We start from the raw sequence: 57,671 nt of genomic DNA on the forward strand, positions 1-57,671 counted from the left end.
GACGTCGAGCAGCACGGCGTGGAACCGTCGCCCGGGGGCGTCCGGGTCGAGGCCGGTGCCGTCGGCGACCGCGGCGAAGAAGTCCGCCCGCACGAACCGGGTCCGCGGGTCGGTGGCCAGGCCGGCCGCGAAGGGCAGCAGTTCCCGCCGGTGCCAGTCGATGACGTCCTCGATCGCCTCCACCACGACCAGCGAGCGGACCCGGTCGTCGGCCAGCGTGGTGCGGGCGGTGTAGCCGAGGCCGAGGCCGCCGACGACCACGTCGAGCGCCGGCCCGGCCAGCGCGGCCAGCCCCAGCCGGGCCAGTTCGATCTCCGCGACCGGGAAGAGGCTGGACATCAGGTACTCGTCGTCGAGCTTGACCTCGTACACCTCGGTGTCGAGGAAGGGGTCGCGGCGCCGGCGCAGGCTGATGGCGCCGATCGGGGTCTCCCGCCAGGCCAGTTCCTCGAATCGCGCGCTCACCGGCCGGGATGCTACCCGCCCGGGCGCCCGGCGCCGGTGCCGGCGCGCGGGCGGGCGGCAACGCATCGATCCGCCGTCGCCGGGTATGCGGGCTGGCCGAGGCCCCGGACGGGGGGCCCGGACGAGGGAGTACGCACAGTGGCGGAGATGCTGGCCGGACGGCTGCACCTGACGGAGCGGGCGCTGCGCCTGGAGACGGTGCCGGTGCCCGAACCGGCGCCGGGGCAGCTGCGGATCAAGGTCGCGGCGGCCGGGGTGTGCCTGTCGGACGTACACCTGATCGACGGCACGCTCACCCCGCTCTACCTGCCCGGCGACGTGGTCACCCTCGGCCACGAGGTGGCCGGTGTCGTCGACGCGCTCGGCGACGGCGTGGCGGGGTGGCAGCCCGGCCAGCGGGTGCTGCTCCAGGCGGGGGAGCGGGACCGGCGCGGCACCGTGTTCACCCGGGGCGTGGACTACGACGGCGGCTGGGCCGAGTACGCGGTGGCCAGCCAGGAGACCGTGGTGCCGATCCCGGACGAGCTGCCGTTCGAGCAGGCCTGCATCATCCCCGACGCGGTCTCCACGCCCTGGGCGGCGGTGACCGACACCGGGCGGACCCGGCCCGGCGAGGCGGTCGCGGTCTGGGGCGTCGGCGGGTTGGGCGCGCACGCCGTGCAACTGCTGCGGCTGGTCGGCGCCGCCCCGGTGATCGCGGTGGAGCCGCTGGCGGCGGCCCGGGAGCGGGCGCTGGGCCTCGGCGCGGACGCCGCGCTCGACCCGGCGGACAACGCCTTCCGGGACACCGTGCTGGGCCTGACCGACGGTCGGGGGCTGGACGTGGCGTTCGACTTCGCCGGGGTCACCCCGGTGCGCGAACAGGCGCTCACCGTGCTCGGCCGGCGCGGGCGGCTGGTGCTGGCCGGGATCGCCAACCAGCCGGTGACGATCCCGTCGGACAGCTCGTTCAACTACCTCCGGCAGGCGGTGCTCGGGCACTACGGCTCGGAGGCCGAACACGTGGTGCAGCTGGTGTCGCTGGCCCGGCAGCGGCGGCTGGACCTGTCCGCCTCGGTCAGCGACGTGCTGCCGCTGGCCGAGGCGGAGCAGGCGGTGCGGCGGGTGCAGAGCAAGCAGGGCAACCCGATCCGGCTGATCCTGCGGCCCTGACCCGCGTCGGTCACCGGGCGGCGAGCGCCCGCAGGACGCGGCACACCGGCGCGGTGGTCGGACCGCGCCGGCGCCCGCCGCACTCGGCGACGAGCAGCCGGGCGTACCCGGCCAGCAGGGCCGCCGCGCCGAGGGCGACCCAGAGCTGCGGCTCGCCGCGGACCGGCGCGGGGAGCTGCTGCCCGAGCACGAACCCGCCCATCGCGAGTACGAACCAGCCGAAGGCCCGGCGCAGGACGTCGGCGGGCAGCCGTCCGGCGAGCCGGGCACCGGCGAGGCTGCCGGCGACCGCCGCCGCGGTCACCACGGCGGCCAGCCGCCAGTCGACGGTGACGCTGGCCAGGTAGCCGGCCAGGCCGGCGAAGGACTTCAGCGCGATGACGACCAGCGAGGTGCCCACCGCGACCGGCATCGGCAGGCCGCCGAGGAGCACCAGCGCGGGCACCACCAGGAATCCGCCACCCGCGCCGACCAGGCCGGTGACCAGGCCGACCACCAGGCCGTCGGCGACCACGCGCGGCAGCGGGAGCTGGCCGGGCGGCGGTGCCCCGGCGGCGTCCCGCCGGCCGCGGATCATCGCGGTGGCGGTGCCCAGCATCATCAGCGCGAACCCGGTGAGCAGCAGCCAGGGCGGGACGAACGCGGCGAGCCGGCCGCCGGCGTACGCGCCGGCCATGCCGGCGGCGCCGAAGACCAGCCCGGTGCGCCAGCGGATCCGGCCGGCGCGGGCGTGCGGCACGGCGGCCACCGCGCTGGTCACCCCGACGACCAGCAGCGAGGTGGCGATCGCCTCCCGGGCCGGCAGGTCGGCGAGGTAGACCAGCAGCGGTACGGCGAGGATCGACCCGCCGCCGCCGAGCAGCCCCAGGCTGACCCCGATCAGCACGGCGCCGGCGACGGTGAGGACCAGGCCGGTCACGACCGGCCCGCGTCGGGCGCGCCGTCGCGCAACTGGCCGACCACGGTGTCGAGGTCGCAGCTGGCACCCCGGTTGTACGGCAGCCTGCCCAGCAGCATGCCCATCGCACAGGTGTTGGTGACCGCGGCGCTGGTGAGCCCGGCGCCGATCGCGGCGGCCACCCACTTCGCGCCGGGCAGCACCACCGAGGCGAGGATGCTGGCCAGCACGATCGTGCCGGCGACCAGGCGGACCTGCCGTTCCAGGTCCCAGCGCGCCCGGCCCAGCCGGACCGGCGCCCGGGCGGCCTGCCAGGCGAGCATGCCGCCGTCGAGCACCCGCAGGTTGGGCAGGCCCGCCCCGGCCAGCGTCTGCCCGGCCCGCGCGGCGCGCGCGCCGGAGCGGCAGATGAGCACGACGTCGTCGTCGAGGTGGGCGCGCAGTTCGGCGCGGTGCTCGCGGAGCAGGTCCAGCGGCACGTTGTACGCGCCGGGGATGTGCGCGGTGTGGAACTCGCCCGGGGTGCGCACGTCGAGGATCCGGGGCGGGCGGCCGCTCTCGATCAGCTCGCGCAGGGTGGCCGCGTCCAGGGTGGCGGGTGAGGTGTCCATGTCTCCTCGGGTCGGGTCGGCCCCCGCCGGTCGGCGGGTGCGGGGCAGGGTCGGCGGGTGCGGGGCAAGGTCGGTGGGCAGGGCGGGTGTTCGCGGGCCGGCGGGCGCGGCGGGCCACCCGGCCGGGCTGCTCCGGCCGGGGTGGCCCCGCCCGGCGGGCGCGGGACCGGGCCGGGCGATCCGGGCGTCAGGCCGGGTGGACGATGGGGAGACCGGCGCTCCCGGCCGCGGCGTACCGGTCGTCGATGACCACCACCCGCCGGCCGGCGTTGGCCAGCAGCGAGGCGGCGGCGGTGGCCCGGTAGCCCGAGCCGCAGTGCACCCAGACGGTGCCGGCCGGCACCTCGGCGAGCCGCTTCGGCAGGTCCGGCAGCGGCAGGTGCACCGCGCCCGCCAGGTGGCCGGCCCGCCACTCGTTGGTCATCCGCACGTCGAGCACCACGTCGGGCGCGGGCAGGCCGTCGGGGGTCCGGCCGGCCTGCGCGGCGGCCAGGGCGGCGAAGTCGGCGGTGGGCAGCTGCCGCAGGTCGGCGGGGTCGGCGGCCCACTCGGCGGGGGCGCCGGTCGCGGCGGCGGCCGGCCGGTCGATGCCGATGCGCACCAGTTCGCGCTGGGCGTCGGCGAGCTGCTCGGGCGTCTCGGCGAGCAGGGTGACCGGCACCCCCCAGTCGATCAGCCAGCCGAGCCAGGTGGACATCGGCCCGTCCAGGCCGAGGCTGACCGTGCCGGCCAGGTGCGTGGCCGCGTACGCCTTGCGGTTGCGCAGGTCGACCACCCACTGCCCGGCGGCGATCCGGTCGCGCAGTTCGGCGGCGTCCGCGCGGGTGGCCGGGGTGAGGTCGACCGGCGCCGGTCCGGCGGCGTTGGCCACCCCCATGTGGGCGTAGTACGCCGGGTAGGCGTCCAGGCCGGCCAGGATCTCGCTGACGAACTCCTCGGCGGCCAGCCGCAGCACCGGGTTGACCTGCTTCTCCCGGCCGATGGTCGACTCCGGCGCGTCGGCCTGGGTCGCCGAGCAGAAGCTGCCGAAGCCGTGGGTGGGCCAGACCTCGGCGCCGTCGGGCAGCAGGTCGGCCAGCCGGCGGGCCGACGCGTGCTGGTGCCGGGCCAGGTCGTGCGCGTGCTGCGGGCCGAGCAGGTCCGGCCGGCCGGTCGTGCCGAAGAGCAGCGAGCCGCCGGTGAACACACCCGCCGGCGACCAGCCGCCGTCGTCGGCGGTGTCCAGCACGTACGACAGGTGGTGGAAGGTGTGGCCGGGAGTGGCGACGGCGCGCAGCCGCATCCGGTGCGAGACCGGCAGCACGTCGCCGTCGGTCACCGGCGTGCGGTCGAAGTCGACCCGCTCCGCGTCGGCCAGCAGGTAGCGGGCACCGGTCAGCTGGGCCAGCTGCCGGCCGCCGGAGACGTAGTCGTTGTGCAGGTGGGTCTCGACGACGTGGGTCACCCGGACCCCGAGCCGGCCGGCGAGGGCCAGCACCCGGTCGACGTCGCGCTGCGGGTCGACGACGACCGCTACCTCGCCGTCGTGGGCCAGGTAGCTGCGGTCACCCAGCGACGAGGTGGTGATGACGGAGACCTGGACGGTCATGGCCGATCCTTTCGGAAATACCCTGGGGGGTATGCGATGGGCAGACGTCCGCCCGTGCGGCTACCCCGCCCCGGTGTGGTCACACCGGGGCGGACGGAGGGCGGATCAGGACAGGGCGAGGAACAGCTTCTCCAGCTCGTCCTCGGTCATCTCCGGCTGCTCGCCGCGCTCGCGGGCGGTGCTGCAGTGCCGCATCCCGGAGGCGATGAGCTTGTAGCCGGCGCGGTCGAGTGCCTTGGAGACGGCGGCCAGCTGGGTCAGCGTGTCGCGGCAGTCCTGGCCGGTCTCGATCATCTCGATCACGGCGTTGAGCTGCCCGCGGGCCCGCTTGAGCCGGGTCAGCGCGTCCGCCGTCATCTCGGGTCGTAGCTTCACGATGCCCAGCATACCCCCGGGGGTACCTGGCCGCCAGCCGGTCGCGGTGGCCCGCGACGCAGGGTCGTCGGGATATCGACGCAGCGCTTATCCTGTGCCCCGACCGACTCGCCGGAAGGGATCCCATGCCGTCGCGGCAGGACCAGCTGCACTCCTACCAGTTCACCGTCCAACGGGCGGTCGCCGCGCTGGTCATGCGCGAGACCGACCCGGCGCAGTCGCCGTTCCGGCGGCTGGCCGGCGCCGCGCTGGCCAGTGTCCTGGTCGCGGCCATCGGGGTGGGCGGCGCCGCGCTCTACGGGTTGTTCGCCGGGGGCGGCACCAAGTGGCGCGACGCCGGCGCGGTGATCGTGGAGAAGGAGTCCGGCGCCCGGTTCGTCTACCGGGACCAGAAGCTGCACCCGGTGCTCAACTACGCCTCCGCGCTGCTGATCATCGGGGCGGACCGGCCGAAGACCGTCCTGGTCTCCCGCCGCTCCATCGACGGCGTGCCGCGCGGCCTCCCGCTCGGCATCGCCGACGCCCCCGACTCGCTGCCCGCCCCGGGCCGGCTGGTCACCGCGCCCTGGACGGTCTGCTCGGCGCCTCCGGCCCCGACCGCGCCGGAAGCGCCCCGATCGGCGCTGCTGGTCGGCGTCGACGCCGCCGGCGGCCGGCCGCTCGGCGAGGACGCGCTGCTGTTGCGGCACCCGGACGGCGGGCTGCACCTGCTCTGGCAGCACCGCCGGCACCTCGTCCGGGACGCCAACCGGGTGCTCGCGGCGCTGGCGGCCACCCGGGCCCGGGCGGTCCCGGTCGCCCCGGCCCTGCTCAACGTGCTCCCGGCGGGCGCCGACCTGGCGCCGCTGGCACTGCCCGACGAGGGTGAGCCCTCCGAGCGGGTGTCCGGCGCCCGGATCGGCGACGTCTACCTGGTGCGCAACTCCGGCGGCGGCCGGCAGTACGCCGTCGCGCTGCGCGACGGGCTGGCCGGGATCACCGAGCTCCAGGCCAGCCTGCTGCTCGCCCGTACCGGCCAGCGCGAGCCGGAGTCGATCACCCTGGGCCGGTTCGCCGCGCTGCCGAAGCTGCCCGACCTCGCGCCGACCGGCCCGGCCGCCCCGCCGACCGTGCCGCCGAGGCTGGCCGCCCTGGACGGGGCCGCGCTCTGCGCCCGCTTCGGCGACGACGGCGCGGTGGTCGACGTCCGGCTCGGCGCGACCCTGCCCGACCTCGGGGCCACGCCCCGTACCCCGGCACCGGCCGGCGGCGGGGTGCTGGCCGACCACGTCCTGGTCGAGCCGGGCCGGGGCGCGGTCGTCGAGGCGGTCGCCGCGCCCGGGGCGAGCGGCGGCGCGATCTCCGTCGTCACCGACCTGGGCCGGCGGTACGTGCTGGCCGGCGGCGAGGTGCTCGGCATGCTCGGCTACCGCGACGTCCGGCCGGCCCGGTTGCCCGCCGGGCTGGTCAGCCTGGTGCCCGCCGGCGCCACCCTCGACCCCGCGGCGGCCCGGGTGGTGGCCGCCCCGACCTGAGCGCCCGTCAGGCGGGGCGGCGCAGCACGGTCACCGCGAAGTCCGCGTCGTCCCGCCACGGGCGCAGGTCCCAGGTGGCGAAGCGGTGTTCCAGGCGCAGCCCGGCGGCCACCGCGTGGGCGTCGAACTCGGTCAGCGCATAGCCCCGGTCGGTGCCGAAGCCGACCACCATCACGCCGTCCGGACGCAGGTGCGCCGCGATCCGGGCCAGCACCGCCGGCTCGGTGCCCGGCGCGACGAAGGCCATCACGTTGCCGGCGACCACTGCCGCGTCGAACGGTTCGGGTTCGCCGGCCGCGGCCAGGTCCAGCTCGGCCAGGTCGGCGACCAGCCACCGTGGCCCGGGATGGTCGGCCCGGGCGGCCTCGACCAGCGCCGGGTCGGCGTCCACCCCGACCACCGTGTGCCCGCGGGCGGCGAGCGCGGCACCGACCCGGCCGGTGCCGCAGCCCGCGTCGAGGATCCGCGACCCGGGCGCCACCATCGCGTCCAGGAACCGGGCCTCACCGGCCAGGTCGGCGCCCTCGGCCGCCAGCCGGCGGAACCGGTCGATGTACCACTGCGAGTGCTCCGGGCCGGTGTCGGTGGCCCAGCGGGTGGGGTTGGCCATGCCCCCAACGCTATCGAGGCCGCTGCGGCGTCAGGGCAGCCGGGCCACCGTGATGAACTCGTTGTAGGTGAAGAGCTTGCCGAACGCGCGGGGGAACGGGAACGAGTACTGCCGCTCGACGGTCAGCCCCAGGTCGCGGCAGGTCTCCGCCGCCTCGGCGAAGCCGACGAACCGGACGTGCGTCGCGTCGCTGCGGTAACCGCGCTCCTGCGGGGTGATGAACACCGCCCGGCCGCCGGAGCGGAGGTACGGCAGGTACATCGAGATCACCTCGCGGGCCTGCTCGGCCGGCATGTGTTCGAGCAGGTGCGCGGCGAGCATCGAGTCGAAGGCGCCCGGGCGGGCGTACTCGGAGGCGAGGAACTCCTCGGTGGTGTACGCCTCCAGCCCGAGCTCCCGGCAGTGCGCCACCGAGGTGGGGTTGTGGTCCACGCCGACGCTGTCGCGGCCCAGGTTGATCAGGTTGCGACCGAGGCCGGAGCCGACGTCGAGGGTGCGTCCCAGCTGGAGCCGGCGCAGGTTCCAGCGGTAGGGCGCCTGCACGTCGAGCACCTGCTTCCACCGGGCGCCGCCCAGTCGTTGCAGCCGGCGGGTGTAGTCCTCGCCCGCCGTGCCCGTGTGGTTCTCCTGCCCTGTCTGACTCATCGCCGGTTCCTCTGTCTGCGTCGGTAGAAGCTGGTGCGCGTCGCGGCCGGTCCACGCGCGGCGGGTCGACCGGGTCGCCCCCGGCCGCCCGGGGCGGGCCGGCCCCGATGCTACGGCCTACGGGGCGGCCTGTGGGGTAACTGACCGGCCAGTTTGTGCGGGTGTGCGCCGGGTGACCGGGTGGTCGGCGGGGCGTCACCGGCGTCCGCCCCGCCGACGGCCCGTCACCCCTTCTCGGCCCCGCTGGTGAGACCCTCGGTGAGTAGGCGCTCACTGGCGAAGAAGAGGATCACGATGGGCAGGGTGAGGATGACCGAGCCGGCCATCAGCACCGTCTTGGGGACCTCGACCCCGTCGGCGAGCTGCGCCAGCCCGAGCGACACCGTCCACCGGTTCGGCTTGTCGACGAGGAAGAGCAGCGCGAAGAGGAACTCGTTCCAGGCGATCATGAAGTCGTAGAGGGCGACCGCCATGATCGAGGGGGCGGCGAGCGGGAGGCTGACCCGGCGGATGACGCCGAGCCGGCCGGCCCCGTCGATGGCCGCGGACTCCTCCAGGCTGACCGGGATGGTCTCGAAGTAGTTCTTCAGCATGTAGACCGAGACCGGGAGGGTCTGCGAGATGTAGACCAGGATCAGGCCGAACAGCGAGCCGCGCAGCCCGGCCCGGGTGAAGACCACGAAGAGCGGGATCGCGATGACGATCGACGGGAACAGGTAGACCGCCAGGAACAGGAAGTGGACCTGCCGGCGGCCGAAGAACCGCAGCCGGGAGACGGCGTACGCGCCGGGGATCGACACCAGCAGGGTGAGCAGGGTCGCCGCGACGGCCACCAGCCCGCTGTTGCGCATGAAGGTGAGGAAGCCCCGGCCGCCGTCGTCGGCGGTGCGCAGCACCTCGGCGTACGTGCTGACGGTCAGTTCGCCGAGCCCGACCAGGAGCGAGCCGGGGTCGAGCAGGAGGCGCTCGATGGGGCGTACCGACAGCAGCAGCATGTAGTAGAAGGGGAAGACGGTGACCAGCAGGAACGCCGCGATCAGCAGCCGGCGCAGCCAGCGCAGGCTCACCGTCTCGACCCGGTCCCGGTCCATCAGTCGACCCTCCGTCCGAAGAAGCGCAGGTAGATCAGGACGAACACGACGAGCACCACGGCCAGCACGACGGCCTGCGCCGCGGCCGCGCCGATGTCGGTACGGGCGGTGAGGAACTGGTAGACCCGGACGCTGACCACCTCGGTGCCGGCCGCGCCGCCGGTGAGCAGGTAGACGTCGTCGAACTTGTTGAACGTCATGATGAAGCGCAGCACGCCGAGCATGGCGATCACCGGCATCAGCTGGGGCAGCAGGATGTGCCGGAACCGCTGGGTGGGGGTGGCCCCGTCCACCCGGGCGGCCTCCTCCAGCTCGCCGGGCACCGCCTGGAGGCGGGCGAGCAGGAACAGGAACGCGAACGGGAAGTAGCGCCACGCCTCGAACGCGATGACGGTGGCCAGGGCGGTCGACTCCTGGGACAGGAAGGGCACCGGGGTGTCCCAGCCGAGGAACCGCCGGCCCCAGTCGTTGACGATGCCGAGCTGCGGGTCCAGCATCACCTGCCAGACGAAGGTGAAGGCGACCACCGGGGCCACGTACGGCAGCAGCATCGACGCGCGGACCAGGGTGCGGCCCCGGAACGGCCGGCGGACCACGAGCGCCGCCACCAGCCCGAGCGCGATCGAGCCGGCGGTGGCGCCGAGGCTGTAGACCAGGGTGGTCCAGAGGGTGTCGGCGAAGCCCGGGGTGTTCAGCACCCGTTCGACGTTGTTCAGGGTGAACTCGCCGAACAGGCCCGTCCGGCGCAGGGTGGCCAGGCGGACTCGCTGGAAGGCGAGCACCACCGTCCAGACGATCGGGATGCCGATCACCGCGACGACGACGAGCAGGGTCGGGGCGACCAGGGCGAGCCCGGCCCGGGACTCGCGGCGGCGCAGCGTGAGCGGCCGGCGGCGGCGGGCCGGCGCCGGCCGCTCCCGGGTGGGGGAGCGGCCGGTGCCGGGTGCGGTGGTGGTCAATTGACGCCCGCCTTGATGGCCTCCACGTCCTTCTTGGCCCGTCCGGCGGCCGCGGCGGCGTCGGACTTGCCGGCGACCACGTCGCTGAGCGCCTTGGGCACCGGCAGCTCGCCGAGGATCGCGCCGACCAGCTTGCCCTGGCCCTGGGTGAGGCCCCAGCGCTGGAAGGTGTCCGGGCTGCGGCGCAGCCCGGCGAGCACCTCGTCGCCGTACACCTCGGCCAGCGGCTTCTTCGCGTCCACCCCGGCCTGGCTGGTGTTCCAGGCGGTGAGGAACTTCTCCGGTTCGGCCGTGGTGCCCTTGCGGACCGGGAAGCGCCCCTCCGGTGACATGCCGAACCAGCGCGGGTACGCCTCGTCGAGCAGGTGCGACACGAAGGACTTCGCCGGGCCGGCGGCGGCGCCGTCGAGCACCGCCCAGGAACTGATCTCGCCGTACTGCGCGGGTCCGCTGCCGTTCGGGCCCTGGATCCCGGTGACGAAGCCGCTGTTCTGAGCGAGGAAGGTCGGGTCGGCCTGGCACTGCGGGCAGGTGGGTCTGGCGTCGTTGCGCAGCCCGGCCAGCTCGTCGAGGATGAACGGCGACCAGACCAGCATGGCGGCCTTGCCGGCGAAGTAGGTGGCCCGGGTGGTGTCCACGTCCTGCCCGCCCTTGACCGACCAGTTCCGCATCAGGTCGCCGTAGAAGCGGAACGCCTCGACGCACTCGGGCGAGTCCAGCTTCACCGCGCCGGAGTCGTCGGTGAGCTGGCAGTTGTTGGCCAGCGCCAGGTGCTCGAAGGTCTGCTGGGTGAACACGTCGCCGGGCGCGGTGGCCGCGGTGATGCCGGCGACGCCGTCGCGGTGCAGCCGCCGCGCCGCGTCGGTGATCTTCTGGTACGTGTCGGGGGCGGGCAGCCCGGCGGCGGCGAAGAGGTCCTTGCGGTAGACGAGCAGCTGACCCCAGCCGTCACTGGGCACGGCGAGCTGCCGCCCGTCGTCGGAGGTCAGTTCCAGCGCCCGCGGCGAGAACGTCTGCCGGCCGAGCGAATCCACCACCTCGCCGTTCGCCGTGGGGTGCAGCAGTTCGTTGCCGGCCAGGGTGCGGACGCCGGCCAGCGACACCGAGCCGACCACGTCGGGCAGTTCGCCGGCGGCGGCGCTGGAGGCGATCAGGGAGGGGAACTGGTCCTCGTTGACGGTGACCAGGTCGACGGTGATCCCGGTCTTCGCGGTGAAGTCGGCGATGATCGCCTTGGTGGCGGTGACCCGGTCGGCCACGTCCTCCAGGCTCCACACCGTGATCTTGTTGCTGTCGCCGCCGGAATCGTCGTCCCCGCAGGCCAGCAGGCTGGCCCCGGTGAGTGTCATGATCAGGGTGGCGGCGAGCATCCGCATCGGAGGTGCTGACATCGGTGGCACTCCTCTCGAAGGGTACATGAGGGATTCAACGCCGTCGATTGATCAATTACAAGACATATACCGATTTTTTGTTCTAGGATGGAACCCAGTGCTACCGGGATGTGACTCATGGTCAACTGGGTTGTCTCCTTGGCCGGGCCGCGCAGGATCAGCCTCGAGCCCTGCCCCCCGGATCCACTCGGGCCGGGCCAGGTCCGGGTCCGCACCTGTTACTCCGGCATCTCGGCCGGCACCGAGCTCACCCTCTACCGGGGCAGCAATCCCCGACTGAGCAAGGACTGGGACGACGTCACCCGGATGTTCGTGCCCCGGCAGACCGCCGTGCCCTACCCGCTGGTCGGCTTCGGCTACGAGGAGGTCGGCGAGGTCGTCGAGGTCGCGCCCGAGGTCACCGACCGGCAACCCGGGCAGGTCGTGTGGGGCATCTGGGGGCACCGCGCCGAGGCGGTGGTGCCGGCCGACCTGGTGCACCCGCTCCCCGCCGGCCTGGATCCGCTCGCCGCGGTCTTCGCCCGGCCCGGCGCCATCGCGCTCACCGCCGTGCTCGCCGGCGACCTGCACCTCGGTGACTGGGTGGGGGTCTTCGGGCAGGGCGTGATCGGGCTGCTCGCCACCCGGCTCGCCACCCTCTCCGGCGCCCGGGTGGTCGCCGTCGACCGGGTGCCCGGCCGGCTGGCGCACGCCCGGCGGTTCGGCGCCCGGCTGGTCGTCGACGCGGCCGTCGAGTCCCCGGCCGACGTGCTGCGCCGGGCCACCGGCGGCAGCGGCGCCGACGTCTGCCTGGAGCTGTCCGGCGCGTACCCGGCGCTGCACGAGGCGATCCGGGCCACCACCCACGCCGGCCGCGTCGTGGCCGCCGGCTTCTACCAGGGCCAGGCCGACGGGCTCGGCCTGGGCGAGGAGTTCCACCACAACCGGATCCAGCTGGTGGCGGCCCAGGTGTCCGGGCCGACGCCGGCGCCCGGCATGGCCGGCCGGTGGACCGGTGCCCGCGTCGCACACACCTTCATGGACCTGGTGGCCGAGGGCAGCGTCGATCCGCTGCCGCTGGTGAGCCACGTCGTCGACGCCAGCGCGGTGGCCGACGCGCTGGCGCTGCTCGACCGCGGTGACGCTGATGCCCTCCAAGTCGTGCTGAGGTTCCGTTGACATCTTCCGCAGCCCTGAAGGGCGGGGATTCCCTCGGTCGCCCGAGGGGATTCCTGCTTCGCTGGGTCGTGCCTTCGCCGCATGCGCGGGTGGGGTCTTACCGGCCCTCCACAGGCGTTTTACCTCTCCGTCAGCCCGGCGGCGAGGATGTTGTTGGCGGCGTTGACGTCCCGGTCGTGTTCCGAGCCGCAGCCCGGGCACGTCCAGACGCGCATGGCGAGGGTCATCGTGGTGTTGATCCGTCCGCATGCCGAGCAGGTCTTCGTGCTCGGATGCCAGCGGTCGATGGCGATCACGGTGCGCCCGTACCAGGCGGCTTTGTATTCCAGCATGTGGCGCAGTTCCGACCAGGCTGCGTCGGAGATGGCGCGGGCCAGGCGGTGGTTGCGCAGCATATTGCGCACGCTGAGGTCCTCGATCACGACTGTTTGGTTCTCGCGGACGAGTCGAGTCGACAGCTTGTGCAGGTGATCGCGCCGCCGGTCGGCGATGCGGGCGTGGATGCGGGCCACCGCCAGGCGGGCCTTGGCCCGGTTGGCGGAGCCCTTGGTCTTGCGAGACAGGTTGCGCTGTGCGCTGGCCAGCTTGCGTCGGTCGACGCGCTCATGTCGCGGGTTGGTGATCTTCTCGCCGGTGGAGAGGGTGAGCAGGCTGGTGATGCCCGCGTCCACGCCGACCGCCGTGGCCTGCGGGGGCAGGGGCTGCACGCCGGGATCCTCGACCAGGATCGCCACGTGCCACCGGCCGGCCGAATCGCGGGACACGGTGACCGTCGACGGCTCGGCTGGCAGGGGCCGCGACCACGCGATGGCCAGCGGTGCGTCCATCTTGGCGAGGGTGAGCTGTCCGTCGCGCCAGCGGAACGCCGAGCGGGTGTATTCCGCCGACGCCCGGGACTTGCGCTTGGACTTGAACCGCGGGTAGCGGGCACGCTTGCTCCAGAACGCCGCGAAGGCGGCCTGAAGGTGCCGCAGCGTCTGTTGCAGCGGCACGGACGACACCTCGTTGAGAAACGCCAGATCGTCGGTGCGTTTCCACTCGGTCAGCCAGGCCGAGGACTGCACGTAGGTGCTGCGCTGTCCGTCGACCGACCATGCGCGGGTGCGCGCCTGCAGGGCGAGGTTGTAGACCTTACGCACGCAGCCGAAGGTGCGGTTGAGCTGATCAGCCTGCTCAACCGTGGGATAGAAGCGGTACCTGTACGCCCGCTTCACCACCACACCCACACCCCAGATCATGCCGGCAGTCCAGACAAGACGTTGCCCGAGGGGAGGGAGCGGCGTTCCCCCGGCACTGAAGAGCTGGGATCCACGCCGCGAATGAGATGACCATTCCGATCGCCTGCCAGGAGCAGCTCCTGCCGGGCACCGACCTGATCCAGAAGTACGCCCTGGCCACCGCGCTCGGCTACGACGCCATCGAGCTGCGCGGTCGGGGCGACCTCGCCCTGGCCCGCCGGCTGCCCGAGCTGCGCCGGGCCCGCGCCGCCGGGGTGGTGATGCCCACCGTCTGCGTCGAGATGGACCACTTCATCGGCGACTTCGACGCCGAGCGGTCCCGGGACGCCGTGCGCAACCTGCGCTCCCAGCTGTCGGTGATCGCCGAGATCGGCGGGGTGGGCGCGATGACCCCCGCCGCGTGGGGAATGTTCTCCCGGCGGCTGCCACCCTTCGACCCGCCCCGCTCGCCCGCCGCCGACCGGCAACTGCTCGTCGACACCCTCGGCGAGCTGGGCGAGCACGCCCGCGCCGAGGGGGTGCGCCTCTTCCTGGAGCCGCTCAACCGGTACGAGGACCACATGGTCAACCGGCTCGACGAGGCGGTCCGGCTCTGCGCCGCGGTCGGGCTGCCGTCGGTGCGGGTGGTCGCCGACACCTTCCACATGAACATCGAGGAGGACGACGTGCACCGGGCGCTGCGCGCCGCCGCGCCGTATCTCGGGCACGTGCAGGTCAGCGACTCCAACCGCTACCAGCCGGGGGCCGGGCACCTCGACTGGCCGGCGCTGCTGCGGACCCTGCTGGAGATCGACTATCGGGGCTGGCTGGCCCTGGAGTGCCGGCTGCGCGGCGACCCGGTACGCGCCCTCCAGCAGGCCGCCACGGTGCTGCGGCACGCCCAGCCCCGGCAGGCGGCGGCATGAGCGAGCGTCAGCGAGCGAATCATCGGTGCCGGGCGGTGGTGTCTCCTGGCGGCGCGGAGCGCAGCGGGGGGCCGGTGTGAGCGCGGGGACGGCCGGCGCGGGCACCCTGACCCGGTTGCGCCGTCTCGCGCTGTCCACTCTGGACGGCAACTGGGAGCACGACCACACGGTGCCCTCGCGCACGCTCTACCCGCACCAGTGGAGTTGGGACTCGGCCTTCATCGCGATCGGGCTGGCGCACGTGCGTCCCGAGCGGGCGTGGCGGGAGCTGGACAGCCTGTTCCGGGCCCAGTGGGCCGACGGGCGGGTGCCGCACATCGTGTTCAACCCGGCGACGCGGGTCGGCGCGTACTTTCCCGGACCGGACTTCTGGCGTACCGAGGTGGCCGCGGCGGCGCCGGCGGTGGCCACCTCCGGGCTGGTCCAGCCGCCGGTGCACGCGCTCGCCGCCTGGCTGGTGCACCGCCGTGACCCCGGCCCGGCCACCCGGGCGGCGCTGGGCCGGCTCTATCCGCGGCTGGTGGCCCAGCAGCGCTACCTCGCCGAGCGGCGCGACGCGGGCGGGGGCGGGCTGGCCAGCATCGTGCACCCGTGGGAGTCCGGGCTGGACAACAGCCCCGCCTGGGACGCCCCGATGGCGGCGGTGCCGGCCGACGCGGCGGTGATGCGCGCGTACCGCCGGCACGACACCGCGCATGCCGACGCCGCGCACCGCCCCACCGACCTGGACTACGCGCGTTACCTGGCGATCGTGGCCGCCTACCGCGACCACGGCTACCGCGACGACGGGTTGGCCGAACGGCAGCCGTTCCTGGTGGAGTGCCCGCTTTTCAACGCGGCGATGGGCCTCGCCGAGCACGCGCTCGCCGAGATCGCCGCGGTGGTCGGCGCCGACCCGGGACCGCACCGGGAGCGGGCGGCGGGGATCACCGAGGCCCTGGTGCGGCGGCTGTACGACCCGGCGACCGGCACCTTCCACCCGCTCGACCTGCGCACCGGCCGGCTGGTCCCGGCGCGGACGGTGCTCGGCCTCGCCCCGCTGGTCCTGCCCGACCTGCCGGCCCGGCAGGTCGACGCGCTGGTGGTGGAGGCCTGCTCGGCGCGGTTCGGGGTGGCCGGCCGGATGGAGCGCCCGTTGCCCAGCTACGACCGGACCGCCCCGGACTTCGAGCCGCTGCGGTACTGGCGCGGGCCGAGCTGGCTGAACACGACCTGGCTGGTGCGGCGCGGGCTGCTCACCCACGGCCGGCCGGAACTGGCCGCCGGGTTGCGCGGGTCGATGCTGGACCTGGTGACCGGGGCCGGTTGCCACGAGTACTTCCATCCCGACACCGGGGCCGGGCTGGGCTCGCCGGCGTTCGGCTGGACCGCGGCGCTGCTGCTCGACGTGCTCGCCGACGACTGCTGAGGGTGGGGCCGTCAGCGCCCGTCGGTCAGCTCGGCGAGCAGCCGCTCCACCCGGATCCGGATCTCGTCGCGGATCGGGCGCACCGCCTCGACGCCCTTTCCGGCCGGGTCGTCGAGCTTCCAGTCCTCGTACCGCTTGCCCGGGAAGACCGGGCAGGCGTCGCCGCAGCCCATCGTGACGATGACGTCGGAGGACTCGGCGGTGGCGTACTCCAGCAGCTTCGGGGTCTGGTCGGTGATGTCGACGCCCACCTCCCGCATCGCCTCGACGGCGGCCGGGTTGACCGTCTCGGCCGGCGCCGAGCCGGCGGAGCGCACCTCGACGGCGTCCCCGGCGAGGTGGCGCAGCCAGCCGGCGGCCATCTGCGACCGGCCGGCGTTGTGGACGCAGACGAACAGGACACTGGGTTTGTCGGTCATCGGGTGCCTTTCCGGCGGTCGGGGTCAGCGGTCGAGGGCGGCCTGGTCGTCGGCGGGGACGACGACGTGGTCCGCGGCGGCGCCGGCGTCGGGGTGGAGTACGGCGAGCAGGCCCACGCCGACGGCCAGCCCGACCAGTTGGGCGAGGACGAACGCCGGCACCGAGGCGGGCGCGATCCCGGCGAAGGTGTCGGTGAACGCCCGCCCGATCGTCACCGCCGGGTTGGCGAACGAGGTCGACGAGGTGAACCAGTAGGCGGCGCCGATGTAGGCGCCGACGGCGGCCGGTGCGGCCGACGCCCGCCCGGAGCGGGCGAGCGCGAAGACCAGCAGGACCAGCCCGCTGGTGGCGACGACCTCGCCCAGCCAGAGGTGCGCCCCGGTGCGCTCCCTGCCCGACAGGTCGACGGCGGTGAGGTCGAACATCAGGTTCGCCAGGACCGATCCGGCGACCGCCCCGGCGACCTGGGCGAGGGTGTAGCCGGCGAGGTCGCGGCCGGTCAGCCCGGTGCCGGCGCGGCGACCGAGGAACCAGTCGGCGGCCGAGACGACCGGGTTGAAGTGCGCCCCGGAGACCGGGCCGAAGACCAGGATGAGCGCGCCCAGGGCGAGCGCGGTGGCGATCGAGTTCTCCAGCAACTGGAGGCCGACGTCACCGGGGGAGAGGGTGGCGGCCATGATGCCGGAGCCGACCACGGCGGCGACCAGCAGGGCGGTGCCGAGGAACTCGGCCAGCAGGCGCCGCCGGAGTGCGATGGACATGAGGGGTCTCCTCCTCGGGGCGCGAAGCGCGGGCGGCGGGCGTCAGGGACGGTGGACGGCGGGGGCGAGCCGGTCGACGCGGTCGGCGAGCTCGGTGTAGGCGGCCTCGAACGCCTCGTCGGTGTCGAGCCGCACCGGGTCGGGCACCGACCAGTGCAGCCGGGGCCGGACCGGGCCGGTGAGTTCCTCGTGGGCGTTGTCGCAGACCGCGACCACCAGGTCGCCGTCGCGGACCACGTCCGCGACGTGTGCGGTGCCGGCCGGGTCGAGGTGGAGCCGGTGGCGGTGCGCCACGGTGATCGCCCGGGGGTGGACCCGGGCGGCCGGTTTCGTGCCGGCCGAGGCGGCCGGGCCGTGCGCGCGGTGCCGCCAGAGCGCGGCGGCGAGCTGGGAGCGGGCGGAGTTGTGCGTGCAGACGAAGACGACCCGCCCCACCCCGGTCAGCGGCGGCGTGCCGAGGGTGGCCAGGGTCTCCGGACGCAGCCGCAGGTAGGTGCGGCGCCGGTCGCCCTCGGACCGGGTGCGCACGACGAGCCCGGCCGCGCTGAGCACCTTGACGTGATGGGCGACCAGGTTGGTCGGCATGTCGAGGGCGTGGGCGATCTCGCCGGGCGAGGCGTCGCCGAGGGTGAGCGCGTCCACGATCGCCAGCCGCGCCGGGTCGCCGAGGGCGGCGTGGACCCGGGCCCGGTCGCCCAGGGTGGAATGCTCAGCGTTCATTGAGTCAACTGTCGCTGAGCTGTAGGCGACTGTCAAGCCGGGACGAGTCGCGGGGCCCTCTCCGCCTCGGTGGCGCGGCTGGTGGACAAGTTGAGCGTGGTGCCCGGGGCGGGCGTCAGCGGCGGCGGCGTCGGATCGGCGAAGGGCGACGCCGGGCCCGGAGAGCGGCGATCAGCAGCAGGTCGCCAGGTAGGACTGCAGTTCGGCCAGCGCGGCGAGCGCGCCGTCGCGGTCCGCCCGGTAGTAGACGGTCTTCCCGTCGCGCCGCGACGTCACCACCCGACCCCGGCGCAGCAGCGTCAACTGCTGCGAGGCGGTGGCCTGGCTGATGCCCGTGCGCTCGGCCACCTCGCCCACTGACAGTTCCGCGCCCCGCGCGAACAGCATCATGATCCGCTGCCGGGTCGGGCTGCCCAGCGCCTTGAGGAACTCCTGCGTCTCCGGCGCCAGCCCAGACGGGGCGTCGACCGGCCCCGCGGTCGAGGATGTCGGTCGTCCGGACGTCGCCTGCTGCATGCCTCCCACCTTCCCGCACCATCATCATATTGTCATTCAACAAAATGACGATATGATCGCCCGCATGACTCCGCGAACCGAACCCCTCGTCATCGTCGGTGGTGGCCAGTCCGGCCTGGCCGCCGCCCGGGCCGCGCTGACCGCCGGCCTGCGCCCCGTCGTCCTGCACGCCGGCACCGAACCGGTCGGCTCGTGGCCCGACTACTACGACAGCCTCACCCTCTTCTCGCCGGCGCGCTACAGCGCCCTGCCGGGCCTCGACTTCGGCGGTGACCCGGAGCGCTACCCGAGCCGCGCCGAGGTGGTGGCGTACCTGCGCCGCTATGCCGCCGGTCTGGACGCCGACATCCGCACCGGCGTCCGGGTCGCCGCGGTGCTGCCGCGTCCCGACGGCGGCTACCTGGTGCGTACCGACGCCGGTGACGAACTCGCGGCGGCCGGGATCGTCGCCGCCAGCGGGTCGTTCGGCAACCCGCACCGGCCGGTCCTGCCCGGGCAGGACCGGTACGCGGGGGAGTTGCGCCACGTCGCCGACTACCGCCGGCCGGAACCGTACGCGGGGCGGCGGGTCGTGGTCGTCGGGGCCGGCAACTCGGCGGTGCAGGTCGGCCACGAGCTGGCCGCGTACGCCGACGTCACCCTGGCCACCCGCGCACCCGTACGGTTCCTGCCGCAGCGCATCCGGGGCCGGGACCTGCACCACTGGCTCCGGGTCACCGGCGCGGACCTGCTGCCGGGCCCGGTGCTCGCCCGGCTGGTCCGGCACGCCGCCGTGCTCGACACCGGGGTGTACCGCGACGCCATCGCCGCCGGCGCGCCGGCCCGCCGGGAGATGTTCACCGCGTTCACCGACGACGGGGTGATCTGGCGTGACGGCACCGCCGAGCGGGTCGACGCCGTCCTCTTCGCCACCGGCTACCGCCCGCACCTGGCCTACCTGGCGCCGCTGGGCACCCTCGATGACGGCCTGCCCCGCCAGCGCGGCGGGATCTCCACCACCCATCCCGGGCTGGGCTACCTCGGCCTGGAGTTCCAGCGGTCGTTCTCCTCGAACACCCTGCGCGGGGTGGGACGCGACGCGGCGTACGTGCTGGCCGCCGTCGCCGCGCACGTGTCCGGCCGGTCGCGGCGCCGCCCCGCCGCGCACCGCCGTCGGCGGCCGGCCGTGAGCCGGGGCGGCGGTACGCCTAGGCGACGCCGGCCGGCTCGACCGTGAGCAGGGCCGCCAGTTGGCGCAGCACCCCGGGGCGGGCCCGGTAGTAGACCCAGGTGCCCCGCCGCTCCGCGTCCACCAGGCCCGCCTCGCGCAGTGTCCGCAGGTGGTGGGAGATGGTAGGCCCGCTGAGGTCGAAGGCGGGAGTGAGGTCGCAGACGCACGCCTCGCCCCCCTCGGCCGAGGCGATCATGGACATCAGCTGGAGCCGGACCGGGTCGCCGAGGGCCTTGAAGGCGGGGGCGAGGACGGCGGCCGTCTCCGCCGGCACCCGGCGCTGCGCCAGCGGCGGGCAGCACGGCGTCTCGGCGTCCAGGACGGTCAGCGGCGTCGGCTGCTTTGACATTCCTCTAGGTTGACATCTCTCTAATCAGCGTGCAAGTCTCTGCTTAGACGGACGTCAAGACAGGCTCCGTGGGAAGGGGATCGTCATGTTCGGCAAGGCCCGACGGTTGGTGGCGGCGCGGGCGGGAGTGCGCTTCTGCGACTCCTGCGCGCAGGTCTCGACCGCCTCGCAGCGCGCGGAGCGTCGCTACGACCGCGTGCGCACCAGCGTCCACACCATGATCAGCCCTCGATGAGCGACGGGACGGCGACCACGATGAGCGAGCACATCCAGCCGGCCGGCGGGTTCGCCGGCGACCCGGCCGCCGCGCTGGCGGTCACCGGTTCCGGCGGCTGCTGCGGCAGTCCGGCCCAGGCGGTCGGCTCGATCCTGCCGCCCGCCGGCCTGCCCGCGGCATCCGGCCCGTGTTGCGGCACCCGGCAGGAGGCCGAGGCCGTCGGCGCCTGCTGCGGCGCCGAGGCGAAGACCGCCGCCGTCGACGCCGGGCAGGGGTGCTGCGGATGATCCCGGCCGACCCGCCCGCGCCGCCGGCGGAGATCTCCGGCGACCGGATGGTGGCCACCGTCGCCGCCCTCGCCGCGGACCGTTTCGCCGGCCGGCGGGTCGGCTCCGCCGGCGGGGCGGCCGCCCGGGCCTGGCTCGCCGATCGGCTGGCCGCGCTCGGCGCGACGGTGGAGACCGACGAGTTCCCCGTGCGAGCGGTGCCCGACCTGTCCGCCGCGCCCACGGTGACCTGGGGTGCCGGCACCGCCGCGCACCGCCTCACCGCCGGTCGGCAGGTCGCCGTCCACCTCGCGTCCGCGTACGCCCCGGAGGTCCGGCGGGGTGGGCTGGGGGTGGCCGGCGCCGACGACCCAACCGGCCGGTGGCTGGTGGTGCCGGCGGGAATGAGCCTCTTCGACGCCTACGGGCACGCGCACGGCGCGACGGGGCTGCTCGTGAGCCGCCCCGTCGACGCCGACGGCTGGCAGTACACCACCCTCGCCGGCCCGGACCCGGGGCCGTTGCCGGCCCTCACCCTCGACCCCGCCACGCACCGCGCGCTCCTCGCCGCGGCCGGCGCGCGGGGGTGGCTGGCCGCCGACGCCCCGCTGCGCCGGCTCGACGTCACCGGCGCCAACCTGCACGCCACTGTCCGCCGGGCGGCACCGGGCCGGCCCGACGTACTGCTCACCGCGCACTACGACGGCGTGGGCGACCACCCCGGGCTGCGGCAGCCGGGCGCGTCGGACAACGCCAGTGGCGTCGCGGTGGTGCTCGAGGCGGCCCGGGTCCTGGCCGCCGGGGCCGGCGGCGTCGGGCTCTCCGTCGCCCTGCTCGACGCCGAGGAGATCGGCGCCCTCGGCTCGGCACGCCACGCCCGTCGACTGCGCGACGCCGGCGCCGACCCGCTCGTCGTCAACGTCGACGGCGCCGGCCGGCTGGACCGGGCGGCGGCCGTGGAGGCGGGCGGGCCCGCCCACCGGCTGCTCGCGCTGCTGGACCAGGCCGGCCGGCACGTCGGCGTACCGCTGGTGGCCGGGCCGGTGGCCTCGGACAACCGGCGCTACGGCGGCGCCGGGTTCGCCGCCGTCGGCATCGGCGCGGGCATGGCCGGCTACCACAGCCCGGCGGACACCGCAGAGCGGGTCGAACCGGCCACCCTGACCGCCCTGGCGCGGCTGGTGGTCGCCACCGTGCGGCTGGCCGCGCCGTCACCCGCTACACTTTCATCGCCGATCGGCGATTAACGATAGAGGGGGCGGAGTGGCTGACCTGCTCGACCGGGCGACCGCGCGGACGTACGCGTCGTGGTTCCGGGCCCTGGCGGACCCGACCCGGGTGCAGATCGTGGAGTACCTGGCCCGCCAGGCGCGGCCGATGAGCGTGGGAGAGATCGTCGCGGCGGTCGGGCTGGCCCAGTCCACCGTGTCCCAGCACCTCAAGGTCCTCACCGAGGTCCGGTTCGTGCTCGCCGAGCCGGCCGGCACCGCCCGGCTCTACCGGGTCAACGACGCCTGTGTCGACTGCTTCCCGTCCGCCGCCGACGTGGTGATGGGCCGACCGGCCCCCAGCCCGAACGGAGCCTGCTGATGGCCGACCTCACCGTCCGACCCATGCGACCCGAAGACGCCGACCGGGTCCTGGCGATCTACCAGGCGGGCCTCGACGGCGGCAACGCCAGCTTCGAGACGGTGGCGCCGACCTGGGCCGCGTTCGACGCCGGCCGGCTGCCCGCGCACCGCTTCGTGGCGGTCGACGGTGACGACACCGTCCTCGGCTGGGTAGCGGTCACGCCGACCTCCACCCGGGCGGTCTACGCCGGAGTGGTGGAGCACTCGATCTACGTCGACCCCGCCGCGCAGGGGCGCGGGGTGGCCCGGTTGCTGCTCGACGCGCTCGTCGCCTCGACCGAGGCGGCCGGCATCTGGACCATCCAGTCCGGCATCTTCCCGGAGAACGCCGCCAGCCTGGCCCTGCACGAGCGAGCGGGCTTCCGGGTCATCGGCGTGCGGGAGCGGGTCGGTCGGCACCACGGCCGGTGGCGCGACGTGGTGCTGCTGGAACGCCGCAGTCCCGTCGTCACCTGACCGTCGTACGACCGGCCCGCCCGGGCCGTCGTCCGCCCTTTTGTTTCGATTGTCGTCAAGACAGAGGAGTTCCTGATGAGCGTCCTGGACGAGTTGCCCGTGGTGGTCGTCGGCGCCGGGCCGGTCGGGCTCGCCGCGGCCGCGCACCTGCACGAGCGCGGCCTGCCCTGCACCGTGCTGGAGGCCGGTGACACCGCCGCCGCGGCGGTGCGCCAGTGGGGCCACGTGCGGCTGTTCTCCCCGTGGCGGTACAACCTCGACACCGCCGCCCGGCGGCTGCTCGACGCGGCCGGCTGGGTCGCGCCCGACCTCGACGCCCTGCCGACCGGCGCCGAACTCGCCACCGACTACCTCCAGCCGCTGGCGGAGCTGCCGCAGCTCAAGCCGCACCTGCGGTTCGGCGCCCGGGTGGTGGCGATCAGCCGGCTCGGCCTGGACCGGCCGCGCACCGCCGGCCGCGAGCAGGCCCCCTTCCTGGTCCGGCTGGCCGACGGCGAGGAACTGCTCGCCCGCGCGGTGGTCGACGCCTCCGGCACCTGGGGTACGCCCAACGTGCTCGGCGCCTCCGGCCTGCCCGCCCACGGCGAGGCCGAGGCCGCGGCGTACCTGGAGCACGCTCTGCCGGACGTGCTCGCCGCCGACCGGGACCGGTTCGCCGGCCGGCACACGCTGGTGGTCGGGGCGGGCCACTCCGCGGCGAACACGCTGCTGTCCCTGGCCGAGCTGGCGGCCGGCGCACCGGGCACCGAGGTGACCTGGGCGATCCGGAGCGCCAGCCCGGCCCGCACCTACGGTGGTGGCGACGCCGACGCGCTGCCCGCCCGGGGCGCCCTCGGCTCCCGGTTGCGCGAGCACGTCGACGCCGGCCGGATCCGGCTGCTCACCGGCCGCTCGGTGCACGCGCTCGGCCCGACCGGCGGGCGCGTCACCGTGGCGGTGCGGGCCGCCGACGGCGGCGTGGAGTCCATCGTGGTGGACCGGATCGTCGCCGCCACCGGCTTCCGCCCGGACCACTCCATCGCCGCCGAGCTGCGGCTGGACCTCGACCCCGTGCTCGGCGCCACCCGGGCGCTCGCGCCGCTGATCGACCCGAACGAGCACTCCTGCGGCACCGTCCCGCCACACGGTGTCGACGAACTCGCCCACCCGGAGGCTGGCTACTACGCGGTCGGCATGAAGAGCTACGGGCGGGCGCCGACGTTCCTCATGGCCACCGGCTACGAGCAGGTCCGCTCGGTGGTCGCCGCGCTGGCCGGCGACTGGACGGCCGCCCGCGACGTCCGGCTCGAACTCCCCGAGACCGGGGTGTGCAACAGCAACCCGGCGGACCCGGTGAGCGGGGACAGCTGCTGCGGCACCGCACCGGCTGCCGCGCCAGCCGGCCGCGGGCTGGCCACCGGTGTCAGCGGTGGGCTGCTCGCCGCGCCGGTCGGCCTGATCCCGCTGGCCACCGTCGGCGGCGACGCCGGCTGCTGCGGCGGCTGATGGCCGCGGCCACCGGAGCGCCCGCCGACGCCGGGCTCGGCGGGCGCCCCGCGAGGCAGCCGCGCCGGATGGTCGCCGCGCTGGCCGTCACCCAGACCATCGGCTACGGCACCCTCTACTACGCGTACGCGGTGCTGCTGGAGCCGATGGCGGCGGCCCTCGGCGCGTCCACGGCCGCCGTGACCGGCGCGCTGACCGCGTCCGTGATCGCCGGTGCGCTCGCCGCCGTCCCGGTCGGACGGTGGCTCGACCGTCACGGCGGGCGCGGCCTGATGACCGGCGGGTCGCTGGCCGCCACGGCGCTGCTGCTCGCCTGGTCCCGGGTGGACACCATCGGGCAGCTCTACGCGGTGATGATCGGCATCGGCGTGACCGGCGCGATGGTCCTCTACGAACCGGCCTTCGCGGTCATCGTCTCCTGGTACGCGCCGCCCCGCCGGGACCGGGCCCTGCTCGCCGTCACCATCGTGGCGGGGTTCGCCAGCACGATCTTCCTGCCGCTCACCGGGCTGCTCGTCGCGCGCCTGGACTGGCGCGGCGCGCTGCTCGTCCTGGCCGCCGTGCACGCGGCGACCACCGTGCCGTTGCACGCCGCCACCGTGCGCCGGCCCCCGCGCCCCGGCCGCGCCGCGTCCCGCAACGCCGGCGGCCGGGGGCGACCGGCCCGGCCACCGGGCGCGGCGCGGCGGGCGGTGCGGGACGCGCGGTTCTGGATCCTGGTGTCCACCTTCGTCGCCCACGGGGCGGCCACCAGCACCATGACCGTGCACCTCGTCGGGTTCCTCACCCACCGCGGTCACGCCGCGACCTTCGCCGCCGCGGTGGCCGGTCTGCTCGGCGTCCTGTCGGTCACCGGCCGGCTCGTCCTCACCGGCGCCCGGCGGCGGCTGTCCGTGCCCACCGTGCTCGCCGTGATCTTCGCGGTCCAGGCGGCCGCCGCGCTCGGCCTGGCGGTGGCCGGCGGTACCCGGGTCGGCGCGGTCCTCGGCGTCACCGCCTTCGGGCTCGGCTTCGGCGTCGCCAGCCTGGCCGTCCCGGCGCTGCTGGCCGACCGCTACGGCACCGTCGGCTACGCCGCGGTCGCCGGCCTGCTCGCCGCGCCGGTCACGCTGGCCAAGGCCACGGCACCGCTGGCCGGCGCGCTCCTGCTGCACCGCACCGGCTACGGCCCGCTGCTCGCCGCCGTCGCCGGCTGCTGCACCCTCGCCGCCGCCGGCGTGCTCACCCGCGCCGCCGGGGCGGTGGCTCGATGATCGGCTGAGGTTTCGCCGGCGCCGACCCGGCCTTCCGCCCTGCTCCGGATTAGACGATCATGAGTCGGCGGGTCGAGTGGGAGGTGGCGGGCTGTGGGGTACGTGGACAAGATCGCTTGGATTCGGCTGGAGGGCGGGCGGGTGCTCAGCACCCGGTCGCGGGGGCGGGACGTCTGGTACCTGCCCGGCGGCAAGCGGGAGCCGGGCGAGACCGACCTCGCGACGCTCTGCCGGGAGATCGCCGAGGAGTTGAGCGTCGTCGTGCTGCCGGAGAGCGCCGTGCACGTCGGCACCTTCACCGCGCAGGCGCACGGCCATCCGGCGGGCACGCTGGTCCGGATGACCTGCTACTCGGCGGAGTACCGGGGCACCCTGCGCGCGGCCAACGAGATCGCCGAGGTGGGCTGGCTCGGTTACGCCCACCGGGACCGGGTCTCCCCGGTCGACCAGCTCATCTTCGACCACCTGCGGGCGTCCGCCGGGCTGCGCTGACCCGTCGCGCCGGCGCCCGCCGTTTGCCGGGTCGGCGCGGGGGTATGCGCGGGGCCGGTGACGACAGGAGGCGCCGTGCGCTTTCCCCGCTTCGTGGACGCGGTGTCCCGCCGCTCCGGGCTGCCGCCCGAGCAGGCCGCCGCCATCGCCCGGGCCGTGCTGCAGACGATGGCCGAGCGGGTGACCGGTGGCGAGGCCGACGACCTGGCCGGGCAACTCCCGGACGACCTGGGCGACTACCTGGCGCCGGGCACCGAGGCGGTCGAGGGCCGGTCGACGGCGTTCGGGCCGGCGGAGTTCCTGCGCCGGGTGGGGGAGCGGGCCGGCGTCGACGAGGCGACCGCGCGAGCCGGCGCCGGCGCGGTCTTCGCCACGCTGCGGCAGGCGGTGACGGTCGGCGAGTTCCGGGAAATGGTGGCCCGGCTTCCCCGCGGTTCCGCCGGCACGATCGCGCCGGTGCCGCCGTACGACGGGTGAGCAGTCGGGCTTCGGCGCAGGTCATGTCGGACTGTGGACATGGCCCATATTTCGGGAAGTTTCGCGGCCTGGGCCCCGTTTTACCGTAAGATTACTTGACGGTAGACCCTTAGGCGGTAATTCCTCTACGCGCTAGGGGGATGATCGGACGATTTTCTCCGTCCCTCGTCCGAGGGCCCGTTCGGCTCTTCGGCCCGACTCTAATCGATGATCTTTCTTCCCAGGTACTGAGCCATATGCTCAATCCAATGTGAAGTCCTGGGGGGGATCATGATCAGCCTTGTCGAACGCTGTGTGCTGTCCTGTTGCGGGGCGACCTCCGTAGTCTGACATGGAACAATCGACGGTCATCCATCGTTTCGCCGCTGTCGCCGCCCGTCGTCCCGAACTGCCGGCTGTGCTCGGCGAGTCCGAACAGCTCAGCTACGCCGACCTGGCCGGTGCGGCCGGCGGGTACGCCGCGGCGCTCGCCGCCGCCGGAGCCCGGCCGGGCGACCGGGTCGCCCTGCTCACCGCGCACGGCGCGCCCACCATCGCGGCCATCCTCGGCACCCTCGCGGCCGGGTGCGCGTACGTGCCGCTGGATCCCGGGTTCCCCGAGCAGCGGCTGCGGCACATGCTCGCCGCCGCCGGCGTCGGTACCGTCCTGAGTGGAGCGGAGTACGCCGAGGCGGCCCGCCGGCTCACCGCCGACCGGCCGCACGTGCGGGTGCTCACCGTGGACGCCCCGCCGCCCGCCCCGCTGCGCCCGGCGCCGATCGACCCGGACGCGCTGGCGTACGTGCTGTTCACCTCGGGCTCCACCGGCGTGCCCAAGGCGGTCGGGCAGACCCACCGCAACCTGCTGCACGTCGTCGACAACCAGATCGCCACGCTCGACCTCGGCCCGGCCGACCGGCTCAGCCTGCTCGCCTCGTTCAGCTTCGACGCGGCCATCCCCGACCTCTACCCGGCGCTGCTCGCCGGCGCCGCGGTCGTCCCGGTGGAGCTGCGCCGGCACGGCCTGGCGCACGCCGTCGAGCAGCTCGCCCGGCACCGGGTCACCGTCTACCACTCCACCCCCACCGTCTACCGGTTCCTGCTCGACACCCTCGGCGAGCGCCGGCTCGACCACGTCCGGGTCGTGCTGCTCGGCGGCGAGCAGGCCACCCACGCCGACGCCGCGCGGGGCCGCGACCGGTTCGCCCCGGACGGCCTGCTGGTCAACGGCTACGGCGCGACCGAGTTGACCTTCGCGGCCCGGTACGCGCTGCCGCTGGCCGCGGCCGACCCGGCCGCCACCGGGCCGCTGCCGATCGGCACCGCGCTGCCCGGCTACGAGCTGCGGCTGGCCCCCGACGGCGAACTCGTGGTGCGCAGCCGGCACCTCGCCCCCGGCTACCTCGACCAGCACAGCGACCGGTTCGGCGTGGACCCGGACGGGGTGCCGACGTACCGCACCGGCGACCTGGCCGACCGGCTGCCCGGCGGCGAGCTGGTCTGCCTCGGCCGGCTCGACCGGCAGGTCAAGGTACGCGGCTTCCGGGTCGAGCTGACCGAGATCGAGGCGGTGCTCGCCGAGCAGCCGGGCGTCGCCGCGGTCCGCGCCATCGCCCGCGACGGCGAGCTGCTCGCGTACGCCCGGCCGGCCGGCGGGCCGCTCGACCCGGCGGCCCTGCGCGCGGCGCTGGCCCGGCGGCTGCCCGACTACGCGCTGCCGCGCGCGGTGGTGGTGGTCGAGGAGTTCCCGCTCACCGTCACCGGCAAGATCGACGAGCGGGCGCTGCCCGACCCGGCGGCGGACGTGCCGCCCGGCGAGGCCCCGACCACGCCCACCGAGCGGATCGTGCACGACATCTGGTGCGCGGTGCTCGGCCGTGCCGCGGTGGCCCGCACCGCCAGCTTCTTCGACGTCGGCGGGCAGTCCCTGCTGCTCGGTCAGGTGCAGCAGCGGCTGGCCGAGCGGTTCGGCGTGCGGCTGCCCCTGCTGCGCCTCTTCGACCACCCCACGGTGGCCGACCAGGCCCGGCTGCTCGACGCGCCGCTGGAGCCGGTGCGCGCGCCGATGCCGCCGCCGGCCGCCCCGACCACCGCCGCCCGCGAGTACACCGGCGACGAGATCGCCGTGGTCGGCCTGGCCGGCCGGTTCCCGGGCGCGCCCGACGTGGCCACCTTCTGGTGGAACCTCTGCGCCGGCGTCGACTCGATCCACGACCACACCGACGAGGAACTGGCCGCCCTCGGCATCGGCTCCCGGCTGCGCGCCGACCCCCGGCACGTCAAGGCGGCGGGCCGGCTGGACGGGGTGGCCGACTTCGACGCCGGCTTCTTCTCCTTCGGCGAGCAGGAGGCCGCGCGCACCGACCCGCAGCACCGGCTCTTCCTGGAGACCGCCTGGGAGGCGCTGGAGGACGCCGGCCACGACCCGGCCCGCTTCCCCGGGCTGGTCGGGGTCTACGCGGCCACCTCGGCCAATCGCTACTTCCTGTTCCACCTCATGGACAACCCAGCGGTGGTCGGCGATGTCGACCCGGACGACTGGGAGGCCCGGCTGGTCGGCCGGCAGTTCACCGACCACCTGCCCGGCCAGGTGGCGTACCGGCTGGGGCTGACCGGGCCGGCGGTCGCCGTGCAGAGCGCCTGCTCCAGTTCGCTGGTCGCGGTCTGCCTGGCCGCCCAGAGCCTGGCCGACTACCAGTGCGACATCGCGCTGGCCGGCGGGGTGAACGTCACCTGGCCCCGCTACCGGCACACCCCCGGCGGGCTGGCCTCGCCGGACGGCCGGTGCCGCGCGTTCGACGAGGCGGCCAACGGCGCCGGCTTCGGCTCCGGCGTCGGCGTGGTGGCGCTGCGCCGGCTCGCCGACGCGCAGGCCGACGGCGACCGGATCTACGCGGTGCTTCCCGGCTGGGGAGTCACCAACGACGGCGCCGACCGGGCCGGCTTCGCCGTGCCCGGGCCGGCCGGGCAGGCCGCCGCGGTGGCCAACGCGCTCGCCGCCGCCGAGGTCGCGCCCGGCGAGGTCCGCTTCATCGAGGCGCACGGCAGCGGCACGCCGCTCGGCGACGCCATCGAGGTCGCCGCGCTGCACGAGGTGTACGCGGGCACCGGTCCCGCCGAGACCTGCGCGCTCGGCTCGGTGAAGACCAACATCGGCCACCTGGACGCCGCCGCCGGCATCGCCGGGCTGATCAAGGCGGTGCTCGCCGTGCAGCACGGGGTGATCCCGCCGAACCTGCACTTCAACCGCCCGCACCCCGAGGTCGACCTGGCCGCCGGCCCGTTCTACGTGCCGACCAAGGCGCGGGACTGGCCCGACGCGGCGCGCCGGGTCGCCGGGGTCAGCTCGTTCGGCGTCGGCGGCACCAACGCGCACGTCGTGGTGGAGCAGCCGCCACCGGCCGAGCCGGGTGACGCCCCGGACGCCGCGGCGTACCTGCTGCCGGTCTCGGCCCGGGACCCGGTCGCGCTGCGGGCGGCGCTGACCCGGCTGCGCCAGCACCTCGCCGGCACCAGCCCGGTACTGGCCGAGGTGGCCGCCACGCTGGCCCTGGGCCGGCGGGCCTTCGGCTGCCGGGCGGCCGTGGTGGCGACCGACCCGGCCGGCGCCGTCGCCGCGCTCGACGAGCTGCTCGGCACCGACGCCCGGGTGGCCGGCCCGGCAGGTGAGCTGCGTGAACTGGCCGCCACCTGGGTCACCGGCCGGGACGTGGACTGGGCGGCGCTGCACCCCGAGGGCACGGTCCGGCGTACCGGGCTGCCCACCTACCCGTTCCAGCGCCAGCGGTACTGGATCGACCCCCCTCAGAAAGGCGCGCGGTGAACTGGTTCGTCTCCGCCGGCCGCCGGGAACCGGCACCGGTCCAGCTGTTCTGCCTGCCCTACGCCGGCGCGGGCGCCAGCGCGTTCCGGCGCTGGCAGGACGGCCTCGGCCCGGGCGTCGAGGTGCTGCCGGTGCAGCTGCCCGGCCGGGAGAACCGGATCAGCGAGGACCCGCGGTTCCGGGTGGCCGACGTCGCGCACGCCATCGCCGAACGCACCACCGGCGCGTACGCCGTCTACGGCCACTCCATGGGCGGCCGGGTCGGCTTCGAGGTGGTCCGCGAGCTGCGCCGGGCCGGACTGCCGCTGCCGCTGCGGCTCTACGTCGGCGGCGCCCGTGCCCCGCACGTCACCGCGCCCAGCCTCTTCGACGGACTCTCCCGGGTGGACGACGACGAGCTGCTGCGCCGGCTCGGCGCGGGCGGCGGACTGCCGGCCGAGCTGCTCGACCACCCGGAGCTGGTCGAGCTGCTGCTGCCCCTGCTGCGCGCCGACTTCGGCCGGGTCGACAGCTACCGCTACGTCCCGGAGGAGCCGCTGCCGGTGCCGATCGTGGCGTTCAGCGGCCGGCACGACCGGGCGGTCACCCGGGCGCACAGCGCGGCCTGGCGGGAGCACACCGCCGCCGGCTTCACCCTGCACGACGTCGACGGCGGGCACTTCTTCCTGCACGACCGGCTGCCCGACCTGCTCGCCCTGATCCGCGCCGACCTCGACACGGCGCTCGCCTCCCCGGATCTCGATGACACGGACATGCCCGCGACCGCCGCGGCCGATCGGTCCGGCACGGACACAGCAGTGCCCACCGGTCCGTCCGGCACCGAGGCATCCGCCACCGCTGGTCTGTCCGGAGCCGGGGCCGGCGCGGTGCTGCCCGGCGGGCACCGGGTGCCGCTCGGCGACACCGGCTGGTCGGTGTGGCGGGACGCCATCCTGCGCACCACCGGGTTCCCCGCCGACGGGCTGGCCCTGCTCGCCGCCCCGCCGGCCGCCGCGGCCGCCGACGAGCTGCTGGCCACCGGCGCCGGCGCGGAGCAGTTCGACAAGGAGTTCGCCGAGGCGGTGGCGGCGACCGGCCGCCGGCTCACCGAGCTGGCCGGCGACCCGCTGCTGCGCGAGGCGGTCACCTGGCAGAACCGGGGCGCCCTGCTCGCCCTGGACGGCCTCGCCCGCGGCGGCCCCGACCCGGCCCGCAACGTGCGCCGCCGCGACCGGGAACGGGCCCTGCTCAAGTACTGGCAGCGGTACTGCGGCAAGAACGAGACGGTCGGCTTCTTCGGTCCGAGCTGCTGGGTCACCCTCGACCCGGCCCGCCCGGAGACCGCCGACGTACGCCCCGGCCCCCGCCTGACCCGGCGCCGCTGGGTCTGGTTCGAGTCCTGGGCGCTGAGCGCCTACGCCGACCGGATCGGCCAGGACCTGGCGGTGCGCAGCTGGTGGGCGCCGATGCTCGCCCCGCAGTTGAGCCTCGCCGACCGGGCGGTCCGCCGGCCCGGCCGGCCGCCGGTGCCGATCACCGGCGTGGAGGCGGCGCTGCTGGCCGCCGCCGACGGCCGGCGCCCGGCCCGCGAGCTGGTCGCCGACCCGGCGATCGGGTTGCGCCGCCCGGAGGACGGCTACGCGCTGCTGGACCGGCTGGTCGAGCGGGAGCTGATCACCTGGGACGCGGCGCTGCCGGTGAGCCCGGACGCCGAGGACGTGCTGCGGCGGCGGATCGACGCGATCGGTGACGAGCCCGCGCGGCGGGACGCCCGCGCCGGCTTCGACCGGCTCCGCGCCGCCCGGGACGCGGTGGCCGCCGCGGCCGGCGACCCGGACCGGCTGCGTACCGCCCTGGACGCGCTGGACGCCACCTTCACCGAGCTGACCGGACAGCCGCCGCGCCGCCGGGCCGGCCAGATGTACGCCGGCCGCACCCTCTGCTACGAGGACACCAGCCGCGACCTCGACGTGGTCTTCGGCCAGCCGCTGCTGGACCGGATCGCCGCCCCGCTCGCGGTGCTGCTCCAGGCGGCCCGCTGGCTGGTCGGCGCGCTGGAGCGGGCGTACGGTGCGGCGTTCCGGGAGCTGCACGACGAGCTGCGCGCCGAGTCCGGCGGCGCCCCGGTGGCCCTGTCCGACCTGTGGTTCCTCGCGCAGGGCCTGTTCTGGGGCGACGGGACCCGGCCGGTCGACGCGGTCGCCGCCGAGTTCGCCGGCCGCTGGGCCGGACTGTTCGGGCTGGCCGCGCTGCCGCCCGGGACCACCGAGGTCCGGCTGCCGGTGGCCGACCTCGCCGCCCGGGTCGCCGAGGTCTTCCCGGCTGAGCGGCCGGCCTGGCCCAACGCCCGGCTGCACAGCCCCGACCTGCAGATCTGCGCCGCCGACGCGGACGCGCTGGCCCGCGGCGACTACACGGTGGTGCTCGGCGAGCTGCACGCCGCCTGGGCGTCCTTCGACTGCCAGGTCTTCACCCCGGCGCACCCGGACGTGGGGCGGCTGCGCGACGCGCTCACCGCCGACCTGGGCGAGCGGCGGATCCGGCTGCTCTTCCCGACCGACTGGCCCCGGCGTACCAGCCGGGTCGCCGAGGCGCTGGCCGGGCCGACCGACCGGCAGCTGGCCTTCGCGCCCGCGCCCGGCGCCGACCCGGACCGGGTGCTGCCCACGGTGGACCTGACAGTCGTCGACGAGGACGGCCAGCTCTTCGCCACCGCACCCGACGGGCAGCGCTGGACCCTGACCGAGGTCTTCTCCCCGCTGCTCAGCGCGCACGCCGTGGACGGGTTCAAGCTGGTCGCCGCCGCGCCGTACACCCCCCGGATCACCCTCGGCGAGCTGGTGGTGGCGCGGCAGACCTGGCGGACCACGGTCGGCGACAGCGGTCTGGCCGCCGTCACCGGCGAGCGGGAACGGTTCCTCGCCGTCCGGGACTGGCGCCGCCGCCTCGGCCTGCCCGAGCAGGTCTACGTCAAGCTCGGCACCGAGACCAAGCCCTGCTTCGTCGACCTGAGCAGCCCGGCGTTCAGCAACATGTTCTGTGCCATGGTGCGGGCCGCCCGTGGCGACGGCGGCGACGACACCTCGCTGGTGGTCAGCGAGATGCTGCCCACGGTGGCCGACGCCTGGGTGCCGGACGCGGCCGGCCGGCGCTACTTCAGCGAGCTGCGGCTGCACATCGTGGACGCCGACGAGCGGGAGGCCGCTCGATGAGCGAGCGTCAGCGAGTGAATCATCGGTGCAGCGCGTTGGTGCCTCATGGCGGCACGGAGCGAAGCGGAGTGCCGGCATGAGCCACCGGATCCCGCTCGGCGACACCGGCTGGTCGGTGTGGCGCGACGTCGTGCTGCGCACCGCCGGTTTCCCGGCCGCCGGGCTGGACGCCTTCGCCGCCCCGGAGGTCGCCGCCGACGCCGACGCCCTGCTGGCCGGGGAGGACACCGCCGACCTGTTCGACAAGGCGTTCGCGGCGGCGCTCGCCGACAGCTCGGCGGTGTGCGGCGAGATCGCCGCCGACCCGCTGCTGCGCGAGGCCGTCACCTGGCAGAACCCGGAGATGCTGATCGCGCTCGACGGCCTGCTGCGCACCGACCCGGCGGTCCGCAACGTCCGCCGCCGCAAGCGCGAGCTGAGCCTGCTGCGCTACTGGCAGCGCTACTGCGGCAAGGCCGAGACGATCGGGTTCTTCGGGCCGGTCTGCTGGGGCCGGCTCGACCCCGACCAGCCGGGCACCCGGCTGCGGCCCGGGCCGGCGCTGGTGTCCCGGCGCGAGGTCCACTTCGAGGCGTGGGCGCTGATCGCGTACGCCGACCGGCTCGCCGACGACCTGGCGGTGCGGCGCTGGTGGGCACCGGTCCTGCCGCCGCACCTGAGCCTGTCCGGCCGGCAGGTCACCCGGCCGCTGCTGCCGCCGACCGAGCTGTCCGCCGTGGAGGCGCGGCTGCTGGCCGCCTGTGACGGGCGTACCCCGGCGATCGAGCTGGTGCGGCGGCTCTGCGCCGACGGGGAGCTGCGCAGCCCGGACGACGGCTACCTGCTGCTCGACCGGCTGGTCGAGCGGAGCCTGCTGACCTGGGACGCCGGCCTGCCGGTGAGCCCCGCGGCCGAGCGCGTGCTGGCGGAGCGGATCGCCGCGATCGGCGACCCGCCGGTGCGCGCCGAGGTGGCCGCCGCGTTCGACCGGCTGCGCACGGCGCGCGACGCGGTGGCCGCGGCCGCCGGTGACCCGGACCGGCTCGGCGCCGCCCTGGCCGCGCTGAACACCGAGTTCACCGCCGTCACCGGCCGGCCCGCCACCCGCCAGGCCGGGCAGATGTACGCGGGCCGCACGGTGCTCTACGAGGAGACCGCCCGCGACCTGGCGGTCACGGTCGGCTCCCGGGTGCTGGACGCGCTGGCCGAGCCGCTGGCGATCGTGCTGACCGCCGCCCGCTGGCTGACCGCCGAGGTCGGCGCCGCCGGCGAGCGGCTGGTGGCCGAGCTGCACGCCGAACTGCGCGGCGACGGGCCGGTGCGGCTGGCCGACGTCTGGGCCCTCGCCCAGGGGCTGCTGCTGGCCCCGGACGGCCCGATCGCCAGCGCGGGCGCCGAACTGACCGCCCGCTGGGCCGAGCTGGTCGGCCTGGACACTGTCGCGCCCGACCAGACGGAACTGCGGCTGCGCAGCGCCGACCTGGCCGAGCGGGCCCGGGCGCTGTTCGGTGCCGAGCGCCCCGGCTGGCCGTCCGCCCGGATCCACAGCCCGGACGTGCAGGTCAGCGCCACCGGGCTGGACGCGGTCGACCGGGGCGACGTCCTGCTCGTCCTCGGCGAGCTGCACCCGGCGTACGTCCCGTTCGACAGCGCGGTGCTGACCCCGTTCCACCCCGACCCGGCGGCGTTGCGGGCCGCGCTCGACGCGGACCTCGGCCCGGCCCGGGCCCGGGTGCTCTATCCGGAGAGCTTCCCCCGCACCACCACCCGGATGACGTACGCGCTCGACGGCCCCGCCGACCGGCAGTTCGGCATCGACACGGCGCACGGCGCCGACGTGGAGCGGCTGGTCCGGGCCACCGAGGCACTGGTCGAGCCGAGCGCCGACGGGTGGGTGGCGGTGCTGCCCGACGGCACCCGCTGGCCGGTTATGGAGATCTTCGCCACCCTGCTCGGAGCGCTGCTGCTGGACGCGTTCAAGCTGCTCGCCCCGGCCCCGCACACGCCCCGGATCACCATCGACCGGCTGGTCGTTGCCCGGCGTACCTGGCGGACCACGGTGGCGGAGACCGGGCTGGCCGGCGTCACCGGCGAGGCCGAGCGGTTCCTCGCGGTCCGCCGCTGGCGGGCCCGGCTCGGGCTGCCCGAGCGGGTCTTCGTCAAGGTCGGCACCGAGGTCAAGCCCTGCTACGTCGACCTCACCGGCCCGCTGCACGCCCAGTCGCTCTGCGCCATGGTCGACGCCGCCGCGAAGACCGGCCCGGAGGTCACGGTCACCGTCAGCGAGCTGCTGCCGGACCCGGCGGACGCCTGGGTGACCGACGTGCAGGGCCGCGGCTACGTCAGCGAGCTGCGGATGCAGATCACCGATCCAGTGAGCCACCGGGGAGTGAACGGGTGACCGACATCCTGTCCATCAGCGCCGCGCACGGCGAGAGCCTCTCCTGGCCGGACGCGACGCTGGCCGAGCTGATCGCCGCCCAGGCCGCCCGCACCCCGGACGCGGTAGCGGTGCGCCAGTGGGACACCCGGCTCAGCTACGCCGAGCTGCTGGCCCGGGCCGCCGGGGTGGCCGCCGCGTTGCGCGAGCGCGGCGTCGGCCGGCAGACCCGGGTCGGCGTCTGCGGCGCCCGCACCCCCGACCTGGTGGTGACCGTGGTCGGCGTGCTGCTGGCCGGCGGCTGCTACGTGCCGCTGGAGCCGGGCGGGCCGCGCCGGCGGCTGCGGGAGATCGCCGCCGACGCCGGGGTGACGGTGGTGGTCGGCGACGCGGCCGAAGCGGAGTTCGGCGACGTGCCCGGCGTCGAGGCGGTCGGGCTGCCCGGCCCGGCCCCGCTGGCCCCCTGCCCGGCGCGCCCCGGCGACCCGGCGTACGTGCTGTTCACCTCCGGGTCCACCGGCCGGCCCAAGGGGGTGCTCACCACCCACCGCAACGTTGTCGAGTTCGTCACCGGCTGCGCCGCGCTGACCGGCGCCGACGCCGGAGTGCGCAGCCTCGGCATCGCCTCGCTCGGCTTCGACGCGGCCACCATGGACCTGTTCCTGCCGCTGCTGCTGGGCGGCGCCGTCCAGCTGCTCGGCGCCGACGACCGGGCCGACCCGGTGCGGCTCGCCCGGTTCATCGCCGCGCACGAGGTGAACTGGGGGTTCATCACCCCGACCGTGCTGTCCATGCTGGACCCGGCGGAGCTGCCGGCCTGGCGGGTGGTGCTCTGCGGCGGGGAGGCGGTGCCCGCCGAGCTGGCCGCCCGCTGGGCGCCCGGACGGCTCTTCCTCAACGGCTACGGGCCCACCGAGACCACTGTGCTCGCGGTCAGCGGGGAACTGACCGCCACCGAACGCGACCCGGTGCCGATCGGCCGCCCGCTGCCCAACCACCGGGCGTACGTGGTGGACGAGCGGCTGCGCCCGGTGCCGCCGGGGGAGACCGGCGAGCTGCTGATCGGCGGCCCCGGTCTGGCCAACGGCTACCTCAACCGGCCCGCGCTGACCGCCGAGCGGTTCGTCCCCGACCCGTTCTCGGACCTGCCCGGGGAGCGCCTCTACCGCACCGGCGATCTGGTGCGGCAGGACCCGGACGGGCGGATCGTCTACCTCGGCCGCGCCGACCGGCAGGTGAAGGTCCGCGGCCAGCGGATCGAACTGGGCGAGGTGGAGGCGGTGCTGGCCGACCTGCCCGGGGTGGACCGGGTGGCGGTGGAGGCGGTGCCCGGTCCGGCCGGCACCGAGCTGGTCGCGTTCCTCACCCCCGCCGACGCCCCGGACGACGAGCGGCTGCGGGCGTACGCCGGACCCCGGCTGACCGCCGCGATGCTGCCGGCCCGGGTGCTGCGCCTGGCCGAGCTGCCGGTCAGCCCGACCAGCGGCAAGCTGGACCGGGCGGCGCTGCGCGCGCTGGCCGCTGCCGGCCGCCCGGCCGAGCCGGCCGAGCCGGCCGAGTCGACCGGACCGGCCGCGGGCGACGAGCCGGTGGCGGCGGCGGTGGCCCGGATCTGGGGCCGGCTGCTCGGCGCCGCGCCCGACCCGACCAGCGACTTCCTGGCCGCCGGCGGCAACTCGATAGCGGCGATGCGGCTGGTCGCGGCGCTCCGCGCCGAACTGGGCCGGCAGGTCGACGCCCGGGACGTCTTCACCGCCCGCACCCTGGCCGGGCTCGTCGAGCGGGTCCGCGCCGCGGCCCCCGCCGACGCCGACGGGCTGACCACCGGCAACCCACCCACCCTCTCCCCGCCGCAGCGGCGGCTCTGGTTCGTCGACCAGCTCGCCCCGTCCAGCGCGCCGTACAACATCGCGGTGGCGCACCGGCTGCGGGGCCCGCTGGACACCGCCGCCCTCGGCGCGGCGCTGCGCGCGGTCGCCGAGCGGCACGACGTGCTGCGCTGGCGGATCCCGCAGACCGCCGGCGTGCCGTACGCGGTCCGCGAGGAGCCGACCGACGTGGCCGTCCCGGTGGTCGACCTGACCGGCGGCGCCGACGCCGGGGCGGAGCTGGCCGCGATGCTGGCCGCCGGCGCGGCGCACGCCTTCGACCTGGCGACCGGGCCGCCCTGGCAGGTGACCGTCTACCGGCTCGGCGTGGACGAGCACGTGCTGGCGATCACCCTGCACCACGCGGTCTTCGACGGCTGGTCCGAGAAGCTGTTCTACGACGACCTCGCGGCGGCGTACGCCCAGGCGGTCGCCGGGGACCCGCCGCGGCTGCCGGCGCTGGCCGCCACGTACGCCGACTACGCGGTGTGGCGGGCCGAGCGGGACCGGCACCGCGGTGCGCCGGACCTGGCCTGGTGGCGCGAGCACCTGCGGGACGCGCCGACCGTCCTCGAACTGCCCCGCGACCGGCCCCGGCCGGCGGTGGCGACCTACGCCGGGGCCGAGGCGGCCGTGCGGTTGCCCGAGGCGACCGACCGCGCGGTACGCGCGCTGGCCGAGCGGCGCGGCACCACCGTCGCCGCGGTGCTGCTGGCCGGCTTCGGTGAGCTGCTGCGCCGGCTCACCGGCGGTGACGACCACGTGCTCGGTGCGATCGTCGCCGACCGGCGGCTGGCCGCCTTCGACGACGTGGTCGGCTTCTTCATCGACACCGTGCCGGTGCGGGTACGCGGCGGCGCGGCCAGCTTCGCCGAGCTGGTGGAGCGGTGCGCGACCGAACTGCACGAGGTGACCGCCCACCCGGGGGCGCCGCTGGAAAAGATCGTCGAGGCGCTCGGGGTGGGTCGGGACACCTCCCGAGCCCCGCTGGTGCAGGTGCTGTTCAACGTGCTGAACTTCGCCCCGCCGCGGCTGGCGCTGGCCGGGCTGACCGCCGAGCCGGTCGCCGTGCCCAAGCCCGGCTCGCCGTTCGACATCACCGTCTACGTCGTAGAGCGGGACGACCGCTGGGGCGTCGAGGTGGTCTACAACCCGGACCTGTTCGACGCCGAGCGGGTCGAAGGGCTGCTCGCCGACCTGGTGGCGCTGGTCGGCGCGCTGGCCGCGGCGCCGGAGACCCCCGCCGACCGGGTGGCCGCCGAACTGCCCCGGCCGACCGTGGCCACCCCCCAGCTCGGCGCGATGGGCGTGGCGGCCGCCGAGCCACCGCGCGGCGTGCTGCCGGCCGGCCCCGACGGCCTGACCGACACCGAGGAGCTGATCGCCGGCATCTGGCGGGAGGTGCTGGAACGCGACCAGGTCGGGGTCACCGACAACTTCTTCGACATCGGCGGCCACTCGCTCGCCCTGGCCGCCGTGCACGCCCGGCTGACCGCCGCCACCGGCCGCTCGATCAAGATGCTCGACCTCTTCCGCCACCCCACCATCCGGGCGCTCGCCGCCAGCCTCGACGGCGCCGCCGACCGGCCGGAGCTGGCCCGCGCCGCGCTGCGCGCCGCCGCCCGACGCAGCCGTACCCGCCGTAACCCACCCCGCCGCCCCGGCGGCACCGCGTGACGAAGGACAGCCTGATGAGCAACCCGACCGCAACCGACCTGCCCGACGACGGCATCGAACCGATCGCCATCGTCGGCATGGCCGCCCGCCTGCCCGGCGCGGCCGACGTGAACGAGTTCTGGCGCAACCTGGTCGACGGGGTCGAGTCGAGCACCGAACTCACCCGGGAGGAGCAGATCGCCCGGGGCGCCACCGAGGCGGAGGTCGACGACCCGGGCTGGGTCAACCGCGCGCCGCTGGTCGACGGGTACGACGAGTTCGACGCCGGACTGTTCGGGATGACCGCCCGGGAAGCGGAGATCACCGACCCGCAGCACCGGCTGTTCCTGGAGTCCTGCTACACCGCGTTGCAGGACGCCGGCTACGACCCGGGTCGCTACGACGGTTCGGTCGGCGTGTACGCCGGCACCGGCGGCAACTTCTACCTGCACCGCTACGTGTACCGCAACAAGCGGGTCGGGGGCAGCCCGCACGGCGCCGTCTCCATCGCCACCGGCAACTCGCCCAACTACATCGCCACCAACGTGTCGTACCGGCTGGACCTGCGCGGGCCGAGCCTGACCGTGCACACCGCCTGCTCCACCTCGCTGGTCGCGTTCCACCTGGCCTGCGAGGCGCTGCGCAACGGCGAGTGCGACATGGCGCTGGCCGGCGGGGCGAACATCGAACTGCCGCACGTCGGCTACCTGGGCATGGACGGCTTCACCTCGCCGGACGGGCGGTGCCGCCCGTTCGACGCCGGCGCCAACGGCACCGTCTGGGGCAGCGGCGTCGGGGTGACCCTGCTCAAGCGCCTCTCCGACGCGATCGCCGACGGCGACACGATCCGCGCCGTGGTGCTCGGCAACGCCATCAACAACGACGGCGCCGGCAAGGTCGGCTTCACCGCCCCCAGCATGGACGGGCAGATGGAGGCGATCGCCCAGGCGGTCGCGATGGCCGACGTCGACCCGCGCACCATCAGCTACGTCGAGGCGCACGGCACCGGCACCGCGATGGGCGACCCGATCGAGGTGGCCGCGCTCTCCGCCGTCTACACCAAGGACACCGACGACCGGGGCTGGTGCGGCATCGGCTCGGTGAAGTCCAACATCGGCCACCTGAGCCAGCCCTCCGGCATCGTCAGCGTGATCAAGACCGTGCTGGCGATGGAACACGGGCTGATCCCGCCGACCATCAACTACGAGACGCCCAACCCGGCCATCGAGTTCGCCGACACCCCGTTCTACGTCACCAACACCCTGACCAAGTGGGACACCGACGGCGCACCCCGGCGGGCCGGGGTCAGCTCCTTCGGCATCGGCGGCACCAACGCCCACGTGGTGCTGGAGGAGGCCCCGGCGGCGCACCGCCCGTCCCGGCGGGTCCGCCCGGCGCAGTTGCTGCACCTGTCGGCGAAGACCCCCACCGCGCTGGACACCGCCGTACGGCGGCTCGCCGAGCACCTGGAGTCCGCCGCCGACCGGGGGCCGGAGCACCTCGCCGACGTGGCGCACACGCTGCGGATCGGCCGGCAGGAGTACCCGCACCGGGTCGCCGTGGTGGCCACCGACCTGGCCGACGCGGTGACCGCGCTGACCACCCCGCGCCGCCGGCAGGCGGGGGTGGCCGAGGGCGCCGCGCCCCGGCTGGCCTTCCTCTTCTCCGGCCAGGGCGCCCAGTACGCGGGCATGGGCGCGCAGCTCTACGCCGAGGAGCCCGGCTTCGCGGCCACCGTGGACCAGTGCGCCGAGCTGCTCCGCCCGGAGCTGGGGCTGGACATCCGTGCCCTGATCCTCGGCCGCGACCCGCAGGCCCAGGAGAAGCTCACCGAGACCCGCTACACCCAGCCCGCCCTGTTCGTCGTCGAGTACGCCCTGGCGGCGCTCTGGCAGTCCGCCGGGGTGCGGCCGGCCGCGATGATCGGCCACTCGATCGGCGAGTACGTCGCCGCCACCGTGGCCGGCGTGCTGAGCCTGCCGGACGCGCTGCGGGTGGTGGCCGCCCGCGGCCGGCTGATGCAGTCCATGCCGCCGGGAGCGATGCTCGCGGTCGCGCTGGACGAGTCGGTGGTCGCCGAGCGGCTCCCCGAGGGGCTGGCCGTGGCCACCGTCAACGGCCCCGGCACCTGCGTGGTGGCCGGCCCCACCGAGGCGGTCGCCGCGTTCGCCGAGACGCTCAAGGGCAAGGCCAAGCCGCTGCGCACCTCGCACGCCTTCCACTCGCCGATGATGGAGCCCATCCTCGCGGAGTTCACCGCGCTGATGGCCGGGGTGCCGCTGCGCGCGCCGGCGATCCCGTTCCTGTCCAACGTCACCGGCACCTGGATCACCGAGCAGCAGGCCACCGACCCCGCGTACTGGGCGGCGCACCTGCGCCAGCCGGTGCGCTTCGGGGCCTGCGTGGCCACCCTGCTCGGCGAGGGCACCTGGCAGCTCGTCGAGTGCGGCCCCGGCAAGCAGCTGGCCAACCTGGCCCGGATGCAGGTGGCCAAGGCGGCCGAGGCGCAGCGCAAGCTCACCCCGCTGGGCAGCCTGCCCGGCCCGGGCGACGCGACCGGCGACCTGGCCACCCTGCTCGGCGCCGCCGCCGCGCTCTGGTGCCAGGGCACCCCGGTGCGGCTGGGCTCCGACCCGGACGCCCGGCGGGTGCCGCTGCCGACGTACCCGTTCGAACGGCGCCGCTACTGGGTCGACCCGGACCCGGTGGAGCAGGTCGCCGCGGCGCCGGTGGAGACCGGACCCCGGCCGCTGCCGGAGTGGTTCGCGGTGCCGGTCTGGCGGCAGGCCGCGCCGGAGCCGCGGACCGAGCCGCTGGGCCGCTGCCTGGTCCTGGTCGACGGCCCGCGCGGCGACGCGCTGCTCGCCGGGCTGCGCGCCGCCGGCGCCGACCCGGTGCCGGTACGCCCCGGCGACGCCTTCGCGGCCACCGACACCGGCTACCGGCTGCGCCCCGGCGTGCGGGACGACTACGACGCGCTGGTGGCCGCGCTGGCCGCCGACGGCGTCCCGGCCCGGCTGGTGCACGCGTTCGCCCTCGACGGCGAGCCGGCCGGCACCGACATCGCGGCCACCTGGGCGGCCCAGGACCGGGGCTTCTTCAGCGCCCTGCATGTGGTGCAGGCGCTGGCCGGTGCCGGCCTGACCGGTGACGGCGCCGCCCTCACCCTGGACCTGGTGACCAGCGGCATCGGTGACGTCACCGGCACCGACCTGTGCCGGCCGGAGCACGCCACCCTGGCCGGGCTGGCCCGGGTGCTCCCGGTCGAGCTGCCCGGGCTGACCGTCCGGCTGCTCGACGCCGACCCGGCCGACGACGGCGGGCGGGCGCTGCTGGCCGAGCTGCGCCGCCCGGTCGACCCGGAGCGACCCGAGGTGGCGCTGCGCGGCGGCCGCCGCTGGGTGACCGGCTACGAGCAGGTCACCGTGGACGCCGAGGGCGAGCCGGGGGCGCTGCGCGAGGGCGGCCGGTACGTCATCACCGGCGGCCTCGGCGGCATCGGCATCACCCTGGCCGAGGACTTCGCCCAGCGGGCCCGGGCGAAGCTGGTGCTGCTGGCCCGTTCCGGCCTGCCCGCCCGCGAGGAGTGGGACGCGCACCTGACCGTGCACGGCGGCGCGGACCGCACCGGCCGGGCGATCGCGGCGATCCGCCGGATGGAGGCGGCCGGCGCCGAGGTGCTGGTGCTCGCCGCCGACGTCACCGACCCGGCCGACCTGCGCCGGGTCCGGGCGGCGGCCGAGGCCGCGTACGGCGGGATCGACGGCATCGTGCACGCGGCCGGCCTGCCCGGCGGCGGCATGGCCGAGATCAAGGAGCGGGCCGAGGCGGAGCGGGTGCTGGCGCCCAAGCTCGCCGGCACCCTCGCGCTGGCGCAGGTCTTCGGCGACCTGCCGCTGGACTTCGTGGTGCTCTGCTCGTCGATCACCGCGGTGATCGGCGGCTTCGGCCAGGTGGACTACTGCGCTGCCAACAACGCGCTGGACGCCTACGCCCGCTCCGGGCTGGGCTGGCGGGCGCCGGTGCTGTCGCAGAACTGGGGCGGCTGGGCCGAGGTGGGCATGGCGGTGGAGACCAACGCGCCGGCCGGGTTCCGGGCCGCGGGCCGGGACACCGTCACCAGCCCGGTCGAGCACCCGGTGCTCACCACGAAGGTGACCGGCCCCGACGGCATCGTGCTGCACGGCCTGGTCTCCGCGGCCACCCACTGGCTGCTCGACGAGCACCGCATCGGCGGGGTGCCGGTGGTGCCGGGCACCGCCCACCTGGAGTCGGTCCGCGCGGCGGTGGCCGCCGCGCTGCCCGCCCCGGCCGAGGGCGCCTGCGTGGAACTGCGCGACGTGGTGTTCCTGGAGCCGTTCTCGGTGCCGGAGGGCACCGTGGCCCAGTACCGGGTGGAGCTGACCCCGAGCGAGGACGGCGCCGACTTCGCGGTGCGCAGCCTCGCCGCCGGCCAGACGCGCACCCACGTGCGCGGCTCGGCGGGCTGGACCCTCGAGCCGGCCCCGCCGGCGCGGCAGCCCGCCGTGGCCGGTCGGCGGGTGGACGACGACTCGTCGTTCGGCCGTGGCCGCACCAGCATGCTCACCTTCGGGCCGCGCTGGGCCGCGCTGCGCGAGCACCACCTCGGCGACGCCGAGGAACTGGCCCGGATCGCGGCCCCCGCCGAGGCCGTCGGTGACCTGCCGGCCTGGGGGCTGCACCCGGCGCTGCTGGACGTGGCGACCGCGTTCGGCCGGGGCCAGGGCTCGGGCACCTACCTGCCGCTGTCGTACGGCCGGATCGTGGTGCGCGGGCCGCTGCCGGCCGAGTTCCACAGCCACCTGCGGCACCGGGACAGCGCCACCGACGAGGTGGTCGCCGCCGACCTGACCCTGCTCGACCCGGCCGGCCGGGAACTCGTCGCGATCAGCGACTTCGTGCTGCGCCGGGTCGACCAGGGCGCGGTGACCGGCGGGCTGACCGCCGCCGCGCCGGCCGACACCGTCGAGGCGGCGCCGGCCGGGCCGACCGAGGACATCCGGCCGGTGGACGGCGCGGAGGCGTTCCGGCGCAGCCTCACCGCCGGGCTGGGCGCCCAGGTGGTGATCGCCACCCGGACGGTGGCCGACATCCGCGACCGGGCCGGCCGGGTGACCACCGAGAGCCTGGAGAACGAGCCGGAGGCGCCGGCCGCCACGCCGGCCGCGACCGGGGGCGGCTCGGCCGCGCCGAGCACCGAGCTGGAGGTCACCATCGCCGGGGTCTGGCGGGACGCGCTGGGCGTGCCGGAGATCGGGGTCGACGACGACTTCTTCGCTCTCGGCGGCAACTCCCTGGTCGCGGTCCAGCTGATCGCGGCGATGCGCAAGGCGACCGGGGTCCGGCTGCCGATGCGCAGCCTCTTCGAGACGCCCACCGTCGCCGGTCTCGCCGCCCGGATCGAGGAGCTGCGGGCCACCGCCGCCCCCACCGACGAGCCGGCCGCCCCGGCCACCATCCCCGCCATCCCGCGGCTGCCCCGCGCGTGAGCACCGAGAAACCAGGAGTGACAGAGCAATGAGCGACACGATCGCCACGCTGCCGGTGGTCGTCGAGAACGACGGCCGGGAGCTGACCGAGTTGATCGACGCCCGCCGCGCGGAACTGCGCGCGACGCTGGCCGAGCACGGCGGACTGCTGTTCCGCGGCTTCGACGTCGGCGGGGTGGACGGCTTCGACCGGGTGGTCCGGGCGCTGTCCGGCGAACCGCTGGTCTACACCGAACGGTCCTCGCCCCGGCATGCCATCAAGGGCCGGGTCTACACCTCGACCGACTACCCGCCGGACGAGGAGATCTTCCTGCACAACGAGAACTCGTACCAGGCGCGCTGGCCGCTGACCCTGTTCTTCTACTGCATCACCCCGCCGCAGACGCAGGGCGCGACCCCGCTGGCCGACGTGCGCCGGGTGTACGCCGAGATCGACCCGGCGGTGCGGGAGGAGTTCGTGCGCCGGCGCTGGATGCTCGTCCGCAACTTCCACGCCGACTTCGGCACCCGCTGGCAGGACGTGTTCAACACCGACGACCGGGCCGAGGTCGAGGCGTACGCGGCGGCGAACCGGATCGAGCTGGAGTGGCGCGGTAAGGACGGGCTGCGCACCCGGGCGGTGCGGGACGTGGTGCACCACCGGCCCGGCTCGGACACCCCGCGCTGGTTCAACCACGCCACCTTCTTCCACATCAGCACCCTGCCCAAGGACTACCAGGAGGGGCTGCTGGCCATGTTCGGCGCGGACGAGCTGCCGTCGAACACCTACTACGGCGACGGTGGGGAGATCCCCGCCGACGTGATGGAGCACCTGCGGGCCGCGTACCGGGCGGCCAGCGTCCGCTTCGACTACCAGCGCGACGACGTGCTGGTGGTGGACAACATGACAGCGGCGCACGGGCGGGAGCCGTTCACCGGCCCCCGCAAGATCGCCGTCGCGATGGCCGAACCGCACACCCCCGAGAGCGCTGGAGACAACTGATGGCCGAATCCCGTTTCCTGGTCGTCCGCAACGACGAGGAGCAGTACTCGATCTGGTCGGCCGAGCGCGACCTCCCCGCCGGGTGGCACGAGGCCGGTTTCGCCGGCACCCGCGAGGAGTGCCTGGCGCACATCGACACCGTCTGGACGGACATGCGTCCGCGTTCGGTCCGCGAGGCCGCGTCATGAGCGAGTGGACCTTCCCGGCCTCCTTCGCCCAGGAGCGGGTGTGGCTGGCCAACCAGCTCGACGCCGGCTCGCCGGTCTACAACGTCTCCAGCCCGTGCCGGTTCCCGGTCGGCATCACCCGGGAGCAGGCCAACGCGGTGCTCGGGCAGATCGTCGCCCGGCACGAGTCGCTCCGCACCCACCTGCGCACGCAGGACGGTGACCTGGTCCAGGTGGTCCGCGCCGCGGAGCCGGTGGAGCTGCCCGAGACCGACCTGCGCCACCTGCCGGTGGCGGAGCGCGACCGGCACGCCCACGAGCTGCTGGCCGAGCTGGCCCGCACGCCGATCCCGCTGGACGCACCGCCGCTGTGGCGGGCGCGGCTGCTGCGGCTCACCGACGACCAGCTCACGCTGCTGTTCGTGGTGCACCACGCGGTGTTCGACAGCCGCTCGGCGGTGCTGTTCACCGAGGAGCTGGCCGCGCTCAGCCGGGCCGCGCTGACCGGCGCGCCCGCCGACGTGCCCGAGCTGCCCATCCAGTACGCCGACTACGCGGTCTGGCAGCGCGACCAGCTCGCCGGCCCGGAGCTGGACCGGCAGCTGGACTTCTGGCGCACGCAGCTGGCCGGCGCGCCGGCGGTGACCGCCCTGCCGCTGGACCGGCCCCGGCCGGCGCAGCTGGGCTTCGCCGGCGACGAGGTGCGTTTCGACCTGCCCGCCGGGCTGCTGGACCGGATCGGCCAGCTCGCCGCCGGTTCGGCGGCCACCCCGTACATGGTGCTGCTGGCCGCGTTCACCGCGCTGCTGTCCCGGATCTCCGGCGACGAGGACGTGGTGGTCGGCGTCTCCACCGCCGGCCGGGACAACCCCGAGTTGGCCCGGCTGATCGGCATGTTCGTCAACCCGGTGGCGCTGCGCTGCGACCTGGCCGGCGACCCGACCTTCGCCGAGCTGCTGGTCCGGGTCCGCGACCGGCTGGTCGACGCGATGGAGCACGGCGGCACGCCGTTCCAGCGGATCGTCGAGGCGATCGACCCGCAGCGGGACCCGTCGGTGCAGCCGGTCTTCCAGACCGCGCTGAACTTCATCCCGGACTCCGGTCTCGACCCGGCGCCGCTCGGCACCACCAAGGACGACCTGGCCTTCGACATCACCACCGGCGCCAGCCGGTTGCTGTACCGGACGGCGCTGTTCGACCGGGCCACCGCCGAGGCGGTCGTCGCCCGCTACGTGCGGCTGCTCACCGCCGCGGTCGCCGACCCGGCGCAGCGCGTCTCGGCGCTGCCGCTGCTCGCCGACGCCGAGCGGGAGCTGGTGCTGTCCACCTGGAACGACACCGCCCGCGACGTGCCGCCGAGCACGCTGGTGGCGGAGTTCGAGCGGCAGGCGGCGGCCACCCCGGACGCGCCCGCCCTGGTCCGCGCCGGCGTCGAGCTGACGTACGCCCGGCTGAATGCCGACGCCAACCGGCTGGCCCGGGTGCTGGTGGCCCGCGGGGCCGGCCCGGAGTCCCGGGTCGCGCTGGCGCTGCCCCGCTCGGTGGAGCTGGTGGTCGCCATCCTCGCGGTGCTCAAGTCCGGCGCGGCGTACGTGCCGGTGGACACCGGCTACCCGGGCGGCCGGATCGCCTACCTGCTCTCCGACGCCGAGCCGGCGCTGGTGCTGGCCACCCCGGAGACCGCCGCGCTGGTGCCGGCCGGCGCGCTGGTGCTCGACGGCCCGGTGGACGGTGACGGGGCCGACCTGACCGACGCCGACCGGGCCGCCCCGCTGCGCCCGGACCACCCGGCGTACGTGCTCTACACCTCCGGCTCCACCGGCCGACCCAAGGGCGTGGTGGTGGAGCACCGGGCGGTGACCGCGTATCTCGCCTGGGCCCGGGACACCTACCCGGGGCTGGCCGGCACCGCGCTGCTGCACTCGCCGGTCTCGTTCGACCTGACCGTCACCGGGCTGCTCGGCCCGCTCACCGCGGGTGGCACGGTCCGGCTCGCGGCGATCGACGAGCCGGCCGCGCGGGCCGGCGGGCGGCCGACCTTCCTCAAGGTCACCCCCAGCCACCTGCCGCTGCTCGACGCCGAGCTGTCGCCCACCACCGACCTGGTGATCGGCGGCGAGGCGCTCACCGGGGAGCAGCTCGCCGGCTGGCGGGCCGGCCACGGCGACGTCGCGGTGATCAACGAGTACGGCCCGACCGAGGCGACCGTCGGCTGCGTGGCGGCCCGGATCGCGCCGGGACAGCAGCTGCCCGCCGGGCCGGTGCCGATCGGCCGGCCCACCTGGAACACCCGGGCGTACCTGCTCGACGGGGCGCTCAACCCGGTGCCGCCGGGGGTGGTCGGTGAGCTGTACGTGGCCGGTGACCAGCTGGCCCGGGGCTACCTGCGCCGGCCCGGCCTGACCGCCGAGCGCTTCCTGCCCTGCCCGTACGGGCCGGCCGGGCAGCGGATGTACCGCACCGGCGACCTGGCCCGCTGGCGGCCCGACGGCACGCTGGAGTACCTGGGCCGCCGCGACAGCCAGGTCAAGGTCCGCGGCATGCGGATCGAGCTGGGCGAGATCGAGTCGGCGCTGCTGGCCCGGCCGGACGTGACCGCCGCGGCGGTGGTGGTGCGTACCGACTCCGGGGAGCCGACCCTGGTCGGCTACCTGGTGGGGACGGCCGACGAGGCGACCCTCGCCGCCGACCTGGCCCGGGAACTGCCGGCGCACCTGGTGCCGTCGGCGTTCGTCCGGCTCGACGCGCTGCCGCTGACCCCGAACGGCAAGCTGGACACCGCGGCGCTGCCCGCCCCGGCCGCCGCCGAGCCGGCCGCCGACGGGTTCGTCGCCCCGCGCACCGACGCCGAGGTGCTGGTCGCCGAGGTGTACGCCGAGATCCTCCAGGTGGACAAGGTCGGCGCCCTGGACGACTTCTTCGCCCTGGGCGGCAACTCGCTGCGCGGCATGCGGGCGATGGCCCGGATCCGCGCCGAGGTGGACGTCGACCTGCCGATGCGGGCGCTTTTCAGCACCCCGGTGGTGGCCGACCTGGCCGCCCAGATCGAGCAGCGGATCGCCGCCGAACTCGACGAGCTCTCCGAAACCGAGGTCGCCGCGCTGCTCGCGGCGGAGAAGGACAAGCCCTGATGACCGACCTGAAGGATCCGGCCCGGGACGCGGCCCGCCAGGCGTTGATCGCCCAGCGGCTGCGCAAGCGGCAGTCGGCCGCGCCCGCGGCCCGGATCGGCCCGCGTCCGCCGGACGCCGAGGTGCCGCTGTCGTACGCCCAGGAGCGGGTCTGGTTCATGGACCAGCTCGCTCCGGGCGAGGCGGCGTACCACATCGCGGTGCCGCTGCGGGTGCGCGGGCCGCTCGACGTCGCGGCGCTGCGCGCCGCGCTGGCCGGGCTGACCCGCCGGCACGAGTCGCTGCGCACCCGGTTCCCGGCCGACGCCGACGGCCGGCCGACCGTGGTGGTGCAGGACTCGGTCGAGGTGCCGCTGACCATCGTGGACGCCCCGGACGAGGCGGCGGCGCAGGCGCTGGTGGAGGCGGCCGCGGCCGAGCCGTTCGACCTGGCCGAGGGGCCGCTGCTGCGGGCGCTGCTGATCCGGCTGAACGTCGACGACGACAATCCGGCCTCCGCGCCGCACGGCGGCACTCCGGACCGGATGAACGTCGACGACCACGTGCTGTTCCTCAGCAAGCACCACATCGTCGGCGACGGCTGGTCGGTGGACGTGCTGCTGCGCGACCTGATCACCCTCTACCGGGGTGGCGACCTGCCGGCGCTGCCGATCCAGTACGGCGACTTCGCCCACTGGGAGGCGCGGGAGCTGGAGGGGCCGGCGGCCCGCCGGCACCTGGACTGGTGGAAGCAGCGGCTGGCCGGCATCACCCCGCTGGAGCTGCCGCTGGACCTGCCCCGTCCGGCCACCCAGACCTACACCGGCGACTTCGTGGAGCTGCGGCTGGACCGGGCCGCCGCGGACGGGCTGCTCGCGCTGACCCGCTCGTACGGCGGCACCCTGTTCATGACGCTGCTCGCGGCGTACCAGGTGTTCCTGTCCCGGCACGCCGGGCAGGACGACTTCGCCGTCGGGGCGTCGGTCGCCGGCCGGTCGGTGCCGGAGCTGGAAGACGTCGTCGGCATGTTCATCAACATGGTGCCGCTGCGCGCCGAGCTGGCCGGCGACCCGACCTTCACCGAGCTGCTGGAGCGCACCCGGCGCAGCGTGCTGGACGGCCTGGAGCACGCCGAGGTGCCGTTCGCCAAGGTGGTGCACGAGCTGGGGCTGCCCCGGGACGTGAGCCGCTCGCCGGTGTTCCAGGCCATGTTCGTGCTGCAGAACTACGAGATCGGCCGGTTCAACGAGGTCTCCGACGCCACCGACGTCACCTTCGACTGGACGCCGATGGAGCTGCGGGCGACCCGGTTCGACTTCGAGCTGCACGCGGTGGAGACGGTCGACGGGCTCTACGCCAAGCTGGTCTTCAACACCGACCTGTTCACCCGGGCCACCGTCGAGCGGATGGCCGAGCGGCTCGCCGCGCTGCTGCACGCGGTGGTGGCCGCCCCGGACACCCCGATCTCCGCGCTCGACCTGCTCGCCCCGGCCGAGCGGCGGCTGCTGGCGAGCTGGAACGACACCGCCGCCGACTTCCCGCGCGAGCAGACCCTGCACGGGCCGATCGAGCAGCGGGCCGCCGCCACCCCGGACGCGGTGGCGGTCACCTTCGAGGGCCGCTCGGTGACGTACGCCGAGCTGAACGCCGCCGCGAACCGGATCGCGCACCGGCTGCGCGCGGCCGGGGTGGGCCCGGAGACCCTGGTCGGCGTCTGCGCCGAGCGGTCGGTCGAGCTGGTCGCCGGGCTGCTCGGCGTGCTGAAGGCCGGCGGTGCCTACCTCCCGCTGGACCCGGAGTATCCGGCCGACCGGCTGGCGTTCATGGTCACCGACGCGGCCGCGCCGGTGGTGCTGGTGCAGCGGCACCTGCGCGACGTGCTGCCGGACACCGGCGCCACCGTCCTCGCCCTCGACGACGAGGGCGTCTGGGCCGGCCAGCCGACCGTGGACCCGGCGCCGACGGCCGGCCCGGAACACCTGGCGTACGTGATCTACACCTCCGGCTCCACCGGCCGGCCGAAGGGTGTGCCGAACACCCACCGGGGCATCGTCAACCGGCTCGACTGGATGCAGAAGACCTACCGGCTCGGCGCCGACGACGCGGTGCTGCAGAAGACCCCGGCCAGCTTCGACGTGTCGGTGTGGGAGTTCTTCTGGCCGCTGCGCGAGGGCGCCCGGCTGGTGGTGGCCAGGCCCGGCGGGCACAAGGACGCCGGCTACCTGCGCGACCTGCTGGTCGCCGAGCGGGTCACCACCGCCCACTTCGTCCCGTCGATGCTGACCGTCTTCCTCGCCGAGGACGGCGTCGAGGCGGCGACCGCGCTGCGCCGGGTGATCTGCTCCGGCGAGGAGCTGCCGCTGGCCTCGGCGGTGGACTTCACCGCCCGGCTGCCGTGGTGCGGGCTGCACAACCTGTACGGCCCCACCGAGGCGGCCATCGACGTCAGCTCCTGGCACTGCGACCCGGCGCTGCTGGCCGGGCTGACCAGCGTGCCGATCGGCGCGCCGATCGCCAACCTGCGGCTGCACGTGCTCGACCCGGCCGGCAACGAGTGCCCGGTCGGGGTGGCCGGCGAGCTGCACATCGGCGGGGTGGGGCTGGCCCGCGGCTACCACCGCCGGCCGGCGCTCACCGCCGAGCGGTTCGTGCCGGACCCGTTCTCCGGCGAGCCGGGCGCCCGGCTGTACCGCACCGGCGACCTGGCCCGCTGGCGGGTGGCGCCGTCCACCGGCGACGCGCCGGCCGGCGGGGTCATCGAGTTCCTCGGCCGGATCGACCACCAGGTCAAGCTGCGCGGCCTGCGGATCGAGCTGGGCGAGATCGAGAGCGCGCTGCGCGAGCAGCCGGGGGTGACCGAGGCGGCGGTGATCGTCCGGGAGGACAGCCCGGGCGACAAGCGGCTGACCGCGTACCTGGTCGGTGCGGCCGAGCACGCGGCGCTGAAGGCGGCGTTGAAGGAGACGCTGCCCGAGTACATGGTGCCGAACGCGTTCGTCACCCTGGACGCGCTGCCGCTGAGCCCGAACGGCAAGCTGGACCGCCGGGCGCTGCCCGCGCCGGTGGTGACCCGGGAGGCGTCCGTCGCGCTGGTCGAGCCGCGCGACGACACCGAGCGGCTGCTGGCCGGCATCTGGTCGGAGGTGCTCGGCGTCGACACGCTCGGCATCGACGACGACTTCTTCGACCTCGGCGGGCACTCCATGCTCGCCACCCAGGTGGTCGCCAAGATCCGCAAGGCGGAGCACGGCGGCCGGCCGGTCGGCGTGATGGACCTGTTCCAGCAGCGGACCATCCGCGAGCTGGCCGCGTTCATGTCCGGCACCGGCGAGGCGGAGGGGCCCCGCCGGCTGCTCTACGAGCTGACCAAGCCCATCCCGGTGGCCCAGCGGGTGCTCACCTACGTCTGCGTCCCGTACGGCGGCGGCAGCGCGATCGTCTACCAGCCGCTGGCCGACGCGCTGCCCGCCGGGCACGCGCTCTGGTCGCTGGCCATCCCCGGCCACGACGTCGGGCTCAGCGAGGACGCGCTGCCGTTCGACGAGCTGACCACCCGGGTGGCCGAGGAGATCCTGGAGCGGATCGAGGGGCCGATCGCCCTCTACGGCCACTGCGGCGTGGGCAGCGCGATCGTCGCCGAGGTGGCCCGGAAGGTGGAGGCGGCCGGGCGGGACCTGGAGGCGCTCTACATCGGCGCGATGTTCCCGTTCGCCCGGCCCAAGGGGGCGTTCGCCGCGCTGCGCAACCGGCTGGAGCGGCTGCGCAGCAACCGGCACTACGCCAGCTGGCTGAAGTCCATGGGCGTGGACACCGACGAGCTGGACCCGGAGCAGGCCGACCGGATCATCAGCAACATGCGGGCCGACTCCCGGGCGTCGGAGGAGTACTTCACCGGGCTGCTCGACCGGCGGGCGGTGAAGCTGCGTACCCCGATCGTCTCGGTGGTGGGCTCGGAGGACCCGGTCACCGACTACCACACCGAGCGGTACGCCGAGTGGCAGTTCCTCAGCGACACCCTGGCGCTGGTGGTGCTCGACCAGGCCGGGCACTTCTTCCTGAAGTACCGCGCCGACGAGCTGGCCGAGATCGTCACCCGCACCCACCGGGCCGTCGCCGCCGGCGACGTCGCGGAGCTCGGCCCGCGGGCGCGGGGCGAGGACGCCGGCTGGGTGCTCGCGGCCCACCAGCGGGTCGGGGTGGCCGACCGGCCGGCGGCGGCGGTGGTCAAGCCGTCCATGGCCCGCTTCGTCGCGGTCACCATCGGGCAGCTGGTCTCCACCACCGGGTCGGCGCTGACCGCGTTCGCCCTGCCGATCTGGCTGTTCACCCAGACCGGGTCGGTCACCAACCTGGGCCTGCTCTGGGCGCTCGCGCTGATCTGCGGCGTGCTGATGCTGCCGGTCGCCGGCGCGATCACCGACCGGGTCAGCCGCCGGAAGATCATGATGATCGCCAGCAGCAGCGCCGGCTCGGTGCAGGTGGTGCTGGCCGCGTTGCTGTGGACCGACAACCTGGCGCTCTGGCACATCTACGGCCTGGTCGCGTTGAGCCAGGTCGCCGGGTCGTTCCAACGCATCGCGTTCCAGTCGGCGGTGCCGCAGCTGGTGCCGAAGCGCTACCTCGGCCACGCGATGGGCATCACCCAGCTCTCCAACGGTTTCGCGATGCTGCTGATGCCGGTCTTCGCGGCCGGGCTGCTCGCCGCCATCGAGCTCAAGGGCATCCTGCTGATCGACGTGGCGAGCTACCTGGTGGCGGTGCTGACGCTGGCGGTGGTCCGCTTCCCGGACCTGCTCGGCTGGCGGCCCAAGGAGCGGCTGCTGGTGGCCATCGCCAACGGCATGCGCTACTCCTGGCAGCACCGGGGCTTCCGGTTGATGCTCGGCTACTTCGCGGTGGGCAACATCTTCCTGGCCCCCGCGCTGGTGCTCACCACGCCGCTGGTGCTCTCCTTCGGCACCGCGACGCAGGTGGCCCAGGTGGCGCTCGCCGAGGCGTGCGGCGCGGTGGCCGGCGGTGTGCTCATGTCGATCTGGGGCGGCCCCCGGCACCGGCGGATGATCGGCGTGCTGATCGGCAACCTGGGCACCGCTGTCGGTTGCGTGCTGATCGGCCTGGACGCCTCGGTGGCGATGATCTGCGTGGGCGCGTTCTGGCTGGCCATGGCGATGACCACGGCGCAGTCCATCTACGCCACCATCGTCCAGGTCAAGGTGCCGCAGCGGTTCCACGGCCGGGTGTTCAGCCTGAACCAGACCATCTCCTGGTCGACCCTGCCGATCGGCTTCGCGCTGCTCGCGCCGGGGGCCACCGCGCTGTTCGAGCCGATGCTCGCCCCGGGCGGCGCGCTGGCCGGCTCGGTGGGCGCGGTGATCGGCACCGGCGAGGGCCGCGGCATCGGCTTCGCGTACGTCTGCTTCGGCGCGGCGCTGGTGCTGGTCACCCTCGGCGGGTTCGCGATCCGGCTGCTGCGCCGGTTCGACGTCGAGGTGCCCGACTCGCTGCCGGACGACCTGATCGGCGCGCAGGAGCGGGAACGGCGCCTGGCCGCCCGGGCCGCCGAACGCGCGGAGGAGAAGGCGCCGGTCGCGGCGTGAGCTGTCCCCGGGGGCCCGTTCGGCGGGCCCCCGGGGTCGCTCCTACCGGTCGGCCAGGTCGGCCGCCGGCAGTTCGTCCGGCTCGGCGACCCAGGCGGAGAAGACCGGCAGGCCGTGCCACGGCCCGGTCGCCCCGCCGGTCCGGGTGTCGGTGGCCACCGCGAGCACCGCGTACGGATGGCCGAAGCGCAGCTCGGCGACCCGGGCCACGCCCTCCGGGGGCAGGCTCATCCAGTCCATCAGCGCGGTGACGGCGGCCGCCTCGAAGCCGTACCGGCCGTAGCGGGCCATCGCGACCTGGGCCGCCGCGAAGTCCGGCTCCGGGACGTCCAGCAGCTCGGCGAAGGCGGCGTTGGCGGCGGCGAACCCCAGTTCGGGCGCGACCAGCTCGTGCCGGCTCTCCGCCGACCAGCAGGGCAGGACGGCGGCGGTGCGCTCCTCGCGGCCGTCCGGGGCGTAGGTCCTGGTCGGCTCCTCCCGCACGGTCCACAGCGGGGTGTCGCCGAGCGGGAGGTCGAACAGGGAACGCCGGCCGGGCGGGGGCTGGTCGCCCGGTGTGTCGAGGGCACCGGCCGCGATGTCGTGGGCGGCGGCCAGGACGTCTGCGGCCGGCACGCCGGGGGCGGCCGCGACGGAGACGACCAGCAACCCGGCCTCGCCGTCGCCGGCCGCGGCCGGCTGGGCGGGCGCGGCGTGCACGGCGACGTCGCCGATCCGCGCGCTCGTGGCGATCCAGCAGCGGTGGCCGCGCCGCGGGGTGCGCAGCACCCGGTCCAGCCGGCCGGCCCAGCGGCTGTCCGGCCCGAGCGCGGCGGCCGGCGCCACCTCGAACGGGTCGGCCCAGGAGACCCGGGTGGCCAGCGCGCTGGCCAGGATCAGCAGCACCTCCGGGTCGACCTTCAGCGGGAACCCCTCGATCAGGCCGAGGGTGTGCTCGCGGGCCCACGCGTCGAGGCCGGCCTGGTCGGGCACCGGGCCGGTGGCGGTCGGCCCGGGCAGGGTGGCCCGCCACCGGTCGAGCGCGGCGGTCCCGTGGTCGGGCCGGTGCCAGAACGCGGTGGCCGAGGGCACCAGCGGGTGCGGCGCCGCCAGCAGGGCGTGCGCGGCTTCGGCGGCGGTGGCCGGGTCGGTGCCGAGCGCCTCCGCCAGGGCCGCGCGGGCGGGGCCGGTGGCGGCCGGCGCGGCGAGCGCCAGGAGCAGCCACGCGCCCAGCGGGGAGGCGACGTGGTGCCCGTCGCCGGCGCGGGCGTGCAGGCGGTCGGCGTAGCGGGCCAGGGGGGTGCGGATGTCCGTCGTCACCGCTCCACTGTGCCCGCCACCGCGGCGCTCGTCACCACCATCGCCCGACCGGTTTGCGGTGCGGTCAGGACCACAGCTCGAACGGCTCGTCGATCTCCTCGCCGGCCAGGAAGCCGGTCAGCAGCGCGGGCAGCCGGCCGGGGTAGAACCGCTCGCCGCTGGCCACCAGCTCGGGGATCGGCCACCACCGGAACCCGAAGTAGTCCTCCAGCTCGTAGTCGAGCCGGTCCGCCTCGTCCACGTCCGGCCCGGGGCCGGCCAGCCGCACCGGGACGATCACCTCGTCCTGGAGGTGCCGTCGCTGCCGGTGCACGAAGCTGGCCCGTCGCCGCCAGGTGGGCGGGCCGATCTGCGCCGGGTCGGCCACGATGCCGGTCTCCTCGCGCAGCTCGCGCACGGCCGTGTCCAGGTACGTCTCGCCGGGGTCCATCCCGCCGCCGGGCAGCTCCCACCAGGTGCCCAGCCGGGGGTGGTCCGGGTCACGGGTGTGGAACAGCAGCACCCGGTCGTCGCCGTCGAGCACCACCAGCCGTACCGCGCTGCGCTCGAAGACCGGCAGGTCGTCGGGCAGTTCGACCATGTTCCCCCCTGGTGTACGCGCGGCCGGTCCGGCCGTGCGCTCGACCGTAGCCGGTGGCGCCGCGCCCGTTGACCTCCGGGTTGGGCGGCGTTCCACGCCCACCTGGCCATACTCAACCAGCTCGCCAACTGGTCACCGGGCGCCGACCGGGACGGCGCGTCGACCTGACCGGCCGGAGCGCGCTGTTCCGCCTGGTACGGGCCGGGCGTCGAGGAGTTGGCCGGCGAGAAGCGGTCCGATCTGATCGGGCGCGTCAGGGCGCTGGCCGCTCGGTCGGGTCACCTGACGACACGGATCCAGCGCCGTTCCGCCCAGGGCCGAAAAGTAAGCAGCACGTGGTAGCCGATGCTCGTCCTCAGTGACTCCATCGAAAGAGGTGATAGACGGGATGGTGTCCGGCGGGTTACGGTCCTTGGCGTAATTGCCGAGACGTCGACATGTGCCGGAGGTAGGATGCGCTTTCGAAGCAGTCTGATCGCTGTGGCCACGGCGGCCGCGATGGCCTCGACACTCCTGGCGCCCGCCACGGCCCTGGGCGCCCCGACACCATCCGTCACGGTGGAGGACCACGGTGTCATTCCGCTGACCGCCGTGACCGCCGCCGGGGCCGCCTCCGGGAACATGCCGGATGGCAGTGCTCGCACGTGGACGGTGGTCTCCGGTGAGCCGGCCTACCTGGCCGAGATCGACCCACTCACGGGCGACGTGATCGCCACCTACCCGCTCGACGGCGCGGGCGGTGCCTGGGGTGTCGAGATCGCCGCGGACGGCACGGTCTGGGTCGCGAGCTACGGAAACGGCAACCTCTACTACCTGCCCTACAAGGCAGCCGCGGCGGTGAAGGCCGGCCAGGCCACTCCCGACGCGAGTTTCCTCTGGCAGGTGGACACCGACGCCAACGGCGTGGCGTACACGGGCACCTTCGAGGGCTTCGCCGGAGGATCGACGCTGCCGGGCGCCCACGTCGTGGCCTACGACAAGTCAACCGGCCGGTGGCGCGACTACGGCACCTTGGGGGAGCAGTACACCTACGTGCGGTCGACCGCGGTCGTCGGCGACAAGGTCTACGCCGGCACCGGGACGCAGGCTGCCTTCTTCGAGATCGACATCGCTACCGGGGACAAGCGACAGATCCCGCTGCCGGAGGGCCGTGCCGATTGCCAGTTCACCTACGAGTTGGCGACCTCCGGAACCGACTTGTTCGTCCGGTTCGAGTGCACGAAGAAGAACATCGGTTACGTCTACGACACCGTCGCCGGCACCTGGAAGGCCGGGCCGTGGAACGACTA

The 57,671-nt window shown here is 75.2% G+C and carries 43 protein-coding genes (2 of these 43 only partly in view); 25 read left to right on the top strand and 18 right to left on the bottom strand.

What is annotated here, in order from left to right; all coding sequences use genetic code 11:
* A protein-coding gene (locus SM577_RS19925; protein ID WP_474587679.1) for a polyamine aminopropyltransferase crosses the window boundary here: on the bottom strand, positions 1-465 show its 5' portion. The gene continues 255 nt to the left of window position 1, outside the view; 465 of the gene's 720 nt are visible here — the first part of the coding sequence; its start codon is at positions 463-465; its stop codon lies beyond the left edge, outside the window.
* Positions 466-612: 147 nt separating this feature from the next.
* On the opposite strand from SM577_RS19925, the gene SM577_RS19930 reads away from it, so the two are divergent.
* On the top strand, positions 613-1,617 hold the full coding sequence (locus tag SM577_RS19930; RefSeq protein ID WP_474587680.1) for a zinc-binding dehydrogenase: 1,005 nt from the start codon (positions 613-615) through the stop codon (positions 1,615-1,617).
* A gap of 10 nt (positions 1,618-1,627) precedes the next feature.
* Here the strand turns inward: SM577_RS19930 and SM577_RS19935 are convergent, their stop codons facing one another.
* The 4 genes from SM577_RS19935 to SM577_RS19950 all read right to left on the bottom strand — a co-directional run bounded on the left by SM577_RS19935 (position 1,628) and on the right by SM577_RS19950 (position 5,089).
* Positions 1,628-2,536, bottom strand: a complete 909-nt coding sequence (locus SM577_RS19935; RefSeq protein ID WP_474579686.1) for a sulfite exporter TauE/SafE family protein — start codon at positions 2,534-2,536, stop codon at positions 1,628-1,630.
* Positions 2,533-3,126 (bottom strand): rhodanese-like domain-containing protein, encoded by a 594-nt coding sequence (locus SM577_RS19940; RefSeq protein WP_302921309.1) that lies wholly within the window; start codon positions 3,124-3,126, stop codon positions 2,533-2,535. Before SM577_RS19940 ends, SM577_RS19935 begins: the two co-directional genes overlap by 4 nt.
* Positions 3,127-3,313: 187 nt before the next feature.
* Positions 3,314-4,714, bottom strand: coding sequence for an MBL fold metallo-hydrolase (locus SM577_RS19945; RefSeq protein WP_474587681.1), 1,401 nt, complete (start codon positions 4,712-4,714; stop codon positions 3,314-3,316).
* A 105-nt stretch (positions 4,715-4,819) separates the two neighbouring features.
* Positions 4,820-5,089: a metal-sensitive transcriptional regulator gene (locus tag SM577_RS19950; RefSeq protein ID WP_302921312.1), complete on the bottom strand. Its 270-nt coding sequence runs from the start codon at positions 5,087-5,089 to the stop codon at positions 4,820-4,822.
* A gap of 125 nt (positions 5,090-5,214) precedes the next feature.
* Between SM577_RS19950 and eccB the strand changes: the two genes are divergently transcribed.
* On the top strand, positions 5,215-6,603 hold the full coding sequence (gene eccB, locus SM577_RS19955) for a type VII secretion protein EccB (protein WP_474579683.1): 1,389 nt from the start codon (positions 5,215-5,217) through the stop codon (positions 6,601-6,603).
* 7 nt (positions 6,604-6,610) lie between these two features.
* Here eccB and SM577_RS19960 read toward each other — a convergent pair whose 3' ends face one another.
* From SM577_RS19960 to SM577_RS19980, 5 genes are all read right to left on the bottom strand, one after another.
* Positions 6,611-7,213: a class I SAM-dependent methyltransferase gene (locus SM577_RS19960; protein ID WP_302921314.1), complete on the bottom strand. Its 603-nt coding sequence runs from the start codon at positions 7,211-7,213 to the stop codon at positions 6,611-6,613.
* Between the two features lie 30 nt (positions 7,214-7,243).
* Positions 7,244-7,858: a class I SAM-dependent methyltransferase gene (locus SM577_RS19965; protein WP_302921315.1), complete on the bottom strand. Its 615-nt coding sequence runs from the start codon at positions 7,856-7,858 to the stop codon at positions 7,244-7,246.
* Between the two features lie 224 nt (positions 7,859-8,082).
* On the bottom strand, positions 8,083-8,949 hold the full coding sequence (locus SM577_RS19970; protein WP_302921316.1) for a carbohydrate ABC transporter permease: 867 nt from the start codon (positions 8,947-8,949) through the stop codon (positions 8,083-8,085).
* Positions 8,949-9,908 (bottom strand): carbohydrate ABC transporter permease, encoded by a 960-nt coding sequence (locus SM577_RS19975; protein ID WP_474587682.1) that lies wholly within the window; start codon positions 9,906-9,908, stop codon positions 8,949-8,951. Before SM577_RS19975 ends, SM577_RS19970 begins: the two co-directional genes overlap by 1 nt.
* Positions 9,905-11,299: an ABC transporter substrate-binding protein gene (locus SM577_RS19980; RefSeq protein WP_302921318.1), complete on the bottom strand. Its 1,395-nt coding sequence runs from the start codon at positions 11,297-11,299 to the stop codon at positions 9,905-9,907. Before SM577_RS19980 ends, SM577_RS19975 begins: the two co-directional genes overlap by 4 nt.
* Before the next feature lie 117 nt (positions 11,300-11,416).
* Here SM577_RS19980 and SM577_RS19985 point away from each other — a divergent pair, with 117 nt between their 5' ends.
* Entirely contained in the window at positions 11,417-12,457 is a 1,041-nt protein-coding gene (locus tag SM577_RS19985) for a zinc-dependent alcohol dehydrogenase (protein ID WP_474579681.1), read from the top strand.
* Between the two features lie 119 nt (positions 12,458-12,576).
* On the opposite strand, the gene SM577_RS19990 is transcribed toward SM577_RS19985, so the two are convergent.
* Positions 12,577-13,695, bottom strand: coding sequence for an RNA-guided endonuclease InsQ/TnpB family protein (locus SM577_RS19990; protein WP_302921320.1), 1,119 nt, complete (start codon positions 13,693-13,695; stop codon positions 12,577-12,579).
* Positions 13,696-13,781: 86 nt separating this feature from the next.
* Between SM577_RS19990 and SM577_RS19995 the strand changes: the two genes are divergently transcribed.
* Positions 13,782-14,600 (top strand): TIM barrel protein, encoded by an 819-nt coding sequence (locus SM577_RS19995; RefSeq protein ID WP_474587683.1) that lies wholly within the window; start codon positions 13,782-13,784, stop codon positions 14,598-14,600.
* Positions 14,601-14,676: 76 nt separating this feature from the next.
* Positions 14,677-16,008, top strand: coding sequence for an MGH1-like glycoside hydrolase domain-containing protein (locus tag SM577_RS20000; RefSeq protein WP_474587684.1), 1,332 nt, complete (start codon positions 14,677-14,679; stop codon positions 16,006-16,008).
* 11 nt (positions 16,009-16,019) lie between these two features.
* Here the strand turns inward: SM577_RS20000 and SM577_RS20005 are convergent, their stop codons facing one another.
* The 4 genes from SM577_RS20005 to SM577_RS20020 form a co-directional block, all read right to left on the bottom strand.
* Complete coding sequence (locus SM577_RS20005; RefSeq protein ID WP_474579678.1) at positions 16,020-16,427, bottom strand: arsenate reductase ArsC; 408 nt, start codon at positions 16,425-16,427, stop codon at positions 16,020-16,022.
* A 24-nt stretch (positions 16,428-16,451) separates the two neighbouring features.
* Complete coding sequence (locus tag SM577_RS20010) at positions 16,452-17,189, bottom strand: aquaporin (RefSeq protein ID WP_474587685.1); 738 nt, start codon at positions 17,187-17,189, stop codon at positions 16,452-16,454.
* 42 nt (positions 17,190-17,231) lie between these two features.
* Entirely contained in the window at positions 17,232-17,909 is a 678-nt protein-coding gene (locus SM577_RS20015) for an arsenate reductase/protein-tyrosine-phosphatase family protein (RefSeq protein WP_474587686.1), read from the bottom strand.
* A 171-nt stretch (positions 17,910-18,080) separates the two neighbouring features.
* The gene (locus tag SM577_RS20020) at positions 18,081-18,425 is read right to left on the bottom strand and encodes an ArsR/SmtB family transcription factor (RefSeq protein ID WP_302921326.1); all 345 of its coding nucleotides are present in this window, start codon (positions 18,423-18,425) and stop codon (positions 18,081-18,083) included.
* A gap of 64 nt (positions 18,426-18,489) precedes the next feature.
* Between SM577_RS20020 and SM577_RS20025 the strand changes: the two genes are divergently transcribed.
* Positions 18,490-19,641 (top strand): flavin-containing monooxygenase, encoded by a 1,152-nt coding sequence (locus SM577_RS20025; RefSeq protein WP_474587687.1) that lies wholly within the window; start codon positions 18,490-18,492, stop codon positions 19,639-19,641.
* Here SM577_RS20025 and SM577_RS20030 read toward each other — a convergent pair.
* Positions 19,613-19,984, bottom strand: coding sequence for an ArsR/SmtB family transcription factor (locus tag SM577_RS20030; RefSeq protein ID WP_302921328.1), 372 nt, complete (start codon positions 19,982-19,984; stop codon positions 19,613-19,615). The two genes, SM577_RS20025 and SM577_RS20030, sit on opposite strands and share 29 nt — an antisense overlap.
* A gap of 85 nt (positions 19,985-20,069) precedes the next feature.
* Here SM577_RS20030 and SM577_RS20035 point away from each other — a divergent pair, with 85 nt between their 5' ends.
* The 18 genes from SM577_RS20035 (at position 20,070) to SM577_RS20120 (ending at position 54,503) form a co-directional block, all read left to right on the top strand.
* Entirely contained in the window at positions 20,070-20,219 is a 150-nt protein-coding gene (locus SM577_RS20035; RefSeq protein WP_302921329.1) for a hypothetical protein, read from the top strand.
* Positions 20,216-20,488 carry a hypothetical protein gene (locus tag SM577_RS20040; protein ID WP_474587688.1) on the top strand — a complete coding sequence of 91 codons (273 nt, stop codon included), beginning with the start codon at positions 20,216-20,218 and terminating at the stop codon, positions 20,486-20,488. The genes SM577_RS20035 and SM577_RS20040 overlap by 4 nt, the downstream gene beginning before the upstream one ends.
* The gene (locus SM577_RS20045; protein ID WP_474587689.1) at positions 20,485-21,714 is read left to right on the top strand and encodes a M28 family metallopeptidase; all 1,230 of its coding nucleotides are present in this window, start codon (positions 20,485-20,487) and stop codon (positions 21,712-21,714) included. Before SM577_RS20040 ends, SM577_RS20045 begins: the two co-directional genes overlap by 4 nt.
* Before the next feature lie 16 nt (positions 21,715-21,730).
* On the top strand, positions 21,731-22,057 hold the full coding sequence (locus SM577_RS20050; RefSeq protein WP_302921332.1) for an ArsR/SmtB family transcription factor: 327 nt from the start codon (positions 21,731-21,733) through the stop codon (positions 22,055-22,057).
* Positions 22,057-22,554 carry an N-acetyltransferase family protein gene (locus tag SM577_RS20055; protein WP_474587690.1) on the top strand — a complete coding sequence of 166 codons (498 nt, stop codon included), beginning with the start codon at positions 22,057-22,059 and terminating at the stop codon, positions 22,552-22,554. The genes SM577_RS20050 and SM577_RS20055 overlap by 1 nt, the downstream gene beginning before the upstream one ends.
* A 75-nt stretch (positions 22,555-22,629) precedes the next feature.
* The gene (locus SM577_RS20060) at positions 22,630-24,039 is read left to right on the top strand and encodes an FAD-dependent oxidoreductase (protein WP_474587691.1); all 1,410 of its coding nucleotides are present in this window, start codon (positions 22,630-22,632) and stop codon (positions 24,037-24,039) included.
* Positions 24,040-24,107: 68 nt separating this feature from the next.
* Positions 24,108-25,292, top strand: coding sequence for an MFS transporter (locus tag SM577_RS20065; protein ID WP_474587692.1), 1,185 nt, complete (start codon positions 24,108-24,110; stop codon positions 25,290-25,292).
* A 93-nt stretch (positions 25,293-25,385) separates the two neighbouring features.
* A complete protein-coding gene (locus SM577_RS20070) occupies positions 25,386-25,784 on the top strand; it encodes an NUDIX hydrolase (protein ID WP_474587693.1) in 399 nt (132 codons plus the stop codon).
* 75 nt (positions 25,785-25,859) lie between these two features.
* A complete protein-coding gene (locus tag SM577_RS20075) occupies positions 25,860-26,261 on the top strand; it encodes a DUF2267 domain-containing protein (RefSeq protein WP_474587694.1) in 402 nt (133 codons plus the stop codon).
* Positions 26,262-26,592: 331 nt separating this feature from the next.
* A complete protein-coding gene (locus SM577_RS20080) occupies positions 26,593-30,063 on the top strand; it encodes an AMP-binding protein (protein ID WP_474587695.1) in 3,471 nt (1,156 codons plus the stop codon).
* A complete protein-coding gene (locus SM577_RS20085) occupies positions 30,060-33,254 on the top strand; it encodes a thioesterase domain-containing protein (protein ID WP_474579669.1) in 3,195 nt (1,064 codons plus the stop codon). The genes SM577_RS20080 and SM577_RS20085 overlap by 4 nt, the downstream gene beginning before the upstream one ends.
* A gap of 76 nt (positions 33,255-33,330) precedes the next feature.
* The gene (locus SM577_RS20090) at positions 33,331-35,634 is read left to right on the top strand and encodes a lantibiotic dehydratase (RefSeq protein WP_474587696.1); all 2,304 of its coding nucleotides are present in this window, start codon (positions 33,331-33,333) and stop codon (positions 35,632-35,634) included.
* Positions 35,631-39,158 carry an amino acid adenylation domain-containing protein gene (locus SM577_RS20095; protein ID WP_474587697.1) on the top strand — a complete coding sequence of 1,176 codons (3,528 nt, stop codon included), beginning with the start codon at positions 35,631-35,633 and terminating at the stop codon, positions 39,156-39,158. The genes SM577_RS20090 and SM577_RS20095 overlap by 4 nt, the downstream gene beginning before the upstream one ends.
* Before the next feature lie 14 nt (positions 39,159-39,172).
* Positions 39,173-44,647, top strand: a complete 5,475-nt coding sequence (locus SM577_RS20100) for a type I polyketide synthase (RefSeq protein WP_474587698.1) — start codon at positions 39,173-39,175, stop codon at positions 44,645-44,647.
* Positions 44,648-44,675: 28 nt separating this feature from the next.
* Positions 44,676-45,629, top strand: coding sequence for a TauD/TfdA family dioxygenase (locus SM577_RS20105; protein WP_474579665.1), 954 nt, complete (start codon positions 44,676-44,678; stop codon positions 45,627-45,629).
* Entirely contained in the window at positions 45,629-45,817 is a 189-nt protein-coding gene (locus tag SM577_RS20110) for an MbtH family protein (RefSeq protein ID WP_302921344.1), read from the top strand. Before SM577_RS20105 ends, SM577_RS20110 begins: the two co-directional genes overlap by 1 nt.
* Complete coding sequence (locus SM577_RS20115) at positions 45,814-48,927, top strand: non-ribosomal peptide synthetase (RefSeq protein ID WP_474587699.1); 3,114 nt, start codon at positions 45,814-45,816, stop codon at positions 48,925-48,927. Before SM577_RS20110 ends, SM577_RS20115 begins: the two co-directional genes overlap by 4 nt.
* Entirely contained in the window at positions 48,927-54,503 is a 5,577-nt protein-coding gene (locus tag SM577_RS20120; RefSeq protein WP_474587700.1) for an amino acid adenylation domain-containing protein, read from the top strand. Before SM577_RS20115 ends, SM577_RS20120 begins: the two co-directional genes overlap by 1 nt.
* Positions 54,504-54,545: 42 nt before the next feature.
* Here SM577_RS20120 and SM577_RS20125 read toward each other — a convergent pair whose 3' ends face one another.
* The gene (locus SM577_RS20125) at positions 54,546-55,802 is read right to left on the bottom strand and encodes a hypothetical protein (RefSeq protein ID WP_474579662.1); all 1,257 of its coding nucleotides are present in this window, start codon (positions 55,800-55,802) and stop codon (positions 54,546-54,548) included.
* A 64-nt stretch (positions 55,803-55,866) separates the two neighbouring features.
* Positions 55,867-56,382 carry an NUDIX hydrolase gene (locus tag SM577_RS20130; protein WP_474579661.1) on the bottom strand — a complete coding sequence of 172 codons (516 nt, stop codon included), beginning with the start codon at positions 56,380-56,382 and terminating at the stop codon, positions 55,867-55,869.
* A gap of 453 nt (positions 56,383-56,835) precedes the next feature.
* On the opposite strand from SM577_RS20130, the gene SM577_RS20135 reads away from it, so the two are divergent.
* A protein-coding gene (locus tag SM577_RS20135; RefSeq protein WP_474587701.1) for a hypothetical protein crosses the window boundary here: on the top strand, positions 56,836-57,671 show its beginning. 1,180 nt of this gene lie beyond the right edge of the window; 836 of the gene's 2,016 nt are visible here — the first part of the coding sequence; it begins with the start codon at positions 56,836-56,838; the stop codon falls past the right edge of the window.

The organism is Micromonospora desertarenae, assembly GCF_056150265.1.

Excerpts from the sequence above, each read along its gene's own strand:
- SM577_RS19930 (WP_474587680.1), top strand. The coding sequence starts at position 613 with ATGCTGGCCGGACGGCTGCACCTGACGGAGCGGGCGCTGCGCCTGGAG.
- SM577_RS19940 (WP_302921309.1), bottom strand. The coding sequence starts at position 3,126 with ATGGACACCTCACCCGCCACCCTGGACGCGGCCACCCTGCGCGAGCTG.
- SM577_RS19945 (WP_474587681.1), bottom strand. The coding sequence starts at position 4,714 with ATGACCGTCCAGGTCTCCGTCATCACCACCTCGTCGCTGGGTGACCGC.
- eccB (WP_474579683.1), top strand. The coding sequence starts at position 5,215 with ATGCCGTCGCGGCAGGACCAGCTGCACTCCTACCAGTTCACCGTCCAA.
- SM577_RS19960 (WP_302921314.1), bottom strand. The coding sequence starts at position 7,213 with ATGGCCAACCCCACCCGCTGGGCCACCGACACCGGCCCGGAGCACTCG.
- SM577_RS19965 (WP_302921315.1), bottom strand. The coding sequence starts at position 7,858 with ATGAGTCAGACAGGGCAGGAGAACCACACGGGCACGGCGGGCGAGGAC.
- SM577_RS19970 (WP_302921316.1), bottom strand. The coding sequence starts at position 8,949 with ATGGACCGGGACCGGGTCGAGACGGTGAGCCTGCGCTGGCTGCGCCGG.
- SM577_RS19980 (WP_302921318.1), bottom strand. The coding sequence starts at position 11,299 with ATGTCAGCACCTCCGATGCGGATGCTCGCCGCCACCCTGATCATGACA.
- SM577_RS19985 (WP_474579681.1), top strand. The coding sequence starts at position 11,417 with ATGGTCAACTGGGTTGTCTCCTTGGCCGGGCCGCGCAGGATCAGCCTC.
- SM577_RS19990 (WP_302921320.1), bottom strand. The coding sequence starts at position 13,695 with ATGATCTGGGGTGTGGGTGTGGTGGTGAAGCGGGCGTACAGGTACCGC.
- SM577_RS19995 (WP_474587683.1), top strand. The coding sequence starts at position 13,782 with ATGACCATTCCGATCGCCTGCCAGGAGCAGCTCCTGCCGGGCACCGAC.
- SM577_RS20005 (WP_474579678.1), bottom strand. The coding sequence starts at position 16,427 with ATGACCGACAAACCCAGTGTCCTGTTCGTCTGCGTCCACAACGCCGGC.
- SM577_RS20010 (WP_474587685.1), bottom strand. The coding sequence starts at position 17,189 with ATGTCCATCGCACTCCGGCGGCGCCTGCTGGCCGAGTTCCTCGGCACC.
- SM577_RS20015 (WP_474587686.1), bottom strand. The coding sequence starts at position 17,909 with ATGAACGCTGAGCATTCCACCCTGGGCGACCGGGCCCGGGTCCACGCC.
- SM577_RS20020 (WP_302921326.1), bottom strand. The coding sequence starts at position 18,425 with ATGCAGCAGGCGACGTCCGGACGACCGACATCCTCGACCGCGGGGCCG.
- SM577_RS20025 (WP_474587687.1), top strand. The coding sequence starts at position 18,490 with ATGACTCCGCGAACCGAACCCCTCGTCATCGTCGGTGGTGGCCAGTCC.
- SM577_RS20030 (WP_302921328.1), bottom strand. The coding sequence starts at position 19,984 with ATGTCAAAGCAGCCGACGCCGCTGACCGTCCTGGACGCCGAGACGCCG.
- SM577_RS20035 (WP_302921329.1), top strand. The coding sequence starts at position 20,070 with ATGTTCGGCAAGGCCCGACGGTTGGTGGCGGCGCGGGCGGGAGTGCGC.
- SM577_RS20040 (WP_474587688.1), top strand. The coding sequence starts at position 20,216 with ATGAGCGACGGGACGGCGACCACGATGAGCGAGCACATCCAGCCGGCC.
- SM577_RS20045 (WP_474587689.1), top strand. The coding sequence starts at position 20,485 with ATGATCCCGGCCGACCCGCCCGCGCCGCCGGCGGAGATCTCCGGCGAC.
- SM577_RS20055 (WP_474587690.1), top strand. The coding sequence starts at position 22,057 with ATGGCCGACCTCACCGTCCGACCCATGCGACCCGAAGACGCCGACCGG.
- SM577_RS20060 (WP_474587691.1), top strand. The coding sequence starts at position 22,630 with ATGAGCGTCCTGGACGAGTTGCCCGTGGTGGTCGTCGGCGCCGGGCCG.
- SM577_RS20065 (WP_474587692.1), top strand. The coding sequence starts at position 24,108 with ATGGTCGCCGCGCTGGCCGTCACCCAGACCATCGGCTACGGCACCCTC.
- SM577_RS20080 (WP_474587695.1), top strand. The coding sequence starts at position 26,593 with ATGGAACAATCGACGGTCATCCATCGTTTCGCCGCTGTCGCCGCCCGT.
- SM577_RS20090 (WP_474587696.1), top strand. The coding sequence starts at position 33,331 with ATGAGCCACCGGATCCCGCTCGGCGACACCGGCTGGTCGGTGTGGCGC.
- SM577_RS20100 (WP_474587698.1), top strand. The coding sequence starts at position 39,173 with ATGAGCAACCCGACCGCAACCGACCTGCCCGACGACGGCATCGAACCG.
- SM577_RS20105 (WP_474579665.1), top strand. The coding sequence starts at position 44,676 with ATGAGCGACACGATCGCCACGCTGCCGGTGGTCGTCGAGAACGACGGC.
- SM577_RS20110 (WP_302921344.1), top strand. The coding sequence starts at position 45,629 with ATGGCCGAATCCCGTTTCCTGGTCGTCCGCAACGACGAGGAGCAGTAC.
- SM577_RS20115 (WP_474587699.1), top strand. The coding sequence starts at position 45,814 with ATGAGCGAGTGGACCTTCCCGGCCTCCTTCGCCCAGGAGCGGGTGTGG.
- SM577_RS20120 (WP_474587700.1), top strand. The coding sequence starts at position 48,927 with ATGACCGACCTGAAGGATCCGGCCCGGGACGCGGCCCGCCAGGCGTTG.
- SM577_RS20130 (WP_474579661.1), bottom strand. The coding sequence starts at position 56,382 with ATGGTCGAACTGCCCGACGACCTGCCGGTCTTCGAGCGCAGCGCGGTA.